At 40.5% G+C, this 57,671-nt stretch carries 53 protein-coding genes and 2 pseudogenes (1 of these 55 running past the window's edge); 32 read left to right on the top strand and 23 right to left on the bottom strand.

All coding sequences use genetic code 11. From position 1 onward, the window contains the following. Positions 1 to 1,072 carry the 5' portion of an LTA synthase family protein gene (locus tag AN213_RS17950; RefSeq protein ID WP_055199280.1) on the bottom strand. Its footprint begins 872 nt before the window's first position, so only the first 1,072 of its 1,944 coding nucleotides appear in the window; it begins with the start codon at positions 1,070 to 1,072; its stop codon lies off the left edge, out of view. 175 nt (positions 1,073 to 1,247) lie between these two features. On the opposite strand from AN213_RS17950, the gene AN213_RS17945 reads away from it, so the two are divergent. From AN213_RS17945 to AN213_RS17930, 4 genes are all read left to right on the top strand, one after another. Next, positions 1,248 to 1,922: a response regulator transcription factor gene (locus tag AN213_RS17945; RefSeq protein ID WP_054564072.1), complete on the top strand. Its 675-nt coding sequence runs from the start codon at positions 1,248 to 1,250 to the stop codon at positions 1,920 to 1,922. Then, a complete protein-coding gene (locus tag AN213_RS17940; RefSeq protein ID WP_055199279.1) occupies positions 1,922 to 3,331 on the top strand; it encodes a HAMP domain-containing sensor histidine kinase in 1,410 nt (469 codons plus the stop codon). The genes AN213_RS17945 and AN213_RS17940 overlap by 1 nt, the downstream gene beginning before the upstream one ends. A gap of 75 nt (positions 3,332 to 3,406) precedes the next feature. Further along, positions 3,407 to 3,595: a DUF3185 family protein gene (locus tag AN213_RS17935; RefSeq protein WP_054553751.1), complete on the top strand. Its 189-nt coding sequence runs from the start codon at positions 3,407 to 3,409 to the stop codon at positions 3,593 to 3,595. A gap of 66 nt (positions 3,596 to 3,661) precedes the next feature. Beyond that, a complete protein-coding gene (locus tag AN213_RS17930; protein WP_055199278.1) occupies positions 3,662 to 5,836 on the top strand; it encodes an exonuclease domain-containing protein in 2,175 nt (724 codons plus the stop codon). A 40-nt stretch (positions 5,837 to 5,876) separates the two neighbouring features. On the opposite strand, the gene queC is transcribed toward AN213_RS17930, so the two are convergent. Continuing rightward, on the bottom strand, positions 5,877 to 6,557 hold the full coding sequence (gene queC / locus AN213_RS17925; RefSeq protein WP_268795049.1) for a 7-cyano-7-deazaguanine synthase QueC: 681 nt from the start codon (positions 6,555 to 6,557) through the stop codon (positions 5,877 to 5,879). Positions 6,558 to 6,679: 122 nt separating this feature from the next. On the opposite strand from queC, the gene queE reads away from it, so the two are divergent. Then, positions 6,680 to 7,345, top strand: coding sequence for a 7-carboxy-7-deazaguanine synthase QueE (queE, locus tag AN213_RS17920; protein WP_054564069.1), 666 nt, complete (start codon positions 6,680 to 6,682; stop codon positions 7,343 to 7,345). A 786-nt stretch (positions 7,346 to 8,131) separates the two neighbouring features. Here queE and bcp read toward each other — a convergent pair. After that, the gene (gene bcp / locus AN213_RS17915; protein ID WP_055199277.1) at positions 8,132 to 8,611 is read right to left on the bottom strand and encodes a thioredoxin-dependent thiol peroxidase; all 480 of its coding nucleotides are present in this window, start codon (positions 8,609 to 8,611) and stop codon (positions 8,132 to 8,134) included. 10 nt (positions 8,612 to 8,621) lie between these two features. Continuing rightward, entirely contained in the window at positions 8,622 to 9,155 is a 534-nt protein-coding gene (locus AN213_RS17910; RefSeq protein ID WP_054553746.1) for a glycine cleavage system protein R, read from the bottom strand. Positions 9,156 to 9,523: 368 nt separating this feature from the next. Here AN213_RS17910 and bamC point away from each other — a divergent pair, with 368 nt between their 5' ends. Further along, positions 9,524 to 10,585: an outer membrane protein assembly factor BamC gene (gene bamC / locus AN213_RS17905; RefSeq protein ID WP_054563595.1), complete on the top strand. Its 1,062-nt coding sequence runs from the start codon at positions 9,524 to 9,526 to the stop codon at positions 10,583 to 10,585. A 71-nt stretch (positions 10,586 to 10,656) separates the two neighbouring features. After that, positions 10,657 to 12,024, top strand: coding sequence for a YjiH family protein (locus AN213_RS17900; RefSeq protein ID WP_054563596.1), 1,368 nt, complete (start codon positions 10,657 to 10,659; stop codon positions 12,022 to 12,024). Positions 12,025 to 12,057: 33 nt separating this feature from the next. Here AN213_RS17900 and AN213_RS20115 read toward each other — a convergent pair whose 3' ends face one another. Together AN213_RS20115 and AN213_RS17895 are read right to left on the bottom strand one after the other, a co-directional pair. Beyond that, the gene (locus tag AN213_RS20115) at positions 12,058 to 12,204 is read right to left on the bottom strand and encodes a DUF2897 family protein (RefSeq protein WP_082389286.1); all 147 of its coding nucleotides are present in this window, start codon (positions 12,202 to 12,204) and stop codon (positions 12,058 to 12,060) included. Between the two features lie 39 nt (positions 12,205 to 12,243). Beyond that, positions 12,244 to 12,780, bottom strand: coding sequence for an acyloxyacyl hydrolase (locus tag AN213_RS17895; protein ID WP_054563597.1), 537 nt, complete (start codon positions 12,778 to 12,780; stop codon positions 12,244 to 12,246). A gap of 235 nt (positions 12,781 to 13,015) precedes the next feature. Here AN213_RS17895 and AN213_RS17890 point away from each other — a divergent pair, with 235 nt between their 5' ends. Next, the gene (locus tag AN213_RS17890; protein ID WP_054563598.1) at positions 13,016 to 13,609 is read left to right on the top strand and encodes a phospholipid-binding protein MlaC; all 594 of its coding nucleotides are present in this window, start codon (positions 13,016 to 13,018) and stop codon (positions 13,607 to 13,609) included. Positions 13,610 to 13,909: 300 nt separating this feature from the next. Further along, positions 13,910 to 15,247 carry an ankyrin repeat domain-containing protein gene (locus tag AN213_RS17885; protein ID WP_054563599.1) on the top strand — a complete coding sequence of 446 codons (1,338 nt, stop codon included), beginning with the start codon at positions 13,910 to 13,912 and terminating at the stop codon, positions 15,245 to 15,247. Between the two features lie 87 nt (positions 15,248 to 15,334). Here the strand turns inward: AN213_RS17885 and AN213_RS17880 are convergent, their stop codons facing one another. From AN213_RS17880 to AN213_RS17860, 5 genes are read right to left on the bottom strand one after another with little or no spacing between them, the layout of a single operon-like run. Continuing rightward, positions 15,335 to 15,790: a DUF2069 domain-containing protein gene (locus AN213_RS17880; protein ID WP_055021925.1), complete on the bottom strand. Its 456-nt coding sequence runs from the start codon at positions 15,788 to 15,790 to the stop codon at positions 15,335 to 15,337. Further along, positions 15,787 to 16,341 carry an NAD(P)H:quinone oxidoreductase gene (wrbA, locus tag AN213_RS17875; RefSeq protein WP_055199276.1) on the bottom strand — a complete coding sequence of 185 codons (555 nt, stop codon included), beginning with the start codon at positions 16,339 to 16,341 and terminating at the stop codon, positions 15,787 to 15,789. The genes AN213_RS17880 and wrbA overlap by 4 nt, the downstream gene beginning before the upstream one ends. Then, complete coding sequence (gene arsC, locus AN213_RS17870) at positions 16,341 to 16,688, bottom strand: arsenate reductase (glutaredoxin) (protein ID WP_054563602.1); 348 nt, start codon at positions 16,686 to 16,688, stop codon at positions 16,341 to 16,343. The genes wrbA and arsC overlap by 1 nt, the downstream gene beginning before the upstream one ends. Before the next feature lie 54 nt (positions 16,689 to 16,742). Further along, complete coding sequence (locus AN213_RS17865) at positions 16,743 to 18,203, bottom strand: M48 family metalloprotease (RefSeq protein WP_054563603.1); 1,461 nt, start codon at positions 18,201 to 18,203, stop codon at positions 16,743 to 16,745. 1 nt (position 18,204) lies between these two features. Further along, positions 18,205 to 18,870 carry a hypothetical protein gene (locus AN213_RS17860; RefSeq protein WP_054563604.1) on the bottom strand — a complete coding sequence of 222 codons (666 nt, stop codon included), beginning with the start codon at positions 18,868 to 18,870 and terminating at the stop codon, positions 18,205 to 18,207. Positions 18,871 to 19,025: 155 nt separating this feature from the next. Here AN213_RS17860 and AN213_RS17855 point away from each other — a divergent pair, with 155 nt between their 5' ends. From AN213_RS17855 to AN213_RS17845, 3 genes are all read left to right on the top strand, one after another. Beyond that, positions 19,026 to 19,244 carry a hypothetical protein gene (locus tag AN213_RS17855; protein ID WP_054563605.1) on the top strand — a complete coding sequence of 73 codons (219 nt, stop codon included), beginning with the start codon at positions 19,026 to 19,028 and terminating at the stop codon, positions 19,242 to 19,244. Further along, positions 19,237 to 20,304, top strand: coding sequence for an AI-2E family transporter (locus AN213_RS17850; protein ID WP_055021923.1), 1,068 nt, complete (start codon positions 19,237 to 19,239; stop codon positions 20,302 to 20,304). Before AN213_RS17855 ends, AN213_RS17850 begins: the two co-directional genes overlap by 8 nt. A 118-nt stretch (positions 20,305 to 20,422) precedes the next feature. Next, positions 20,423 to 22,678 (top strand): aminotransferase class V-fold PLP-dependent enzyme, encoded by a 2,256-nt coding sequence (locus AN213_RS17845; protein ID WP_055199275.1) that lies wholly within the window; start codon positions 20,423 to 20,425, stop codon positions 22,676 to 22,678. Positions 22,679 to 22,750: 72 nt separating this feature from the next. Here AN213_RS17845 and AN213_RS17840 read toward each other — a convergent pair whose 3' ends face one another. Continuing rightward, complete coding sequence (locus AN213_RS17840) at positions 22,751 to 23,782, bottom strand: LacI family DNA-binding transcriptional regulator (protein WP_054563608.1); 1,032 nt, start codon at positions 23,780 to 23,782, stop codon at positions 22,751 to 22,753. 348 nt (positions 23,783 to 24,130) lie between these two features. Between AN213_RS17840 and pgi the strand changes: the two genes are divergently transcribed. The 5 genes from pgi (at position 24,131) to AN213_RS17815 (ending at position 33,073) form a co-directional block, all read left to right on the top strand. Then, complete coding sequence (pgi, locus tag AN213_RS17835) at positions 24,131 to 25,777, top strand: glucose-6-phosphate isomerase (RefSeq protein ID WP_055199274.1); 1,647 nt, start codon at positions 24,131 to 24,133, stop codon at positions 25,775 to 25,777. 267 nt (positions 25,778 to 26,044) lie between these two features. Beyond that, the gene (gene zwf, locus AN213_RS17830; protein ID WP_054563610.1) at positions 26,045 to 27,517 is read left to right on the top strand and encodes a glucose-6-phosphate dehydrogenase; all 1,473 of its coding nucleotides are present in this window, start codon (positions 26,045 to 26,047) and stop codon (positions 27,515 to 27,517) included. 5 nt (positions 27,518 to 27,522) lie between these two features. Then, positions 27,523 to 28,233 (top strand): 6-phosphogluconolactonase, encoded by a 711-nt coding sequence (gene pgl, locus AN213_RS17825; RefSeq protein ID WP_054563611.1) that lies wholly within the window; start codon positions 27,523 to 27,525, stop codon positions 28,231 to 28,233. A 711-nt stretch (positions 28,234 to 28,944) separates the two neighbouring features. Further along, positions 28,945 to 31,485 (top strand): TonB-dependent receptor, encoded by a 2,541-nt coding sequence (locus AN213_RS17820; RefSeq protein WP_054563663.1) that lies wholly within the window; start codon positions 28,945 to 28,947, stop codon positions 31,483 to 31,485. Positions 31,486 to 31,561: 76 nt separating this feature from the next. Next, positions 31,562 to 33,073 carry a tryptophan halogenase family protein gene (locus AN213_RS17815; protein ID WP_054563612.1) on the top strand — a complete coding sequence of 504 codons (1,512 nt, stop codon included), beginning with the start codon at positions 31,562 to 31,564 and terminating at the stop codon, positions 33,071 to 33,073. Positions 33,074 to 33,111: 38 nt separating this feature from the next. Here the strand turns inward: AN213_RS17815 and AN213_RS17810 are convergent, their stop codons facing one another. Continuing rightward, the gene (locus AN213_RS17810; RefSeq protein ID WP_054563613.1) at positions 33,112 to 33,822 is read right to left on the bottom strand and encodes a DUF6445 family protein; all 711 of its coding nucleotides are present in this window, start codon (positions 33,820 to 33,822) and stop codon (positions 33,112 to 33,114) included. 243 nt (positions 33,823 to 34,065) lie between these two features. Here AN213_RS17810 and AN213_RS17805 point away from each other — a divergent pair, with 243 nt between their 5' ends. Beyond that, on the top strand, positions 34,066 to 34,770 hold the full coding sequence (locus AN213_RS17805) for a SapC family protein (RefSeq protein ID WP_054563614.1): 705 nt from the start codon (positions 34,066 to 34,068) through the stop codon (positions 34,768 to 34,770). A gap of 125 nt (positions 34,771 to 34,895) precedes the next feature. Continuing rightward, the gene (locus tag AN213_RS17800; RefSeq protein ID WP_054563615.1) at positions 34,896 to 35,930 is read left to right on the top strand and encodes an isoaspartyl peptidase/L-asparaginase family protein; all 1,035 of its coding nucleotides are present in this window, start codon (positions 34,896 to 34,898) and stop codon (positions 35,928 to 35,930) included. Between the two features lie 68 nt (positions 35,931 to 35,998). Here AN213_RS17800 and queF read toward each other — a convergent pair whose 3' ends face one another. After that, positions 35,999 to 36,844 carry an NADPH-dependent 7-cyano-7-deazaguanine reductase QueF gene (gene queF / locus AN213_RS17795; RefSeq protein WP_055199273.1) on the bottom strand — a complete coding sequence of 282 codons (846 nt, stop codon included), beginning with the start codon at positions 36,842 to 36,844 and terminating at the stop codon, positions 35,999 to 36,001. A 59-nt stretch (positions 36,845 to 36,903) separates the two neighbouring features. Here queF and syd point away from each other — a divergent pair, with 59 nt between their 5' ends. Next, a complete protein-coding gene (gene syd / locus AN213_RS17790) occupies positions 36,904 to 37,443 on the top strand; it encodes a SecY-interacting protein (RefSeq protein ID WP_054563617.1) in 540 nt (179 codons plus the stop codon). Positions 37,444 to 37,520: 77 nt separating this feature from the next. Here the strand turns inward: syd and AN213_RS17785 are convergent, their stop codons facing one another. From AN213_RS17785 to AN213_RS17775, 3 genes are all read right to left on the bottom strand, one after another. Further along, on the bottom strand, positions 37,521 to 38,294 hold the full coding sequence (locus AN213_RS17785; RefSeq protein WP_054553724.1) for a Zn-ribbon-containing protein: 774 nt from the start codon (positions 38,292 to 38,294) through the stop codon (positions 37,521 to 37,523). Beyond that, entirely contained in the window at positions 38,294 to 38,560 is a 267-nt protein-coding gene (locus tag AN213_RS17780) for a hypothetical protein (RefSeq protein WP_055021916.1), read from the bottom strand. Before AN213_RS17780 ends, AN213_RS17785 begins: the two co-directional genes overlap by 1 nt. 155 nt (positions 38,561 to 38,715) lie before the next feature. Continuing rightward, positions 38,716 to 38,946, bottom strand: coding sequence for a DUF2789 domain-containing protein (locus AN213_RS17775; protein ID WP_036969581.1), 231 nt, complete (start codon positions 38,944 to 38,946; stop codon positions 38,716 to 38,718). Between the two features lie 147 nt (positions 38,947 to 39,093). Between AN213_RS17775 and AN213_RS17770 the strand changes: the two genes are divergently transcribed. Further along, positions 39,094 to 39,741 (top strand): GNAT family N-acetyltransferase, encoded by a 648-nt coding sequence (locus AN213_RS17770; RefSeq protein WP_054563618.1) that lies wholly within the window; start codon positions 39,094 to 39,096, stop codon positions 39,739 to 39,741. Positions 39,742 to 40,438: 697 nt separating this feature from the next. Here AN213_RS17770 and AN213_RS17765 read toward each other — a convergent pair. Together AN213_RS17765 and AN213_RS17760 are read right to left on the bottom strand one after the other, a co-directional pair. Continuing rightward, positions 40,439 to 40,738, bottom strand: a complete 300-nt coding sequence (locus AN213_RS17765; RefSeq protein WP_054563619.1) for a DUF3301 domain-containing protein — start codon at positions 40,736 to 40,738, stop codon at positions 40,439 to 40,441. Next, positions 40,739 to 41,767 carry a DUF3549 family protein gene (locus AN213_RS17760; protein WP_055021914.1) on the bottom strand — a complete coding sequence of 343 codons (1,029 nt, stop codon included), beginning with the start codon at positions 41,765 to 41,767 and terminating at the stop codon, positions 40,739 to 40,741. 106 nt (positions 41,768 to 41,873) lie between these two features. Here AN213_RS17760 and AN213_RS17755 point away from each other — a divergent pair, with 106 nt between their 5' ends. From AN213_RS17755 to AN213_RS17710, 10 genes are all read left to right on the top strand, one after another. After that, a complete protein-coding gene (locus AN213_RS17755) occupies positions 41,874 to 42,188 on the top strand; it encodes a YqcC family protein (protein WP_055199272.1) in 315 nt (104 codons plus the stop codon). A gap of 1 nt (position 42,189) precedes the next feature. After that, the gene (gene truC, locus AN213_RS17750) at positions 42,190 to 42,963 is read left to right on the top strand and encodes a tRNA pseudouridine(65) synthase TruC (protein WP_054563622.1); all 774 of its coding nucleotides are present in this window, start codon (positions 42,190 to 42,192) and stop codon (positions 42,961 to 42,963) included. Further along, a complete protein-coding gene (locus tag AN213_RS17745; protein ID WP_054563623.1) occupies positions 42,950 to 43,396 on the top strand; it encodes a flavodoxin in 447 nt (148 codons plus the stop codon). The genes truC and AN213_RS17745 overlap by 14 nt, the downstream gene beginning before the upstream one ends. Positions 43,397 to 43,524: 128 nt before the next feature. Beyond that, entirely contained in the window at positions 43,525 to 44,256 is a 732-nt protein-coding gene (locus AN213_RS17740) for an RNA methyltransferase (RefSeq protein ID WP_055199271.1), read from the top strand. Between the two features lie 60 nt (positions 44,257 to 44,316). Next, the gene (locus AN213_RS17735; protein WP_055199270.1) at positions 44,317 to 47,715 is read left to right on the top strand and encodes a chromosome segregation SMC family protein; all 3,399 of its coding nucleotides are present in this window, start codon (positions 44,317 to 44,319) and stop codon (positions 47,713 to 47,715) included. Positions 47,716 to 47,748: 33 nt separating this feature from the next. Beyond that, complete coding sequence (gene zipA, locus AN213_RS17730; protein WP_055199269.1) at positions 47,749 to 48,477, top strand: cell division protein ZipA; 729 nt, start codon at positions 47,749 to 47,751, stop codon at positions 48,475 to 48,477. 82 nt (positions 48,478 to 48,559) lie between these two features. After that, on the top strand, positions 48,560 to 50,581 hold the full coding sequence (gene ligA / locus AN213_RS17725; protein ID WP_055199268.1) for an NAD-dependent DNA ligase LigA: 2,022 nt from the start codon (positions 48,560 to 48,562) through the stop codon (positions 50,579 to 50,581). Continuing rightward, complete coding sequence (locus AN213_RS17720) at positions 50,574 to 50,918, top strand: DUF3392 family protein (protein ID WP_055021909.1); 345 nt, start codon at positions 50,574 to 50,576, stop codon at positions 50,916 to 50,918. The genes ligA and AN213_RS17720 overlap by 8 nt, the downstream gene beginning before the upstream one ends. After that, a complete protein-coding gene (locus AN213_RS17715; protein ID WP_055199267.1) occupies positions 50,915 to 51,403 on the top strand; it encodes a DUF2919 domain-containing protein in 489 nt (162 codons plus the stop codon). Before AN213_RS17720 ends, AN213_RS17715 begins: the two co-directional genes overlap by 4 nt. Positions 51,404 to 51,412: 9 nt before the next feature. After that, the gene (locus AN213_RS17710) at positions 51,413 to 51,865 is read left to right on the top strand and encodes a hypothetical protein (RefSeq protein ID WP_055199266.1); all 453 of its coding nucleotides are present in this window, start codon (positions 51,413 to 51,415) and stop codon (positions 51,863 to 51,865) included. Positions 51,866 to 51,926: 61 nt separating this feature from the next. Here the strand turns inward: AN213_RS17710 and AN213_RS20595 are convergent. Continuing rightward, positions 51,927 to 52,007: pseudogene (locus tag AN213_RS20595) on the bottom strand (hypothetical protein); the annotation flags it as partial. Positions 52,008 to 52,026: 19 nt separating this feature from the next. Between AN213_RS20595 and msrB the strand changes: the two are divergent. Continuing rightward, positions 52,027 to 52,389, top strand: a pseudogene (gene msrB / locus AN213_RS17705) (peptide-methionine (R)-S-oxide reductase MsrB); the annotation flags it as partial. 29 nt (positions 52,390 to 52,418) lie between these two features. Here the strand turns inward: msrB and AN213_RS17700 are convergent. Genes AN213_RS17700 through AN213_RS17690 form a run of 3 tightly spaced genes read right to left on the bottom strand, consistent with a single transcriptional unit; the run spans position 52,419 to position 57,382 of the window. Further along, positions 52,419 to 54,368, bottom strand: a complete 1,950-nt coding sequence (locus tag AN213_RS17700; RefSeq protein ID WP_055199264.1) for an ATP-binding protein — start codon at positions 54,366 to 54,368, stop codon at positions 52,419 to 52,421. Next, positions 54,365 to 55,741 (bottom strand): extracellular solute-binding protein, encoded by a 1,377-nt coding sequence (locus AN213_RS17695; protein WP_054563632.1) that lies wholly within the window; start codon positions 55,739 to 55,741, stop codon positions 54,365 to 54,367. Before AN213_RS17695 ends, AN213_RS17700 begins: the two co-directional genes overlap by 4 nt. Before the next feature lie 6 nt (positions 55,742 to 55,747). Continuing rightward, positions 55,748 to 57,382 carry a response regulator gene (locus AN213_RS17690; RefSeq protein WP_054563633.1) on the bottom strand — a complete coding sequence of 545 codons (1,635 nt, stop codon included), beginning with the start codon at positions 57,380 to 57,382 and terminating at the stop codon, positions 55,748 to 55,750. Between the last annotated feature and the right edge of the window lie 289 nt (positions 57,383 to 57,671).

The following is a 57,671-nucleotide window of genomic DNA, read 5'->3' as shown; positions in this document are numbered from 1 at the left end:
GTGAGAAAAAGTTACGCTGAGATTTAGAAAGTTTGACCACCGAGCGCGAAGGTGATGGGGTAAACCCGGTTGTTACCGCTTCAATCCCTCGAACAGAGCGTGTGCCAGTGGCGTATAAGTTATCAAACCCCCAGCCTTGTTGATAAAGCTTATCGAGCTCAGGAGTCACACCTATGCCACCTAGTTCGCCAACAAAGCGTGCGCCTAAGCTTTCTTCTAAAATGATCACTAAATTCTTTTGTTTGCCTGTGTTAAAAGGTGTGTTGTTGGCAAGGGTAGGGATTTTCTCAGTGATAAACTGCTGTTTATAGGCTGCTTGCTTTACTGTTTGTAAAATCTCATCACGTGGCATGGTACCGTATAAACTACTGGCATTTTTTTCATTGCCCATATTCTTAATAGCAAATGCAACACTGTAAGTTGAATTAAGGGCCAAGGAGTTAACTAGTGAGTCATTTGAAAAGTACACTAATGCAGGGTTTAACGGGCGGTGGCTTACAGTGCCTCTTGCGCTAATTAAGCAAACCAATAAAGTTGTAACGAGTATCACTACTTGGCTTACCGTTTTAGTATTTTGCTGTTTGCTAAATGCCGCATTTATATAACGATACGCAAACACACAACTAAGCGTTGCAATAATTAAGGTGCTTATCATGGCAAATAGGTGGCCATGTAACAGCATAGAAAAGACTTCTTGGGGGTAGTCTAGGTATTCGACAAATAAGCGATTTGGTCTCACATCGTATTGAGTAATGAACGCGGGAGTCGAAGCCTCAACAACCACGATTAAAGTCACGACTATGCTGCTATAAAAAGTAAAAACATGCTGAAATAAAGCGGTTTTGCTGCGCAAAAGCACATCAGCGACTAACATTAAAACAGCCAAGGCTGACAAGTAGCCTAAGCTGCTTAAGTCGACTCTTAAGCCGCCAAATAAAACGGCAAGGCTATCGCCATCAGCTAACCTTTGATGTTGCCATACTAGCAAGGCTATTCTCGACAGTATAAAAACTGACATTAAAATTAATGAAAAACGGAACAAAGGTTTTAAAACAGAAAGTTTTGTTGTCATAGTCGTACTTACTTAATCGAAACTACGGCAATACTAGGAATCGAAACTTAAGAAATCCTTATGGTAATCTTAATATTTTCTAAACTAGAAAAACTTCAGTAAATCTTAAGTGAATCTTAAGATTCAAAGCGTAACCTGATGACACTAAAGCGGTTTTCACCTAAATGAGTAACATATGAAATTGTTGATTATAGAAGATTCGGTGTCATTAAGACGTAGTCTACGAATTGGTCTTGAGAACCTAGGTTTTACTATTGATGAAACCGGCGATGGCGCTGAAGGTTTGAGTATGGCAATGACTGGTGAGTACGAGTTAATCATACTCGACATTATGTTACCCAGTATTGATGGCATTACGTTATTACAAACCATAAGAGCAAAGCAGCTCGACGTTCGTGTGCTTATTTTATCTGCCAAGCAAGAACCAGAAGATAGAGTAAAAGGACTACTCACCGGGGCGGATGATTACCTGACCAAACCATTTTCGTTTGATGAGCTGCATGCACGGTTATTAAATTTAATGCGTCGCGGCGGCCTGAAAACAATCAGTGATGTGATCCGCATTGATAACTTGGCTTTAAATTTACAATTAAAACTTTTGCAAGTTAACGACACCGTTATCGATTTAACCCCTAACGAATATAAAATAGTCGAGTGCTTGTTTAGTAATCAAAACAAAGTGATCACAGCTGAAAAGTTAAGTACCTATATTGCTGGGCAATATGACTTAGTTTCAAAAAACTCCATTGAAGCACATTTATCATCGGCGCGTAAAAAGGTGAGGGCAGCAGGTAGCGAGTTACCTATTCAAACTAAGCGTGGTTTTGGTTATATCATTCAAGGAAAATAATGAAATCAATTCGCAGTAAGTTAGTAACCACATTATCGATTACTATAACTGGGCTAGTGCTGAGTATTTTAGTTGCTACCGATATCGCCGTTGATAGTTGGATTGATAACGAATTTAATCGTGGTTTGAAATCAAAAGCCGGCATGCTTATGTCATTGATTGATATTGACGAAGAAGAAATTGATTTTGATTTTTCAGGGCAATTCATGCCTGAGTTTTCTGGCAGTACAGAAACTGAGTATTTTCAAATTTGGTCGCAGTCTGGCGTGTTTGCGCGTTCAGAAAGCTTGCACCTTTTCTCACAAAAGAACCTACCTCTAGAGAAAATAAAGCTTGGCGAGACAAAAATCATCAATACCGAGTTACCTGATGGTCGCAATGGGCGGGTTATTTATACTCGCTTTATACCGCCTTTAGACCTAGACGATGATGAAGACTTTATTGAAGGCGTTAACACCTCTTTGCAACAACCCATAACCTTAGCTTATGCGGCTTCATCAGAAGAAGTTGACTTTGTTTTATGGCTCATCGACGTTATTTTTGTTGTTTCTACTGTGTCAGTAATTGTATTCATTCGTCTATTTGTGCGTAAATCGGTCGACAGTTCTTTAGCGCCGCTGAATAAACTAAACCGGGATATTAGTAGGCTTAGTATCGCGGATAAAAGTGCAGTGATAACAATAAAAGAGCCTGTTAAAGAGCTGCAACCCATTGTTGATAGCTTAAATGCCTTTATACGGGAAAACCGCCAGCTTTATTTTCGTGAAAGACGCTTAACCTCGGATATTGCTCATGAGTTAAAAACGCCTATAGCTGAGCTTATTAATATGGCTGAAGTGGCCATTCGTTTTCCAAATGAAAAAGAGTTTGAGGCAGACTTTAAACCCGAAGTGCTAAAAATTAGCCAGCGTTTAAAGAGCATTGTGTCAAACTTATTATTACTGCATAAATACAGTGATGAAGCACTCCCAAAGCAAGATGCATGTGATTTAAACCAGGTTATTTTACGTACCTTAGAAAAACATGATTTAGAGCGAATTAAGTTTGAGTTTCAAGATGATATTCCTGCCATTGTCAGTAATTTATTTGCCCTTGAATCAATCATCACCAACCTTGTAAATAACGCCAAGCAATATAGCCCTGATAAGAGCGTTGTGACTGTAAGCACGCTACTGACTAAAGAGGATAAGCTGCAATTCTCTGTTACAAATGAATTAAAAGTACCTTTAACAGAAGACGATTTGAGCCAGTTATTTGATCCACTCTGGCAAAAAGACAGTGCCAGAACCTCTAATGATAACTTTGGGTTAGGCTTATCTATTGCCAAAGCGTTAAGTAAAGCAATTGACGCTGAACTTCAGGTGTCGTTAAGTGGGCAAAACATAACCTTTAGTTTGATTATTTCTTAAGGCTTTGCAGGCGTTTAATATGTGTGCAACACTGAGGTTATCAAAAAGAAATTAATAACAATAAGGAACAACACGATGGGAAAAATTATAGGTATTGCTTTAATCGTTATTGGTGTGGCGCTAGCCGTATGGGGATATAACGTGTATGACTCTGCAAGTGCGCAAATTAGCCGCACTTTTAGTGGTGATACACCAATTGAAGCTTGGCTCGGTATGGTCGGGGGCGCAATTTGCGCAATTGTGGGTATTTTAAAAGTTAAATAACCGCAAACATTGAAATCAATTAGCTAATACCTGATACTGTTTTTATATACAGTGTCGGGTTTGGCTATGAAAACACAATTACCAGCAAAATATTATTTAAGTCACTTCTTTGAGCTTGCTGAATTTATACAATCTCAGTGCAAGCATCTGCTTTTAGAAGAGCAGCAGACATTTCTTGAAAAACTCCTTCAACTTGATGAGCAAAGCTTATGTACTTTACTGCGTATTTATTCTCGAAAGCCAAAAATCGTTGCTTTGTCATCATTAAATTATGAAGAGATCCCCAATCTGCACGGTGCTATTTTTAAGCTAAAGCAGCAAGGGCTGGTGGCACATCCTAGCAGCGATGAATTAGATCTATTGCTTGAGCATTTAACCAAACCAACCCTGTTAACCTTATTAGCAAATGATGAGTTAATGGCAACTCAACCTGATTACAAAAAGTCAGCCAGTAAACAGCGCTTAACCCAACTGTGTAAAGAGCATATTGACCGCAACCACAGTGAATTAGAGTCGTTGTTTAGTCAGTTCGTGGTCAATAGCCGAAGTCAGTATTATGAATACTTTGAATTTTTACATAGCGGCCGACTAAGTGGCGGTGATATCAATCATCAAAATCGTTTTGTGATGCGTGATTTGGGAATTGCAAAAGTGCGTGGTGATGTCAGTGAAAGCATCTCTCGTTTTCAAACACTCGCCGAAGCACAAACGCATTACAAATTAAATAAGCTGCGAATGCAGTTCAAAGAAAGCGAGTCAGAATTACAGTATCAAAAATTAGCCCAAGCGCTTTTAGCCATTAACTCTGAAGATGAATTAGCCCAGAGTATCAAAAACAAGTTATTGATCCGCTTATACAAGCAGCTTAAAGATCATGACTTAGCATTTGCATTTGAATTACTTGAGCACTGTGAAGGTAGCAGTGAAGCGCAAGAGCTAGCAATTCGCCAGCGTTACAAACAAGGTGATAAAAGCTGGGTAGAACAAAAGCTTGAACAAGTTATTCTAGACCCACTAGATGATGGCATTTTGTATTTTGCAGAGGACTTTTTACAGCGTAAATATAACAAGCAACAACGCTCACGCCTAACACAAATGCTCATCGATACAGAGCATCAATTAGAGATTGATGACATTTACCGTGGCGATGTAGAGCAAGGAGTGTGCGAGCATTATCAGCAGCTTGGTAATACAGTATTTTTTACCGAGAATAATCTTTGGTTGAGTTTTTTTACCTTAACGTTCTGGCAAGAACTCTTTATAGAGACCCCGCACCCGCCATGTAATGAATTTGATCTTTATCCAAAGGTGTTGCTGGCTGATTGTTTTTACACAGTTCAACAAACACAAATTGAGCAAAAGCTTGCAAAATTCACTAGTAATGAAGCTTTATATAAATATGTTTGCAAAAACGTGGGGCAGTTTTATGAAGCCCCTAACGCTGTGTTTGTGTGGCACAGCGATATGTTAGAGCCGCTAGAGGTATTAATAAAACACAGCCCGCTTGAAAATTTAAAAGCGCATTTACTACAAATGACAAAAACCTTTAAGCAGCTCAAAGACGGCTACCCAGACTTGATGGTGCTTAAAGGGGATAAGCTCACCTTTGAAGAAGTGAAAGCCCCTGGCGACAAACTAAGACGCAACCAACTTGTCAGTATTGAGGTATTAAAGCAACATGGCTTTGCAGTGAATATCGTTGCGGTAAATTGGTTTAATGATCCGAATCGAATTTATAGTGTGGTGGATATAGAAACCACCGGTGGCGTACAAGGTAATAATAAAATTACTGAAATAGCCGTTGTGCAGTTACAAGCGGGCGAAGTAATTAAACAATGGGCGAGTTTAATCAATCCTGAGCGCAGTATTCCTGCTTTTATCACCAAGTTAACGGGGATAAACGCCGCTATGGTTCGTGATGCGCCACGCTTTGCAGAGGTTGCCGATACACTGCGCTCACTATTAAAAGGCAGCGTATTTGTTGCCCATAATGTAAATTTTGATTACGGCTTTATTCGCAAAGAGTACAGTGCAATCGGGCAGGGCTTTAAAATGCCAAAGCTATGTACCGTAGTTGAATCACGCAAGGCATTTCCAAAGCTTAAGTCATATTCGCTCGGTAACTTAGCGGCACATTTTGAATTGAATTTAACGAATCATCATAGAGCGTTAGCTGATGCAACTGCCACAGCAGAACTGTTAAATCTGATTCAACAAACACAATCAAAAAAGGCGAGTTAAACTCGCCTTGTAAACTTAATCTGCCCCATTTTAAATAAGGTTATTCGTATTCGATAGGGTCAGTAACGTTATTTAAAGCAAAGGCTTCTAAGCGCTCTTGGCAAGCACCACATTTACCACAGGCTTTGTCGCGGCCGTTGTAACAGGTCCATGTTTGGCTGTAATCAAGACCCATTTTTAAACCGTCTGTCAAAATGTCGATTTTGGTATTGTTTAAGTACGGGCTGAAAATTTCAACAGCGTCGTAATTGGCAATACGGCAAACATCATCCATTTTTTGTACGAACTCAGGGCGACAGTCTGGATAAATTGCATGATCGCCTGAATGGGCACCGTAATAAACTTTACTAGCTTTTAAAGACACCGCATAACCCACAGCCAGTGATAGTAAAATCATGTTGCGGTTAGGCACAATTGTGCTCTTCATGCTTTCTTCTTCGTAGTGACCTTCTGGTACTTCGATATCATCAGTTAGTGATGAGCCACCAATCAACTGGTTGATCGCTGAAATATCAACAATCTTGTGAGAAACACCTAACTTTTCACATACTTGAGCAGCTACTTTAAGCTCTTTAACATGACGCTGGCCGTAGTCGAACGACAGGGCATACACTTCGTGGCCTTGTTGCAGGGCTTTATTTAATACGGTAAATGAGTCCATACCGCCGGAATAAATCACAACTACTTTTTGCGTCATATCTGTTTTGCTCTTACTTTTGATAGAGGTTTACTTCAGGGCGCGATATACTACACGGCTCGGGCCTAAATAACAATTTTTGCGCGTGTTTTTGGTTTTTTTGATGGTATGTATTTTATACCGTTGCGTCGTAAGTGAGATGTCTTTTGTACAAAATTAACGAAGTGTTTGAAACAATTCAAGGTGAAGCGAGTTTTACGGGTACACCTTCAATCTTTTTACGTTTACAAGGCTGCCCTGTGGGCTGTGCTTGGTGTGATACAAAACAAACATGGGACGTTGATAACGTATATAAAGTGTCACTTGATGACACCGTTGAGAAAAAAGCAGACTCAGATCATTGGGCTGAAGCAACAGCTGAGCAAGTGTTAGCGCTATTTATAGAGCGAGGCTACAACGCAAAGCATGTGGTGATCACTGGTGGTGAGCCTTGCATGTACGACCTAAATCCAGTGTGTGAATTATTACACGCAAATGGCTATTCGACTCAAATTGAAACCAGCGGTACATTTGAGATTTTAGTCCCTGAGCAGACATGGGTGACTGTATCACCAAAAATTAATATGCGTGGTGGCTATAAAGTATTACGCAGTGCAATGCAGCGTGCTGATGAGATTAAACACCCAGTGGCAATGCAAAAGCATGTAGAAGAGCTCGAAGATTTATTCTTAAAAACAGGTGTGAATCCGCGTTTAGTGTATCTACAACCAATTAGCCAAAAAACCTCAGCAACTAAACTTGCCATTGAAACCTGTATTGCAAAGAATTGGCGTTTATCGGTTCAAGTACATAAATATTTAGGAATTAGTTAGGGTTTAGCCGTTAGCCGTTAGTTAGCCGTTAGCCGTTAGCCGTTAGCCGTTAGCCGTTAGCCGTCAGATCTGTGATCTGACCCCGATAAAGTAGACACTGGGTTTAATCTTTCTAGTTAAAAACAAAAAAGCGTTGCACCATGGCAACGCTTTTTTACTATGTTCTCGTAACTCCATCCTAACCAACAAAGAAAGTTGATCCAGTGCAAACAAAAATTCCAAGAAAAAATAATATTAATCTCAATATATTGTTTTCAGGCACAGAAGGGATCTTCTGACCTGTATAAGGGGCATATATTATTTTATTAAGAATAAAAGCATATATATATCTATAAAAGTATACAAAGATGCCTAGGCATATTAACAACTTTTCAATTGGCTCGAAACCAATNTTTTATTAAGAATAAAAGCATATATATATCTATAAAAGTATATAAAGAAGCCTAGGCATATTAACAATTTTTCAATTGGCTCGAAACCGATAACAAAGATCACTCCTAGTGAGAACCAAATAACACCCAATAAAATAACTAACTTTTCTTTTAATAGCATAGTTAACGCTCTCTTATTTCGGTAAGCCCTATACTTTTGGGCTCTTGAAAGCACTGCATAAAGGGTTCTAGTTAGGTAACTTGTAGATGAACAATATACTTGTTTTAAACCTAAATTTATTCCTATTTTATCTTCTATTTATAAAAGTTTGTCAATTGAGTCAGTAGCCTTTAAAACAAAAAAGCGTTGCACTATGGCAACGCTTTTTTACTATGTTCTCGTAACTCGTAACTATCAATTCTGCGCTAAATAGTCCAACACCACCTGATGATGGTCTTTAGTTTTGAACTTATCAAACACGTGTTTGATTTTACCGTCTTGGCCTACAAGGAAGCTAATACGATGAATTCCTTCGTATTCTTTACCCATAAACTTCTTGTAACCCCAAATACCAAAGGCATCAGCAATCGCGTGATCTTCGTCGGCTAGTAAATCAAAGTTAAGCTCTTTTTTGGTTTCAAAATTCTTTAAACGCTTGATTGGATCTGGGCTGATACCCACAACACGCGTATTTAATTTAGCAAGCTCAGCTTTTTCATCACGTAAGTTCTCTGCTTGTACAGTACAACCTGGTGTTGAAGCTTTAGGGTAGAAATAAACCAGCACTTGCTGCTCTTTTAAAAGATCAGCTAGCACGATAGTTTCATCATTCTGATTTTGTAAGCTAAAAGCAGGGGCTGTATCACCTGCTTGTAATGGATTAATTGTTTTCATGCTTTGCTCCTTAGCGAATGCGTCTGAAAATATAATCTACGTTCAAACTACGAGAAAGATCTTCAAAGCTCACTTTAAAGTTATCAATATCGACTTCAACAGGAATATTAAACTCGAGTTCGCAGCGCATTTTAAGCTCGTCATCTTCATCGTAAGTGTCTGACTTGAGAGAACAAATGCTGATGTTGTTATCAGCAAAAAAGCGCGTAACTTTACTTAATGTTCCTGGTGTATCAATACCTGTGTATTCGAGGGTGTAACCGGCACAAAATTCACATGCAACATGACTTGCTGTGCGTTTCATCATGGTTAAAAGGCCAAGCTCCATACCTTTAGTTGGCAATGTATGTTCAATACGGCTAATTGCCGACATATCACCTGCTAATAGCATGATAAAGGTAAATTCGTTGCCCAAAATAGCAATGCGACTGTCAATTATATTGCAATGGCAATCACTCACTAACTGAGTTAATTCGCTAACGATACCGGGTCTATCTTCGCCAATCGCAGTGAGCACTATCTGATGATTTGTAAAAGCAGTCATGGAATTTTAAATACCTAGTAAATAACAATACCAATGGATATAAGCTTAAATAAGCTTTGATTTCACGTGAGTTTAATACCGCACGGCGGCGAAGTTTAACATAATTTGCTCCGTTAACGATAGCGGCGATTAATTAAGCCGTGAATAAAGTGCGCTCTTTCTTGTTTTTAGGGGCATCAGAAAGTACCATAGTTAAAATTTTGCAAGGCGATAAGCAATCAAATACGTTACGCTAGCCCAATCTATTCGGGTTTTTTGCATAAAAACAATAAATGTAAAGTTAAAAGTGATTTTACAGTGAACCAAATCGGCATTACCCACTCATATATTTGTTAAAAAAATTAAGGGTTTGCTAAGGAGAAATATCTGTGCAGTATTGGATCTCAAAGGCGCTTGCTGTAAGCGTAATGGTAAGTTTAACAGGGTGCGGTGTTTTTACCGATGAAGCGCACCACAAACGCAATTATCGTGCTAACGAAGCGGTGAAAGCTCCAGCAGGATTAGCGCAACCAGCTCAAGATCCAACTTATAAAATGGATGTTGCGCAATACGACAACAATCCTGAAGCTAAAAACTATCGTCCGCCAGCGCAAGTAATTACCATTGCTCAAGGTACTTGGGTTGAAGAAGGTGACACAGAAGCACGTGTCTACTTTGATAAAAACGATGGTATCGAAGATTTAGATGTATTTATCTGGGACTCTATTAAAGCTGTTCTAGCAGAAAAAAATACCGCCGCTTTAAAAGAAGACAAAGCCTCAAATTCAATTGAAACAGGTTGGTATGCCATTATTAAACCTGAAGAAGGTTGGTTCTGGGAAACTGAAACTGAAGTATCACAGCAGCGCTTTATCTTCACAATTGAAGAAAAGTCGCATCAGCGTACAGCTTCGTTAACTTCTAAGCTTGCTGATTATAAAAGTGACTCAGTACCGTTAACACCATTACTACAACAACAGCTTGAAGTTCGTGCATTAAACCAAGTGATTGCTGAGTTTGATTATCGTTACCGTCAACTTGAAGTTGATATGCGTAAAAAACAAGGCATTATTTCATTAGAAATGGGCTTTGATAACAAAGGTAATGCGGCACTGGTTACAGAGCAAGATTACAACATGGTGTTTGATCGTTTCTCAGGTTTCTTAGAACGCTTATCTTTCACTATCGTAGAGATTGACCAAGAGCGTGGTTTGATCACGGCTGATTACAAAAAGCCTGAGTCAAGCGTATGGGATTCAATTTGGGGCGAAGAATTATCTGAACTTCCGATTGAAGATGGCCAATACCAAATTCTTGTTAGCCGCACCAATGATGGCGGCACAAGTTTAACTTGGATGGACTCTGAAGGTTCGACATTAGAGCCTGGTACAATGAATGACCTCCAGCAAGCATTAGAAAATGCACTGCGTCAGCGCGGTATCAATATTTAATAATTAAAAAAGTCAAAACCACCACAAAAAGAGCTTAGCCGCTCTTTTTGTGGTTTTTACAGGTTGAAAATATGTCTAACTTAAACACAGCAAATCGCAGTGACTTGCGAACCTTGTTTACCTTTTTCGTTCCTTCACTTATAGGTGTCTTCTTGTTTATGACGCCGGTACCCATAGGTGAAGCAATGACCATTCCGATTGCTGTTATGGCAAAAGCAGTGCAAGAGTGGATTGGCCCATTTGCACTGGGTTTAATTACCAGCATTGTTTGTATCACCGGTATTTTATCTTTAGTGATAAAGTTGTTTAAACCGCAGCCATTACTTAAGTTCTTTATAATTAAACATTTATTTGATGTTAGTTGGCTTTGGCTGAGTGTTCGATTACTGGGTATGGTTTTTATCGTTCTGACCTACACTAAACAAGGGCCAGAAATGATTATTTCCGGTAATACCGGTGCACTGGTGTTAAACGACTTGTTGCCAGTATTGTTTTCTGTGTTTGTTTTAGCGGGCTTACTATTACCATTATTATTAAACTTCGGCTTGTTAGAGCTAGTTGGTACCTTATTAACTAAAGTTATGCGCCCACTTTTTGGTGTGCCAGGCCGAAGTGCGGTTAACTGTGTGGCATCATGGTTAGGTGACGGCAGTGTGGGTATTTTGATGACCGCTCGTCAGTATGAAGACAAACATTATACTCAGCGCGAAGCGGCTATTATTGGTACCACTTTCTCAGCTGTATCAATTACCTTTTGTTTAGTTGTGATTGGTCAAGTAAAGCTTGAGCACCTTTTTGCACCGTTTTACTTAACAGTGTGTTTAGCTGGTTTAGCCGCAGCGCTAATTGTGCCTCGTTTACCACCGCTACGCTTTAAAAAAGATCTCTATGTAGATGGAACAGAGCCTGATAAAGACGCAGAGTCAGTGCCTGAAGGTAAAACATTAGTTTCTCATTCACTTGATGTGGCGCTTGCTAAAGCACGCACTGCACCGGGCTTTGCTGGTACAGTAAAAGAAGGCTTACATAACGCATTTGATATGGTATTTGCAGTATTACCTGTGGTTATGGCTGTTGGTACATTTGCCTTGATTATTGCTGAATATACGCCAATTTTTGAGTATATGGGCAAGCCGTTTGTACCATTCTTAGAGCTATTACAAGTACCAGAAGCTGAAGCTGCCGCACAAACAATTATGGTTGGCTTTGCTGATATGTTTATTCCGTCGATTCTTGCCGCTGGTAGTATCGAAAGTGATGTAACACGCTTTATCGTTGCTGCAATGAGTGTGACGCAATTGATTTATATGTCGGAAGTAGGTGCACTGCTTTTAGGTAGCAAAATCCCGGTTAATATTATCGAGTTGTTCTTCATCTTTATTTTAAGAACCTTAGTAACATTACCGGTGATTGTCTTAATGGCACATTGGTTAGTGTAAACTAAGCTGAAATCTATAATAGAAAAGCCCTGATTATTCATCAGGGCTTTTTTTATCTTCATTATCATCGCTTTTAGGCACTTTGAAGTCCATTTTTGCAGCATGTTTTAGCAACATAAGGTTACCAATTACTACACCAAATACGGCAACAACAATGGCTATAATTTGCCAAGTTTCCATCTTGAAATCCTGCCGATATACACAGCGATATAGTAGCACTTAAAATCGTCTTGCATAAGACAGTGAAATAAAATCAAGGCCAGGGTTAGGGCTTTTGAACCCCGCATTTGAGTAATGTAAATACCTAAGAGCTAAGGTTGAGTCTTCACCTAGGTCTGCAACCAAACCCAACCTATCCTCAAACTGATAGTGAGTACTAACGTTTTTACCTGCAAAATGGGTGTCATCTAACAGTGAAACCCCGATCCCAAACTCCACATAAACAGGCATGTTTTTCACATTAAATACAGGGTATTGGATCACCGGAGACATAGCTAACACGATATTAGTTTGATGTTTGTTGTCTTTGCCATACTGCCAAATATTAAAACTAGACTCGAAGTACAAACGGGCGTGTTGAAAGGGCAGCTTTTCATTGGGTATATGGTACTGGTAGGCCAGTTTTAAGCCTTTTACATCCCCTTCACCTTGAATGTAATCAACGGCATAGCCATGGTTTGAAGCAGCATAAGTTGGTGTTGCTAGTAGGGCGGCTACACTTAACATAAGTGCTTTTAGTGGGTGTTTTAGTTTCATCTCGGTACTTCTGATTATGACTGTGAGCAAGTAGATAAGGGCGGAGGTAAGAACTTTTCAATGTGCGTAAAAACACAGAAGCTGTGCACATTCTCATATTTTTTAGCAATTAACTGAAAACTATGGGAAAAATCGATTGGTGCTTAATTGGCATTAAAACGGTGTCGGATTGTTTCTTTTTTTATGGATTTAATATCGGTATATTAGCGAAAATTTTCGTTGAGAGGTGAACACGATGACCAAACTAGTTAACTCATTTTTGCTTATAGCTGCGCTTTTTACTGCAACTGCTTTTGCCAGTGAAGACCGCTCGCCTAAGCAACTATTAGAATCAGTCACAGCAGATTTATTTGTTGATATCGCAAATGTAAATGCAAAAGGCGATGCAAGCTCAGAAGCAATGGCGAACATTGTAGAAAAACGCTTATTGCCGCACATGGATATTAAGTTTGTATCGTATAAGCTTTTAGGTAAGCACATTAAAGGCCTACGCCGTGACCAAGCCGTTGATTTTATTGCTGCGGTTGAGCATTACTTAACAGTAACTTATGCCGGCGCACTAATGAAATACACAGGCCAAAAAGTTATTTTTGATCAATCACAACTCATCGACGATGGTTATGCAACAGTTAAAACGCAAATTGTTGATGACAATGCGCCAGCCATCGATTTGCACTTTAAATTACGCCAAGGCAAAGATAAGCAGTGGAAAGTATACGATATTGTTGCTGAAGGCATTTCACTGTTAAGCGCGAAGCAAAAAGAAGTTTTACAGCGCATCAGCCAAGTTGGCATTGATGAAGTGACACACGAATTAGCAAGTAAGTAAGTTATCTTAAAGCTCGATTACCTTCACCTCATCGAGCATTTTAGCTACTTTCAGTCTCCAACCAAGCAGTGAGTACCGTCCATGTGCCGCTGCTTTTCTATTTTCTTTAAAAATCACCTACTTTGCGCTAGCACCTGTAACCCTCTGTGGTAGAATCATGCTACTTTTCTTGTTTACCAAAGTATCTGTTCAGATACTGTGTAATTGGTCGCAATATTAAGCAAACTGTCAGTTAAATTTTGCTATAACTGGTTGCTTAATAAGACATCGAATAATGTGCAGCGGAGTTGTGTTTTTTTAATGGAAAATGTACTGATTTGGCCAAAGGAATACCCGTTACTAATCAAAGGATTAGCTGAGCAAAACGGGGCCTATATTTTAGATGCTTTAGAAGCTTGGCCGGCATGTCGTTCTACTAATGAAGATGACGGTGTGTGTACGACGGTTCTTCCGCCTATTTACTACCTTACTTGGTTAACTCCTCTTGAACCGTTTGAAGAGTGTTATTTCCAACATATTTCTGAGTTTGATGAAGCTGCGTTGCATTATATTAATGCTATGAAAACGCATTTCTTAGAAAACGACTACACCCCTGAAAGTCTTGTTTTAATGTTATGCCAGCGCTTAGAGAAGTACGCTAGCGCATTTGCTCAATCGGCTGTTAAAACGCCTATAACTCTCATCCACCAGTTATTTAATCGTCGCTATTTTACTGTGATTGAACATGTTCTTAATCACGGTGCAAAAATGTCTGCGGACGATGTATTAGAGTTGTGGACCGAAGTTGACTTTAGAGAGCGTTTTAGTGGTTTTATTCCTGATTCAGTGGCTGATCTTGAACCATTAACAGCGCTTGCGGCTGAAAAAGTTGCTCACGGTGAAGATTACTTCACCTTACTAAAACTTGTATCACCTGATGTTGATTCAGCATCGTTACTTGAACAAGCTTTACTTGCCCACTTAAGCCACGAAAATGCTAAACAAACTATGGCAAAGCGTTTCATTGAGCAAGGCGCAACAGGTGCTTTAGCTGACGAAAACGGTAAAACAGCGTTTATGTGGGCTACTGAAAAAGGCTATGTGAATGTTGTTGAGACAATACTTGAACATCAAGATAAGAAGGCCCAAGACAACAAAGGGAATACAGCATTACATTACGCTGTATTAGCCGAGAATGGACCTTTACTGGTGTTGCTTTTAAAAGCGGGCTATGACTTTAGAGTCCGTAACAACGACGGTCTAAGTTGCTACCGACTAGCAGTTAGCATTAAAGCGGATAACTTAGTAAAGTGCCTTGAGCATGACTTTGGCATTAAGGAACTTTCGCCAGAAGGGCAGTTTGATCGCGTTAAAAAAGTGCACTTACTACATGCGATTGTAACTGTGTTACTACCTGTGCAGTTGTTCTTCTTTTTTGACGATAGCATTGCTATTAAAAGTGAGTTAACGCTGAGCTTTACGTTGGTTTCGATCTTATGCTTTTTCTTTGCCACAAGCTTGAAACGCTGTGCGCTTTACCCGCATATTCGCCATCCATGGGGGCTGTTTATTTTAAGGCTGTTCTCATTATTTAGCTTAATTGGCCAAGTGGGTCTGGCAAGTATTGTCGCACTAGCCACCTTAGCAGAGTTGGTGTGAACGCATAAAAACTATATAAAGTGACATAAAAAAAACGGCAACCTAGGTTGCCGTTTTTTGCTTCATTTTTGAAAAAACGAATCGGTATTATTTATCGTGTTCATGAGCGGCTTTTTCTTCTGCCAACTCTTCTTTTAATTTACGTATCTTAAGGCCAAGTTCTTGCCCGCGATGGCGTGCATAATAAGTGCAGCCAATAAACATCAGACTCGCAAAGGCTAACTCAAGTAATACCCAAATTAGCTGTTCTTGTGCGACCCACAGTAATGTAAAACCATGGATGAAATAGAACATCACGATAAAGTTCGCCCAAGCGTAGGTATAAGGCTTATCTTGAATAATGCCCTTAAGCGGTAACAGTAGAGGCAGTATATAAACAACAAAGATAAAGGCGTTACTGTGGCCTTCTCTTGGGGCAATTAAAAACAGCCAAATTGGCATTAAAACTAATAAGCCGATATAACCAATCAGTGCAAAACGTTGGAATCGTTTTGTAATTGGTTTTTTGGCAACAGGCTGATTTAGCTCAGGTTCCAAGCTCATTTTAATTTACTCGCAATCAGTGCTAAGCGTTTTCCAACGCTTTGGCAAATTTTAATTTCGTCTTTACTTAACACATTGCTGTTATTGCTACCGGCCACATGACTCGCGCCGTACGGCGTACCGCCGGTTTTAGTTGCTAATAACTCAGGTACCTCATAAGGCACGCCAAGCAACATCATGCCGTGATGTAACAACGGCAGTGATAGATTCAACAAGGTAGCTTCGTTGCCACCGTGCATACTGCTTGATGACGAAAAAACGCAAGCAGGTTTATCTATCAGCTGACCTTTAAGCCACAGATCACTGGTGGTCTCCCAAAAGCTCTTAGCTTGTGAGGCCATCATGCCAAATCGAGTAGGGGTGCCAAAGGCTAAGCCATCACAATTAATTAGATCATCTTTGCTGATCACAATATCGTGTGGCTGACGTTTAACAAACGTGCGCAATAAGGCAGTTGCACCTTGTTGCTCAATCGACTCGGCTATCTCATGAGCCATTGCTTCTACAGAGCCATGGCTTGAGTGGTATAGCACAACAATGTTTATAGCCATTAAAGTACGCTTAATACGTTTTCTGGTGGACGACCTAGAGCAGCTTTGCCGTTATTTTCAACAATTGGGCGCTCGATTAGTTTTGGATTGGCAGCCATTGCAGCAATTAATTTGTCTTCGTTTTGTTCGTTTTTAAGCTCAAGCTCTTTGTAGATGTCTTCTTTAGTACGCATTAATTCACGCGCTGAAGTAAAGCCCAGTTGGCTAATTAAAGTCGAGATTTGTTGTTCATTAAGCGGTGTTTTTAGGTATTCAACAACACTTGGTTGTACGTTATTGCTTTCTAATAGGGCAAGTGTTTCACGCGATTTTGAACAACGTGGATTATGATAAATAGTCACAGACATAGTGTGTTCTCACATTTAATAATTTGGCTTATTTTAGGGCAAGCGCCGCGAGACTTAAAGTCTCGCAAGCTCTTTTTGTAATTGGCGGTACTGTGTAAGTAGGGCTTTTAAACGTTGTTGTTTAACTAGCTCTTCAGGCTCAACAAAGTTTAGTGCTTTTTGAATTTCATCAGCTGCTTTTAAATAAGCGCCATATTGGGCAAGCACATCGGCATGCGCTTCATGGTAGGAAGCCATATTTTCTTGCTTTTTATAGACATCAGCAATGAGCTCTTTGGCAAGATTGTTCTCAGGTTTTGCTAATAAATAAGATTTTAAGATACGTTCAGCAAGGTCAAATTGTTTAGCTTCAATAGCGGCATTTGCATAGTTTAAGGCAATCACCTGATTGTTAGGTCTATCGATATCTAGCTTAGCTAAAAACTCTACTGCTTCATTCGCTTTACCTTGCGCAATGAGTAAGTCTGTGTGGGTATCAATATAAAATAAGTTCTTTGGATCTTGCTCAAGCAATGGATTCAAAATGCTGGCTGCTTCATCAAGTTTTTTTTGGTCCAACAAGCTAATACCCAAGCCATATTTAAGTGCAGTGTCGTTATGAACGGTATTTTCACGCATTAATTTACGAAATAAATCTTCTGCAGCTTTTGACTTTTGCTGATATCGAGCAATTACACGGCTCTTAGCTAGGTTAAACTCTAGGCTATCGGAGTAGTGTCGTTTTGGATACTGCTCGGCACGTAAGCGTACATCAGAAACACGGCTTTCAGGCAATGGGTGAGTTAGCAAAAAGGCTGGCGGCTTATACTTGTAGCGAATTTGTGCAGCAAGTTTAGTTAAAAACTCACTCGATTGGCGAGGATCAAACCCTGCATTATTTAAGGTCTGCATACCAATACGGTCTGCCTCTTGTTCTGCAGCACGACTATGAGTTAATTGACTAAACGCCGCTTGTGTCTGGTTTGCTGAGATAATTGCAATACCAGCGTCAGGTGCAACAACGGTAGCTAAAATACCCGCAATCATACCTGCTATAGTTAACGCGCTGTTATCTTGCTGCTGTTGAATACGGCGGGCTAAATGGCGCTGTGTTACGTGAGCTATTTCGTGCCCAAGTACTGAGGCAAATTGGCTTTCGTTATCGGCTTGTGCGATAAGACCCGTATGCACACCCACATGGCCACCATAAAAGGCAAAAGCATTAATTTCAGCGTTGTTTAACCAGAAAAATGAAAATGGGAAACGCACATCGTTGGCGTTTGCGACTAAACGACGGCCCAAAGTGGTCAGGTACTCATCAAGAACAGGATCACTTACAACGGGTGATGAGCCACGAATTTGCATCATCATCACTTCACCGATCGCTTGCTCTTTTTCAATCGGCAAAGCCTGTAAAGCTGAGGTCCCTAAATCGGGCAGCTTAAAGTTTGTTTGTGCCTTCAACGGCTCACTATGCAGTATTGAAAACGTCAGTAATGCACTGCACAGTGTAATAAAGGCTGATTTTAGTCGCATCTTATTCCTTGTTGATTTGCTCACCTAACATGACTTTTGCTAAGTCTATTTCGTCGCTGCATGCTCGGCTGTCTTTTTCGCACAATTGATAGAAATCTTTTATTGTGACTCCATCTAGCTTAACAACGTTCAACTCTCGTTGTAAAAAAGTTATGATTTTATGCGCTACTTTATGGGCATGAAGAATTAAAGCTTTGTCAGCTTTATCGCCTCTTTCAAAGTAAAAAGCGATGAATTTATGAAGCTGGTTAAAGCGAATAAGGTTTTTCATGGTGTGCGGGTCCCACACCTTAAACTCCATAAAGCGATTGTCTTTGATGTATTGGTCTACCATAACATCTTTAGCATAAGGGTAGGCCCATAATTCGAAACCTCGGTCCGTAAAGCTTTGATGCAAAGCAATGCGCGGTTTTTGCTTACAAACAATTTCGCCCATGTCGGTTTCATGACCACCTAATAAATCAAGGTTCCAGTTGCGTGGATCAATTAATTGTTTAATGGCATTATCAAAACCGTGGTCTAAAATCCCTTCAGATTCGCTAACCGATGATGCCACCATATGATAAAAAGGCGGCAGCTCGCCCCAGTTTATTTGTTTTTTATACCAGTTTATCTCTTTAAGAGTTGGATTCGCAGGTAATTGCGCTTTATTATGCGAGCCAGGCATGGAGTTTCCTTTACTACCAGTTATAGATTAAGGATAAACTATTGTTTTGCGTGTTTTAAGAAAAAAATGAGTTGTTTCTCGTTATAAAGACTTATTTTCGCAAACGGCCTACACCTTATACTTATTATTCATATTAATAACGCAGTTGATTCGCTATGTTAACGGTTGATTTAAGAGGCTATAAGTGCCCTCAACAATTTATTCAGTTTAAATTAGGGTTGAATAAGGCAACATCAATTAAACAACCCGTGACTTTTACATTTAATGCTGCTGAGGCAACGGACGATATGCAGCGATTTTTAGAAAAACATCATTACCATTTTAAAATTGACCTAGAATTAGGTGTACTAACTGTGGAGCCCATTCGTGTTTGAGTATGTAAAAGCCTGGTACGAAAATAAATTTTCAGATCCCCATTCAGTAACCTTGTTGTTACTGCTTATTGCAACCTTTGCATTTTTCTACTTTTTTGGTTCGTTAATCGTGCCTGTTTTGGTTGCCTTGGTGATTGCCTATTTACTTGATTGGCCTGTTGCTCACTTAGAAAAGCTGGGTTTAAAGAGGTTTACCGCAACGATTCTTGTTATGTTGGTATTCAGTGGCTTGATGATCATGATTATTGTCGGCATGGGGCCCGTGCTTTGGCAGCAAACTAGTAATCTAGTTCAAGAAACCCCTTACATGATTGAAAAAGGTAAAGCGCTGCTTTTACATCTTCCTGAAGATTACCCAAGTTTGATTACTGAAGATCAGGTTAAATCAATTGTTACCAGTGTAGAGACCAAAGCGATTGAGTTTGGTCAGTTGGTGCTATCGGTGTCATTAACTTCGATTAAAGATGTGGCAGCTTGGCTGATTTATCTGATCTTAGTGCCGCTCCTGGTGTTCTTTATGCTTAAAGATAAATTGGAACTCACACAAAGTGCTGAGCGTTTATTGCCTAAGCAACGCCGCTTGATCATTCAAGTATGGCAAGAAATGAATCAGCAAATCATGAATTATATTCGCGGTAAGGTATTTGAGATTTTAATTGTTGGTACTGCATCTTTTATCGCTTTTGCAGTGCTTGACCTTCGCTATGCGGCTTTACTCGGCGTGTTAGTAGGCTTGTCGGTGCTTATTCCATTTGTTGGGGCGGCATTGGTGACCATTCCAGTTGCTGCGGTGGCGTTATTTCAATTTGGTTTAGAAACACAATTTTGGACCATTTTAATCATTTATGGCGTGATCCAAGCTCTTGATGGCAATGTGTTAGTGCCGTTACTGTTCTCTGAAGCGGTCGATTTAAACCCAGTGTTTATTATCGTTGCAGTACTGTTTTTTGGCGGTTTATGGGGCTTTTGGGGGGTGTTCTTCGCAATACCGCTGGCTTCATTAGTAAAAGCGCTTATAAATGCCTGGTCTTCTAAGCAGGTTGAGCTAATAGAAAGTTAGCTTAGTCTTAAAAAGTATAGAAAACGCACTTTACTGGCTAATTGATTATTATAATTTAGCCGTGAAAAATGTAAAATAGGTTATAAGATATATCTTTTAGTAATATGGTGCGTTTTACATGGCAAATTTTTACCTTCCTGACGATGCTAATCAGCAAATTTATTTAGATGCGAATGCAACGACTCCTGTACTTCCTGAAATTGCCGATGTGGTTTCGCACACGATGCAAGTTTGTTTTGGTAATCCATCAAGTTCTCATATTACGGGTATTCAAGCAAAACACTTATTAGAACAAACGCGTAACAAAGCACGTGAAGTCATTGGCGCAACCGATGGTGATATTTTATTTACTTCAGGTGCAACAGAAGGTATTCAAACAGCGGTTGTTTCAACACTTATTGCTGCAAAAAGTCATCAAATCAAGAATCCGGTATTACTTTATGGGGCAACAGAACATAAAGCGGTGCCAAATACCCTAAAACATTGGAACAGCGTGCTTGATATAAACGCACAGGTATTAGCTATTCCAGTAGATAAAAACGGTATTTTAGACCTCGAGTTTATTCGTAAACATGCTGCGAATGCACTGATGATCTGTACTATGGCAGTAAACAACGAAACCGGTGTATTCCAAGATTTAAGCGCTATTGAGCAAGTCATTCGTAGTGAAAACAGCCATGTGGCTTGGATGGTTGACTGCGTACAAGCATTAGGCAAAACCAACTTAGCGCTAAGCCAAACAACCATTGATTATGCTCCATTCTCTGGCCATAAATTGTATGCCCCTAAAGGTATTGGCGTACTTTATATTCGTAAAGGCAGTGCGTATACACCATTTATTGCTGGTGGCGGCCAAGAAAGTGGGATGCGATCTGGTACAGAAAATTTACCGGGCATTGCCGGTTTAAATAAGTTGTTCTCGTTATTACTTGATAAACAAAACCAAACATTCAAGCCAATTGAGCAGCTACATGCTTTTCGCGAGCAATTATTAGCTGCATTAACAGACACCTTTGGCAGCATCACGTTTAATCACAGTTTTGAGCATTCAGTGCCAACAACATTAAACTTTGCTGTGAACGAATTAACCAGTAAAGAGGTGATGGATTTATTTGATGCGGCGGGTATCCGTGTTAGTGGCGGTTCTGCATGTAGCTCAGGCGCAAATCGTAGTTTTGTTTTAGATGCGATGGGGGCCAGTGATTGGCAAAGTGAAAACGCGATACGTATGTCGTTTGGCCCAGCTGTTAACCAACAAGAGATTGACTTTGCTTGCGATAAAATCCGTTCTTTAAAGCCGATTCTAGAAGCAAACTGCTTAGTTGTATCTGATAGTACATCGCCTCAACACGAAGTGTGTGCGATTGGCTTAACACAGCTACGTCATCAAGCCGCGTGCTGTTGGCTATATGTAGACAGCGATAAAAACGCAGTGGTGATTGATCCTATTATCGAGCTTATTCCGCGTATGGCGAAAATTGTCGCGACACAAGGTCTATCAGTAAAAGCGATTTTAGATACCCATAATCACCAAGAGCGTTTATCGGCTCGTTGTTTATTATCAAAAGAGCTCGCAGAACGTTTTGTTGCTAATGAAATAGATGAACTTGGCTGGCCTAAAGATTTAGCAACCATCGAATTAAGTGATGCACGCTTAACTAAAGTAGCGACACCGGGTCATAGTGACGATAGTGTTAGCTATTTATTGTCAGATACACAAAGCGGTGATATCAGCTATTGCTTCTGTGGTGATTTAATCCTACCAGGTGGCTTAGGTAACACAGCAATTAGCGGTGGCAATGCTGCGAAAATGGCTCAGTCATTAAAACAGCTTGCTATGGCAGTGAAAGATTCTACGGTAATTTGTTCAGGGCATGATTATCAGCAATGTTTTGCTATGGATTGGCATGCACAAAAGGCAACGACACCGTTATTAGCAAAACTATTAAGTGAACAAGTATCAGATGATGAGTTTGTTGAATTAAAGCAACAAGCGGATGAGCAAAAGCATACTGTAAGTCATTCTCTATGTGGCTATGTTGAAACACTTGAAAGTGCACCAATGAAACAGCTTGCGGCAAGTGATGCTAAAGTAATGCTAAACGATAAAGCCACTTACTTAATTGATACTCGCGAACCGTATGAACATGGTGCGAATAATTTGGCTGAAATATTCACAGTTGCTGATAGCAAAGTGATCAACATTCCACTGAGCCGTATGGCAAACGCTATCGTGCAAGGGCAGCTTGATAAAGACCATAGCTACATTTTGGTTTGCCGAAGTGGTAATCGTTCTAAACAAGCGGCAAATAATTTGTCGCAGTTAGGGTTTGAAAACGTTTATAACTTAAATGGCGGTTTAGCATTGCTTTAATGTTTAGTAAGTACATATAAATCAGTCATTAAAAAAGCCGCTATAGAGCGGCTTTTTCGTAACTTGTATAAACTAGGCCGTTGTTGGGCCTGAGCTTTCCCGTACCACTAATGAAGGGGTAAAGGTCGTGATGATGTCTTTATCTTGATTACGTGCACCACGGGTTTTTCTAAACAGTAAACGCGCTGCATGCTGCGAAATCACATCATTCGCCTGATGGGCTGTAGTGAGTTTAGGCCAAGTCTGACGAGAGAACGGTGAGTCCTCGAAGCCGGTGATTGATAACTGCTGTGGAATTTCAATTCCCATTAAGCGTGAGGCGAATAACGCGCCAGCTGCCATTTCATCGTTACCGCCAAGAAGGGCAGTTATGTTTTTCGGGTTATTCTCACCTAATAATGCTTTTGCACCTTCTACACCTGATTCGAAAGAATACTGGCCTTCGTAGATCAGCTCATCATTCATCGAGATGCTGTGATCTTTTAATGCAGCCTGGTAACCCTCTAAGCGTTCAGTTGTTGATTTATGCTCTTTGTCACCACATAAAAAACCAATGTTTTTGTGGCCAAGGGAGAGTAGGTGAGAAGTAATTTCGTACGCAGCGGCGTAGTCGTTCACATAGATACAAGTGTCTTGGTCTTCTTCTGTAGGGCGACCCGAGAGTACGCGTACATAATGGATGCCCATTTCATCAAGCATATCGATAATGCTATTTTGCTCTGACAGCGGTGGCGTTAATACAAGGCCTGCTAAGCGAGAGCGCTTGATCATGGTTTTAAAGTCTTCTTCCATGTTGCCATCAAGGTAGTTACATGGATGAATCACCAGCTCATAGCCTTCTTCTTTACAGCGCGACAACACACCATTTTGCATATCGATGACATAATAAGCATTCGGGTTGTCATAAACTAAACCAACAGTAAAAGACGATGTGCCTGCTAGGTTACGAGCTGCAAGGTTTGGTTGATAATTCAACGTGTTAACAGCGTCCATCACTATGTCGTACGTTTTTTTTCTGACCGATGGCTCTTTATTAATTACTCGCGATACGGTTTTCATTGAAACACCAGCGAGCTTGGCTACATCATTTATGGTTACTTTCATACTGTTACTTTATAGTTAGTTATATTTGTATTATAATAATATCGAAAAGTGTTCACCAGAGCGCTTTTTCTTAATAGGTACATTAATATTTAATATAAGTTGGTTAGTGTATCTAATGTTCTACCAAATTAGCAGTAAAATAATTGAGATAATTTTTATGATACCGGTGTCAAAAGAGAAAAATTGCGCTATTATCTCGACTATAAAATGTAAAAGTAGAACATTGACAGCGTTGTCATTTTAACTTAGTGTTAATTTTCATCGTATTTTTAATTGCTGTCTTTATTCAACATTAATAAAAAGATAGTTAAAAATCAGTTTGTTGCAAGTTTTGAGGGGATTATATATATGAGCAGCCGTTCGCAATTAGCTAGTTGGCAAGCACTATCTGAAAGTGCCAAGAAGATGAAACAAATTCATCTTAAAGATTTATTTGCCAAAGATAGCACGCGTTTCGAGCAATTCTCTGCTCAGATCCCAGGTGTATTATTCGATTACTCAAAACAACAAATTGATAAAACTGTTTTTGAACAATTAATTGCTTTAGCGAAAGAGTGCGATATCAGCGCATGGCGCGACAAGATGTTCAGTGGTGAGAAAATTAACATTACTGAAGACCGTGCTGTACTTCATACTGCTTTACGTAACCGCGCTAACACAGCTGTAATGGTTGATGGTGAAAACGTAACAGACGCTGTTAACGCTGAGCTTGCTAAAATGAAAGCCTTTGTTGGCAAAGTACGCAGTGGCGAGTGGTTAGGCTACACAGGTAAAGCTGTAAAAGATGTTGTTGCTATTGGTGTAGGTGGTTCAAACCTTGGTCCGCAAATGGCAACCGAAGCACTTGCTGCTTATGCTGACGACACATTAAATGTTCACTATGTATCAAATGTTGATGGTGTTCAAATTGCATCTGTTTTACAGGGGTTAGATGTTGAGACAACATTATTTGTTATCTCATCTAAAACATTTACAACCTCAGAAACCATGACTAACGCTAAATCGGCTGTTGAGTGGTTTTTACAAACAGCACAAGCGCAAGAACATATTGCTAAGCACTTTGTAGCTGTAAGCACCAATTTAGAAAAAACAGCGGCATTTGGTATTGCTGATGAAAACGTATTCACAATGTGGGATTGGGTAGGCGGTCGCTTTTCTTTATGGAGTGCGATAGGATTACCAATCGCCCTGTACCTAGGCTTCGACACGTTCGAAGAGATCCTAGAAGGTGCGTTTGAAATTGATGAGCATTTTAAAAATGCTGAATTTGAAAATAACGTACCATTGTTAATGGCGCTTTTAAGTGTTTGGAACACTAGCTTTTTAGGTTATACGGCACAAGCTATTTTACCGTATGACCAAGCACTACACATGTTACCTGCGTATTTACAGCAAGGTGAGATGGAAAGTAACGGTAAACACGTTACTTTTGCTGGTGAAACGGTTCCTTACACGACGGTTCCAATTATTTGGGGGATGACAGGTATTAATGGCCAACATGCTTTTTACCAATGTCTGCACCAAGGTAATGTAATTGTACCTGCTGACTTTATTGCCTCAATTGAGCCGCAAGTCAATGTTGGTAAGCACCATGATATTTTATTATCAAACTTCTTTGCACAAACCGAAGCGATGATGGCTGGTGTTGATGCAGAGCAAGTAACTGCAGATTTAACCGCAAAAGGTAAATCTGAAGCAGAAATTGCAGAATTATTGAATCATAAGATTCACCAAGGCAATCGCCCAACAACGTCAATGTTGTTAGATAAAGTTGATGCGAAAACGGTAGGGCTTTTAATTGCGCTTTATGAGCACAAGATCTTCTGCCAAGGCATTATCTTAGAAATCTGTTCATTTGACCAATGGGGTGTAGAGCTAGGTAAGGGACTTGCCTCTAAAATTGAAGCTGAATTATTTGATGACGAAGTAAGTCATCCACACGACAGCTCAACCAACGGACTGATCGCTTACTATAAAACACATCGTAAGCAGTAATAGATTCGCAGCAACAGCTGCAAACCGAATACCTTTGAACGGGTAGCGCTGGAGTTCTTAGGGCCTGTATTTTTGTGAGAGGATTTACAGAGCCCCTAAGACTCATTTACTTCAGCCAACATAAGAATAATGAGTAAACTACTTACAACAAATTCAACAGGCTTTGTTAAAGGGATCATCTAACACAGCCAATCAACCAGATAACAACACGCACTGCCATACTGCATGAGTCGATTAACATGGCATTGCCAATGTAGAGAGTGATATATGTTAAATCCATTTGATATCGTAATTTTTGGGGGCGGCGGTGATCTTGCGTTACGTAAGTTACTTCCTGCAATGTATCGCGCTTATCAAGAGGGCAACCTTCCTCAAGGTTCTCGTATCCTTCCTACGGTACGTGAAGAAAGCAAACGCAAAGAATACATCGAAACAGCACATAAAGCGTTACAAGACTTTTTAGGTAAAGGTGAGTACAACGCAAAAGATTGGAAAGCATTTTCAGCTTATCTTGTGCCGGTTGTAACGAATGTAACCGAAGCCGATGATGACTGGGATAAACTAAAAGATATCCTTGATGAACACGATGCTGATAAGTCTCGTGTTTTTTACCTTTCATTACCACCTGCAGTGTACGGTAGCTGTTGTGAAATCTTATCTAAGAAAGGTCTGATCACAGAAACGTCACGCGTTGTTGTTGAAAAACCGATTGGTTACTGTGGTGAATCTGCTGAAGCAATCAATGCAAAAATTGCTGAATACTTCAAAGAAGAGCAAGTATTCCGTATTGACCATTACTTAGGTAAAGAAACAGTACAAAACTTAATGGCACTGCGTTTTTCAAACTCACTGTTTGAAAACCTTTGGGATGCTAAATCAATCGATAACATCCAAATCAGCTTATCTGAAACTGTGGGCCTAGAAAGCCGCGCTGGTTTCTACGATAAAGCGGGTGCATTACGCGATATGGTACAAAACCACTTGTTACAATTACTTTGCTTAGTGGCAATGGAATCACCAAACAAATTAAACGCGAACAGCATCCGTACTGAAAAATTAAAAGTACTTGAGTCGTTACGTCCGTTAGTGGCTGAAGATGTTGATGCAAACATTGTACGTGGTCAGTATGTACCAGGTAACTTAGACGGTAAAATCGTCCCAGGTTACTTAGAAGAATTAAACGAAGGTGCGAGCAAAACAGAAACTTTTGTTGCTATTCGTGCGCACATCGATAACTGGCGTTGGGCAGGTGTTCCTTTCTATCTTCGTACTGGTAAACGTATGAAAAAGCGTTGTGCTGAAATCGTTGTTGAATACAAAAAAGTATCTCACAACGTTTATACCGACAACGTAGGTAACATTGAGCCAAATCGTCTTGTTATTCGTCTGCAACCAGAAGAAACAATTCAATTAACACTGATGTCTAAGCGCCTTGATAACCTTGAGATGCAATTAGAACCAGTAACCATGAACATTGAGTTATCGCAAGCGTACAGTAATGGTTTCCATTCAGATGCTTACAAGCGCTTAATGTTAGATGCCGCAGCAAATAACCCATCACTGTTTATTCACCGTGATGAAGTGCGTCAAGCATGGAAATGGATTGACCCAATCATTGAGCGTTGGCAAGAAAAAGGTGCACCATCGTTATACCGAGCTGGTACATGGGGCCCTGAAGATGCAGATGAGCTTTTAGAAGAAAACAACCACGTTTGGTTTAACACAGGCGATAAGGCGTAATTAAGATGGCAACAATTGTTGAAAAATTCTTTGCAAACAAAGACGAATTAACAGCTGAGCTTTCTTCAAGCCTTGAACAAAGCCTTGTTGCTGGTATTAAAGAAGATGGTCGTGCGGTACTAATGGTATCGGGTGGCTCATCGCCAGCACCTGCTTATAAGCACTTATCGAACCTTGAACTTGATTGGGCAAACATTGATGTTGCTATGGTTGATGAGCGTTGGGTTGATGCTGATCATGAAAAAAGTAATGAAGCATTTATCAAAAGCACGCTATTACAAAACCATGGTGCAGCAGCTAATTTCGTAACAATGAAAAATGATGCATTAACGGCACAAAATGGTGTAGCTGAATGTGAAGCTGCATACAAAGCATTAAAGCGTCCTTTTGATGTGACAATTTTAGGCATGGGTCCAGATGGTCATACGGCTTCTCTTTTCCCTCATGCCGAAGGTCTTGAACACGGTCTTGCGACAGATGATTTAGTATGTGCAATTAACGCTATTGAAAGCGATGTAACAGGTAAAATCACTGAGCGTATGACGTTAACTTTATCTGCGATTGCAGATTCTAAAGTTGTGAAGCTTTTAATTAGCGGTGAAGAAAAACTGGCTGTTTACAAGCAAGCGAAAGAGGGCGGTGCAGTTGCTGACATGCCTTTACGTGCAGTATTGAATCACCCACATATCAATATTGAAGTTTATTGGGCGCCTTAATCGCCTGATCAAACTCAATGTCAAAAGCGAGCTATTATGCTCGCTTTTTTGTTTTTAAATTCTCATCTTTAACAAACGATTTTGCATAAATACGCTTTTTTTAAATAGCCCGATAAAGTGTTAGACAAGTACAAAATGGCTCTATATAATTAAAAATGACAACGCTGTCATTGTTATTGGTTATTATTCTCAACATCCCCTTTAACTCATTCTGCCCAGAAAAAGTTAAAAATAATTTGTACATGACAGCGTGCTTTTAGGAATAGGTTAGTTTTTTAAGCTAATTTATTGTTAGATAACAGGTTTTATATAACTTTTAGTTATGGTTAATAAACGCCCAATGGAAACTAAAGCTTACAAAAACACATGTAAATTTTAGCAAATTTCAAAAACTCATCCTTTTGCTCTTTTCATCTGCAATATCACTCATGCTATATTTGCGCCGTTTATTTGTAACAATTCTTAAAAACTCAATATTAAATATTAGTTATATCAATAACTTGATTATTTCGTTGTAAATTTTTTGCACAAATTAACCAAAAAGATGTAGCACAAATGTAATTTAGAGTGTATGGTTTGTTACTAGATGACAGCGTTGTCATCATCACTGGGCAGAAGTGATATAAAAAACCAACAAAATGATTCAAGGGGAATCCTGTGTTAGCTAAAAATTTTAAGAAAAGCTTATTAGCAGTTAATATCGGCCTCGTAATGAGTGCTGGGTTCACTGGCGCTGCATACGCAGCAGATGAAACTAAAGTTCAAGAAGATGTTGAAGTAATTGAAGTTCGCGGTATTCGCCGTTCACTTGAAGCTTCAATGAATACTAAGCGCTTTGCTGACAGCGTTGTCGATGCTGTTTCTGCAGAAGACATCGGTAAGTTTCCTGATGGTGATGTAGGTGAAGCACTTGGTCGTATTTCAGGTGTTGCTGTTAACCGTCAATTCGGTCAAGGTCAGCAAGTGTCTATTCGTGGTGCTTCAAGCCAATTAACACGCACACTTTTAAACGGTCAAACTGTTGCATCAACAGGTTGGTATGACCAACAATCAATCGACCGTAGCTTCAACTACACGCTTTTACCACCTGAATTAGTTGGTGAAATCCAAGTTTATAAATCTTCTCAAGCTGACGTTGTAGAAGGTGGTGTTGGTGGTACTGTTATTGTTAACACTCGTAAGCCACTTGATCTTGACGCTGGTACAACTTTCTTAAGTGCAAAAGCCGACTACGGCACAATCTCTGAAGAAACAGACCCTCAAGTTTCTGGTTTATTTAGCTGGAAAAATGACGAAGAAACATTCGGTCTACTAGGTTCAGTATCTTGGGCTGAAACAAACTACCAACGTAACGGTATCGAATCACTGATCGGTTGGGGTGATATTGTTCCTACTACGTTCCAACAAGAGCGTGAACGTACAGCATTAAATGCAACTTTCCAGTATCGTCCTACAGAAAACCTAGAGCTAGGTTTAAACATCATGAGCCTTGAGTTAGATGCAAACAATGCAAATACCTCAAACTTTGTAATGTTCCCTGACGACAAAGAAGCAGCTTGTGAGCAAACAAATGCATCAGGTACATGTACTTTCTACCGTCGTACTGGTGAAGGTGTAAATCCAGGTTGGACTCAAACTTGGGCACGTATCGCAAGCATGTCATCTGATACTGCTGATTTCAGCCTTAAATACGAAGCTGACTACTTCACATTAAAAGGTCGTTTCGGTACAACTGAATCAGAAGGTGGTACAGACCTAACAGCAAACTACGGTAACTTCATCGGTGTTCCATCTGATTACGCTGGTACTTATGATGCTACTGGTGATGTAATCAAAATTGATATCAATAACAAATACTTTGAAGCATCAGATTTTGCGGGTCCATTATCTCCAGCTGGTTGGGCACTTAAAAAGCAACCTAACACAGATGAAGAAACTTACGCACAGTTAGACCTTTCATTCCCTGTTGATTTTGGTGCTATCACAGCAATCAAAACAGGTTTCCGTTGGGCTGACCATGAAGTAAAACAAGAGACTTACTCAACTACTTTAGTTGATACATTACCAAGTGGTGATGGTGAGACTTACTACTCAGGTACAATGTCATCAGGTGCAGGTTTCACTTTACCTGAGCCAGATTTTGACAAAATGGTATCTGATGCACGTGCTGCAATTGCAAGCTTCGATAATGATTCAGCTGTATACCGCTCAGGTTACGGTACAATCGAAGAAGAAAACTTCGCAGTTTACGCAATGGCAGAGTTCTCTGCAGAATCTATCCGCGGTAACTTCGGTTTACGTTATATCTCTACAGATGCAGAATCAGATTACTACGGTTTTGCAAATGGTGAGTACGAAAGTTCACTAAGCACAGATAAAGCGAGCTACAACGACGTATTACCTAGCATCAATATCGCATTCGATTTAGCTGAAGATGTAATTTTACGTACCTCTGCTGCACAAGTTATTGCACGTCCTAACTACACAGATATGTTCTCTGCATCATCTTTTGCAGGTTACGCTGATGGTACAGCAAATAACGAAGTACTAACTAAAGGTAACGTAGGCCTTAACCCATTCAAAGCAACTCAAGCTGATTTAGGTATCGAGTGGTACTTTGATGGTGACGGTATGGTAAGTGCAACTTACTTCTTCAAAGACATCACATCATTTGTTACTTCAAGCCAAATCTTGAATCAACAAATCGGTGTTGTAGACCCAGATACTCAAGGTGATAACTGGACGCTATCTACTAAGCTTAATGCAAGTGGTGGCCAAATCGAAGGTATCGAGCTACAAATTCAAGATGGCTTTGACAGTGGCTTTGGTTACTCAGCAAACTATACATTCGTAGATGCACCATCAGAAGCTGAAAACTACCCAGATATGATCCCATTATTCTCAGATTCGTCTAAGCATACTGTGAACTTAGTGGGTTACTATGAAACAGATACTTACTCAGCACGTTTAGCTTATAACTGGCGTTCAGAGTACATGATCCGTGAGCTACCTGGTTTCTACGGTAACCGTGAGCATCAATCATACGGTACACTTGATTTCAGTGCTAACTACAGCGTAACTGATAACATTGACGTAACGTTTGAAGCTGTTAACTTAACTGAAGAAGACAGCGTACAAATCGGTGTTGCTCCTTCTGATGCGGAAGTAGTTCCTGAGCTTCGTAACGGCTACCCAGCATGGAGCTTTGAAGGTGAAGCACGCTACAAGCTAGGTGTATCACTACGTTTCTAATTTGATTTAGATAACGAAATTAAGAAAGCCCAGCTCGCACTGGGCTTTTTTGTGAGTAAAAAGTGGGCGAGTAAAAATGATAAAAAAAATCGCAATTGTTGGTGGCGGAACAGCAGGTTGGTTAGCCGCTAACCATTTGGGTCATGCGCTTTTGCAAAGTGGCATTGAGATCACGTTAATCGAGTCTCCTAATATTGCCAGCATAGGTGTCGGTGAAGGTACTGTTCCTTCGATGCGCAACTCTTTGCAAAAATTTGGTATCAGTGAAAGTGACTTTATCAATGAATGTGATGTTACTTTTAAGCAGTCAATCAAGTTTGTAAATTGGCTAGATAAACACAAACATGGTGCTAACTTTTACCATCATTTATTTGATCACCCACATATATTCGGTGAGGAGTTAACGCAGCAGTGGCTTGCTGAGGGTAACGGTAATGATTACGCAGACTTTGTTTCTAAGCAACATGCGTGTTGTGAAAATAACCTAGCACCGAAAACAATTGCGACACCTCAATATGCAGGTATCAATGGCTATGCCTATCATTTTGATGCTAAAAAGTTTGCTGCTTTCTTAGGAAGCCATGCCACGCAACATTTTGCTGTAAAACACCTGTTTGCAGAAATTAAAGATGTCAGCTGTGATGAGCAAGGTTTTATTACACACCTAATCGACTCAGAAGGTAACGCCTTAGAATTTGACTTTATTATTGATTGCTCCGGTTTTTCGGCTGCCTTTATTGGGCAAAAACTAGGGGTGGGCTTTGTTGATAAGTCAGATAGTTTATTAACTGATACTGCAATCACATTGCAAGTACCTACACAAAGCGATGATGAAATACCGCCTTACACTATTGCTACGGCACACCAAGCTGGTTGGATCTGGGATATTGCGCTCACAGAGCGAAGAGGAGTGGGGTTTGTTTATTCATCTAAGTATATGAGCGATGAGCAAGCACACGCTAAATTGCATCATTATTTAGGTAATAAATTTGAGCACTTAACGCCAAGAAAGATCCCGATGAAAGTAGGGCATAGAGAAAAAATGTGGCACAAAAACTGTGTCGCTATAGGCTTGTCACAAGGGTTTGTTGAGCCACTTGAAGCAACTGCCATCTTAATTGCAGACTTTTCTGCGGGGTTATTAGCAAAGCGTTTTCCGCGTACCCGAGATGACATTAACTTAGTTGCTGGTGATTACAATCAGCAGGTGAATTATGTATGGCAACAAACGTTCGATTTTATAAAAATGCATTACTGTATTTCGGATAGAACTGATTCAGCCTTTTGGCGTGATAACAAAAAAGCCGACCAGTTATCAGAAAAACTAAAAAATAACCTAGCACGCTGGCAGCGCTTTACACCAGTACGCGAAGACTTTGCCAGTAAGTTCGATTTATTCGACTTAGAAAACTACTTATATGTATTGTTTGGTATGCATTATGTACCCACTAAGCAGCAATATAAGCAGAGCGACAATCAACAAGTTGCTAAATTTAAACAGCAGCGCGTCAAGCAGTTATTAAATGAGCTACCTAAGCACAAAGAGCTGTTAAATAAAATAAAGAAATTTGGCTTACAGAAAAACTAACTTTATTAACTGAGCTGGCTAAAAAGGTATTAGTCAGCTTAGCTAATTCTAAAAAATGAAGAGATAGATAAACGACTGTTGCTTAGATCATTGCTGTACTTTTTGTGATTAAAAAGAGCTGCGCTGTGCAATAGGTTACTCTTATAAATTACGAGCCTATTTACCTTGGCTTCAATATCCACCACTTTTTCAAAAAGCCCTGTTGTTTCATTTAAATAGCCTTGATGAGTTGCGCTGTATTTTTCAGTATCAGCAATCATGTTATGCACGCTATTTTGGTTATCAGCTGTCACTTTAATAATATTCTCAGGCAGGTATTTGTATATGCCTGTGCCGCCCCATTCTTTAGGAGACAAATAATGCACTGCTGCAAATGTTTTATCATCCGTTGAATCAATATGTGGCATACGCTGCAAGGTATTTAATTCATTCGCATTTTGAGTAACTAATGAAAGCTTACAGCGGTGAAGATATAAATTATTTTCACCGCTTGTAATGATTTCTTGCTCTAAAAGTTCGTTAAGTAGCTGCTCACAAGCTCGGTAGTAAGGCGCAGGCATTTCATCTCGTTTTCCTGGGTAGAGTGTGCCATCGCTGCCTAAAGGCTGGAAATAGGCCGTTTTTGTAGCAAATTGATAAACTGGCGCAAGGCTGTGTAAAAAGTCATCAACAATAATGACAGTCTCATTAATTTCAGCAATGAAAACGCTGCTTACTTTATAGTCTTTATTTAATTGATAACTTTCCATTGTTTGCCTCAGTCTCTCCATAATTGTTGAATATACTAACAAAAATAGTGGCTTATGCGTGATAATATTTACTTGCTTATAGCTTGTTTTTTCATCATTTGGGGTTGATTGGTAATGTAGGTAAATTTGTTAATTTATAATGTACAAACTGCCACAAAATTTTCACTTCCTTTTTGTTGCCAAAACCTATAGGCTTTGGGCACTAACAGCAAAAACATATTATAAAATTAATGGAGCAGTATCATGGCGGAGCAACAAGTACAGCCTTTACATAACGAAAAACATGCCAACACTAAAATTCAAAATGGCATCAACATTGAGTTCATGAAAACTCAGCACTTAGTACCTGTGGTTGCACACGAATTTGCACGCATCGCAAATGAATTCCCAATGGCATTTGTTAAAAACAACGAATCAGGTCAATTCCAAGCAGTTGCTTTATTTGGTCTAGAGCCAGGCGAGAACCTTTTCATTCAAGACGACAAATGGACAGCTGCATTTGCACCTATGTCTATGACTCGTTACCCACTAGGTCTTGTTAAGCACCCAGAAGCTGACCAATTTGGTATCGTAATCGACGAAGCAAGCCCACTTGTAAGCGAAGAAACAGGTAATGCACTTTTCGAAAACGGTGAAGAAACTGAGTACCTTAAGCGTCGTAAAGAAGCACTTGTTTCTTTCATCGAGTTCTCTCAGGTAACTGAAGCATTCACTAAGTACCTTGCAGACAAAGAACTACTAGTAGCTCAAACGCTAACTGTAGAAATCAAAGGTGAGAAAAAAGACATCAACGGTATCTACCTTGTTGATGAGAAAAAACTTAACTCACTAAGTGATGAAGAGTTCTTAGACCTTCGTAAGCGTGGCTACTTAGCACCTATCTACTCTTTCTTAACGTCTACTCACCAAGTAGCACGTTTAGCACGTTTAAAAGCAGCTCAAGCTTAATTTTAAACAGCTGAAAAAAAGCGCCATTTGGCGCTTTTTTTGTTTCTTTCGTCGGTTAAAGCTTGAAATGCAGCGCCTAATTATTCACATTGGGCTTACAAACTAAAATAAATATAAGTGCCCCTATGTTAAAAACATTACTCACCTCAGCCATTGCCCTTAGCGCATTATCATTTAGTACTTTAAGCCACAGTAGTGATCAACCTTTTGCTATCGCCATTCATGGTGGTGCAGGAACGATTGAAAAGAGCCGCTTCACGCCAGAGCAAGAAAAAGCTTACCGTGCAAAACTAAAAGAAGCCGTTGAAACAGGCTATGCCGTGCTTGAAAAGGGTGGTGAGAGCCTAGATGCTATCACTGCGGCAATTAATGTGCTGGAGAACTCGCCGTATTTCAACGCTGGTCGCGGTGCTGTATATACTTATGACGGGGCACATGAGCTTGACGCATCGATTATGGATGGTCGTACACGCCAAGCTGGAGCTGTTGCTGGGGTTAAACACATTGAAAACCCAATTAACTTGGCGCGCTTAGTGATGGAAAAATCAGTGCATGTTATGCTCAGCGGCCAAGGTGCTGAAGAGTTTGCAAAAACTCAAGGTATGCCGCTGGTTGAAAACAACCTATTTGATACTGAGCACCGTTATAAAGCGTTATTAAAAGCAAAAGAAAAGCTCGATAAACAAAAAGTAACTAGCAAAGACTACCAAGCTGCACACAAAGCCCTGCCGGTTAATTACAAAATGGGCACTGTCGGTGCAGTTGCACTTGATAAAAACGGTAATATCGCTGCAGGTACTTCTACAGGTGGTATGACAGCAAAACGTTTTGGTCGTGTAGGTGACTCACCAGTGATTGGTGCGGGGACCTTTGCTGAAAACGAATCATGTGCAGTATCTGCGACAGGCCATGGCGAGTACTTTATTCGCTACAATGTGGCAGCTGATATTTGTGCTCGCGTAAAATACCAAGGTAAAACTATTGTAGAAGCGGGGAACGAAGTGATCCACGATGTATTAATGCCTATAGGTGGCACAGGCGGTGTGATCATTATTGATGCTAAAGGTAACATTAGCTTGCCGTTTAACACCGCTGGTATGTACCGTGCGAGTAAATCAAATACATCACCAACGTATGTGGGTATTTTTAAAGACGAGTAATTATCTGTAACGGATCTTCAGACAATAAAAAACCGAGTTCACAACTCGGTTTTTTATTGTCACCAAAGTTATTGGCGATTAATTTTTACCTTGAAGGGTGTTTCATCTTGATTCGTTGAGCGATAAGGGTTGATATCTAAACCACCACGGCGTGTATAACGGGCATACACTTCTAACTCTTCGAGGTTTAACTGCTGCATTAAATCGCAGTAAATACGCTCTACACATTGCTCATGAAATTCGTTGTGAGTTCGAAATGAAATTAAATATTTTAATAAGGCTTCATTGCAAATCGCTTGGCCTTTATAACGAATAATCACACTCGCCCAATCAGGCTGTGAGGTGATCAAACAGTTCGATTTTAGTAAGTGACTGTGTAGGGTTTCTGAGACAATCTCATCACCATTATGGCGAAGTGAGCTTGCATCAATATCATAGCTGGTGATTTCGATATCCAGATCATCAATACATTCGCCCGGTAACGCTGAAAATGGCAAACAATTGAAATCATCTGCTTGGTATAAAGTAACGACCACCGGTGCATTAACTGCATCTGACAAGTCTTTGCTAAGCGCTTGATGTACGCCATCTAGCGTCTCAAAACGTGTTTGATTAAAGCTATTTAGGTACAGTTTGAATGACTTAGACTCAATGATATGGCTGCTCTGACAAGGAAATACAAACGTTGCCACAGCGACCATTGGCTTACCCTTGCAATTTAGCCACGATAATTCATAGCCAGTCCAAATATCTTGGCCTTTAAACGGTAAGTTATCTTCGCTAACACCTAATGCATCACGGTTTAATTTACGGGCAATAGGAAACAGTAAACTTGGTGTGTAGGTATCTACATACTCTGTGCTTTTACCAAGAACACTGTTTTTCAGTTCGGGTGAGTTGCTGTAATCTGTCATCTTTACACTTTTGTAGTTACAATGGCGGCATTATACCTAAAGCCAATGAGTTTCGCAGTATGTCTGTTTCTACAAAACTAGATAAGTTACATCAAGCATTTAGTGAAAAATGCCTCGAACGCACAGGAAAGCTTCCTGTTATTGAACATGATACAGCATGGCCAAGTCCATGTGAGCAGGGCGAAGTAGATGAGCAGGGGCTTATTCAGTGGTGTGCAGTTCCACAACAACCTGCTGGCAGTTTAGAAGACTTAGCCAAGGCACTAGAGTTATCGTTTCCTGAAGATTTAAGCCCATTGTTTGGTCATGTCTATGCGGGTAATTTGTTATTGAGTATTGATGATCATCACATTGAACTGCTACAAGCATGGAATGAAGATGATTTTAGCCGCTTACAGCAAAATATTACCGGTCACGTGTTAATGAAGCGCAAGCTAAAGCAGCCAGAAACCGTATTTATTGGTCTTACAGAGCAAGATGATCTACTGATCACTGTATTAGTCGAAAGCGGTGAGGTTTGCTTAGAGTATGTGGGTAAAAAACCACATCATGTGCTAGCGAATAGCATCAGTGAGTTTTTAGACAAAGTAACGGTGTAAATTTAATAAGTAAAAAGGGGCGGTTGCCCCTTTCGTGTATTTAGTTTTTGCCTTTTTAATTTATTGCCTTTATTAAGCTATTGAAAGTCCCACGAGATATTCGAAACAATGCCACAGGGCTCACAACGAAAATCAAATAAGCCAAACCATGGCTCTGGTAATTTCCACTCGCCATCGCAGCTTGGGCAGCGACGTTTAAGCTCTGACTCTTTGTCAACGCCGCCTACACGATATAAATAGTAATAAACCGGCTTCTTGGTTAGAAAACTAATACGTTTCGTGATATCGCGACCACGGCGGTATAAGTCACTCTTGATGCTAGTTAGCTCCTCAAGCGCAGGAAATTCACAACGGGTTGCACCATTGATCTGAATTTGATCGCAGGCTTGCCAGTCTTCTTGCCATTTAATGAGTGTTTTGTAATCGCCATTGGCAATTGCTGGAATGCGAAATAACGGCACAGGCAAAAAGTCATCACCACAATAAAGCGGGCTACAGGTGTGCACGTACGTGGTATACAAAATATAGCACGACGGATCATGACACATGTCTGCGCCATTTGAGTGAATGTCTTGGCCGACCACTTTAACTTTTGGTGCCAGTAAGCCTGCAGTGTTTAATTGCTCAATGCTATGTTTTACAAACGGGCTATGGTTGAGCGGATGCATCGCATCTTCGGTTGGGCACATTACACGAGTAATGAAAAATCCATCTTTTAAAACCGTTGGAAATTCATCACCAATAATTTGGCCGTTAAAACGAAGCGCATTCACTAGGCGGTTTATCGCCTGCTCAGCAAGCTCTAGGGTAGTATCTTGGTAGCAATCAAAAGTCAGATCGACAACAAACATTATTTTTTCTCAAGCAGTGCTAATAACCTATCTAATTTAGCTTCAATACGATCCAATTGACTTTCCTTTGGTGTACTCAGTTGTTCATTTGACGGGTTATTGATGAAATTATTAATTGAATCCGGATTGTTTTTATATTGGCTAACCGCAGCGATGATCACAGGCATCGGCATTGGTTGGGCTAGCTTACTTTTAGTTAAGGCAACTGTCGGGGTTTTACCTTCATCAAGAAGGGTTTTAATTGCATCAAATACAACGGCATTCATTTTTGTATAAACTCTTTTATAAAGACTAAAAAGCACCGCAGTATATGGGCTGCAGTGCGCGCGTATGGTAGCAATAATAGATGTGGAGTGAAATTACTTTCCTAATTTACGAGCTAAAAGAATGTTATTTAAGCTCGTAAATTAGGTCGCAGGCGTTACTGGCGTAACCTTGCGTCTAATTCATCAATCACCTCGCTCCAAGCACCATCTTCTGCAAGTGATTCTGCTAAAAAGTGTTGCTGAGCTTCATCCCAAAAAGGCGCTTCCTGCAATAGGGTTGTATCAGATAGTTGATGGGATGCTATAAAAGCATCTATTTCACTTTCTTTGCTCGGTAAACCAAGTTGTGCAAATAGGGTCGAAATATCATGTTTTGTCGTATCCATAGTCCTGCTCCTTGTGTATGGCGATAATTATTACTGCTTGAACTTAATGATGATGAACCGCAGTTTAACTTACGCTGAATTTGTCTTTAATCGCTGTTGGGTATATACCTTATAGTCTAGTACGAAAATAATAAAACAAATAAAAGGATGAGTATTTTGACAGTTGCTGAACCCGAAACCTTAAGTGTGCAATACCTGAGTGCTGAAGATATTAGCACTGCCGCAAGCCTTATTTATCAAGCCTATCATGATGATCCCGTTCTTCAGAATGTATTAGGTTTTCAACAAGATAACCCAAGTAAATATGAAACTAAATTACGTGCTTTAGTACGTGAAGAGCTAGCAAGTTTCTGGCAAGAAAAGCAGCCTCTAATAGGTCTTTACTCACAAAGTAGATTAAAAGCCATTGCCTGTGTATTCGATTCGGCAAGTGAACTGCAAGCTGAACGATACTGGCATTGGCGCTTAAAACTGATGCTTAGTGCGGGTTACTTGCAAACCAATCAGCTTATAGAAAAAGAGCGCACTATTCGTGAAGCGCTCTCGAGTAAAGGCCATTATCTGTTTTTAGCCTTTATAGCCGTTGACCCACATTTTCAGGGGCAAGGTTTAGGCAGATATCTGCTACGAGGGCTTGATGATTTAGTTGAGTCAAGCAATCAAGCAAGTGGTTTAGCCGTATTTGTTACTCGCTCTGAACAGCGCGAATTCTTTAGCTCTGAAGGGTTTGAAGTGTTCAAAGCATTAAGCTTTAACCAAGTTGAAGGTGACTTGATGTTCAAAGCAGCAAATTGACAAAAGGACGTTTTGGAAATAGCAATGTGAGATAAATCTCACATTGCTGTGCGTTTTATCAGTTTAATGCCTTTAAATTTGTACCTATAATTGCTTATTGTAATGATTTTAAAGGATTTATTGTTTTTGTCATTTTTGTGACTTAGAAAAAATTACTTTTTATGCCTACCAAGATATCCGCATTTCTCTAAACTTAATCATGTCAAGAAGACGCAGGTTCAATGATTGAACTGATGCCAAGGATTAGGATTATGGCAATAAAGCAAGATGCTTAGCAGGAAGCAAAGGGACAAGAGCTAGGGAAGCAAGGAAGAACGAGGACACTGCCAGGATGCAGTACAATCGCGGAGCGATTGAAAAGGACTGACCAAAGGATGATTTTAGCAGGAAGCTAAAGGAGCGTTTGGAAAACGAAGTGGATAGTCATTGACGGCAAGAGGACGGCACTAGGATGTGTTAAATGTTACATGAAGTAGCATGGTGGGTGTATCGGATGTATACCCGTTCAGGGGAAAGATAAAAAGGCAGCTTCGGCATAAGTAAGGATACTTAATCATGGAAGTAGCAAGATTGGGGCGTGGCTATTAGCTACGCCTTAGTTCTTTCTGGAGGTTGCACTTCTCGCACTTGCAATTATTCTTGTATAACTCGCAACTCGCAACTCGCAACTCGCAACTCGCAACTCGCAACTTGTAACTTAAATCTTATGCGGCGGTATTACTACGCTTTTAAGTAATTCGTTTTCCATGATCAAAACGCCTTGATACACGTTTTGTCCATCACTTGAAAACTCAAAAATAAATTCGCTTTTTATACCTGGTTTACCGTTTTTTAAAATGCCAAGTCGGCGCTTATTGCAAGCAACACTCATCAATTGCACATTTAATTGCTCAATTTGTCTTTGTGCATGAAGATTAGCTGCTTCGGCCACTTTTCTGTTTAACCAAAAAAAGTAGATGATGCTGCCAATGATGATGAGTGTCCACAAGCCTGCCATTTACGAAAATAACCTTCCAATTGCTCGAGCGAGTGTTTCGCTACGATTTTCTTTTCTTAATAAACCTAGTAGGTGAGGGCGAATACTAGGAATTGCAACTAAATCGGTGAAAATACTCACAAACAGTTGTTCAATTTCAGTGTGGTGTGCACAGCAATCCATAAACACGTGTAAGCGTTCTGGGTCTTCAAGTGTGCTAAAACAGCGCCCCGCAATCGTTAGTAGTACATCTGACTGGGTGTTCATATCAGAGCGTAATACAGTATCAACAAGTTGCGCAGTTAAACCTTGTGCTGGTGTTTTTGATAAGCTTCTAAGAGCTGCGACAAGGGCGATGTCGTCTTTATTCTCTATGGCGTTTAAACCATAGGCTAACAATTGCTCTGCAAACACGGGTTCGATTGCAACATGTTCAAGCATTGCACTTAGCGGCTGTAATACTTCGACTGGTAATTGCCCCCAAGCGGCTTGTAGATTTGCTAAATTGTTGTCGTTATCTAAACGCATCGCAAAGTCTGCAATACCTTGTACAGCAACACTTTGCCAATTATCAAAACCGAGTTTGCCTGAAAAATACAGCTGCGCATATTCGTAATACTGTGAAGCACTTTGTTTAAGTAAACATTTAACCTGTGCATTAAATGCTGCTAGCTTGTTGGCGTTTGGCGTAAATACATACGGGTTGTTGTCTAATTTGCCTTCGGCATTTTCACCGGTAATTTCTGTACCAAGCGCTTCAATTACCATATTTGCGAAATGATCGCGGCTTGCACTTACAAGACGGCTTTGCTCATCTAGGGGGAATTTTAAAAACCATACATAAGGTTCTTTAGACGCTTTTACATCCCAAAATTGAATAGCAAGCCAAGCATGACCAGCAAGCGGGTAAGGGTAAGGGATTTTTGTTTCTTCAATGGCAAGAAATTGTTTTTTGTCTAATTTCGTGATGTGTCTGCCAATATCGAAGGCACGCCAAGTGGTACCTGCTGCATCCAGAAGTTGCCCTAAAGTGGCGATCTGCTCAGTCATAAAATCTCAATTACCGTTTTTAATCTATATCAGCCGTGAATTATACGCCATACCATGGCGCCTTGGAACAGGGTATACTAAGCACAAAGGTATTAAGAGTTTTACAATGCATCAACAGACTTTGGCGCTGCTGCGCGAATTAGAATCCACATTACAACGCCATTCACTTTGGCAAACAACACCGATTGACCCAAGTGCACTCAATTCTAGTGTGCCGTTTTGTCATGACACCATGGCTTTTGAGCAATGGCTGCAATTTGTTTTTCTTGAAAAAATGCATACCCTCATTGCACATGCCCAGCCTTTACCCCGTAATTTTGCAATTGCACCTATGGCTGAAATGATGCTGGCACAACACAGCGGCGGTAGTGATGTGATTAACGTTTTACAAAAACTCGATCAACTTTTGAGTGATAACTAAGATGCAAGAGAGTGTTAAGCCACAATTTGATGAGTTATCGATTCTGTACCGCGATGAAAATTACATTGCGATTGATAAACCATCCGGTTTATTGGTTCACCGTTCGTTTTTAGACAAACACGAAACCCAATTTGCAATGCAAATGCTGCGTGACCAAATAGGCCAACACGTGTTTCCTGTACATCGTTTAGATAGACCAACTTCAGGCGTATTACTGTTTGCGTTAAGCTCAGAAGCAGCCCGTGACATGAACCAGTTGTTTATTGATGGGCAAATTGAAAAACGTTACTTAGCTTTAGTAAGAGGCTTTTTAAACGAATCAATCTTCTTAGATAAACCTTTAAAAGAAGAGCTTGATAAAATTGCCGATAAGTTTGCTGATCAAAATAAAGCACCGCAAGAAGCACAAACGCAATTTCATTGCCTGCACCAAGCAAGCTTGCCTATTCCAATTGGTAAATACCCAACAGTTCGTTACTCGCTGGTGGAGTGTTTTCCAAAAACTGGCCGCAAACATCAAATTCGTCGTCATTTAAAACATTTATCATTGCCAATTATTGGTGATGTAAATCATGGTGATAATCAGCATAATCAATTTTTTAGAGAGCATTTTAAACTTCGTCGGTTAATGTTATTTGCCTCTGAATTAAAGTTTGTGCACCCTTATAGCAAGCAACCAATAACAATTAGAGCGCCTTTAGGCGATGCAATGTTAACGATTTGCCAGCAACTTGGCTGGCCAACAGAAGAAAAGGATTATTATGGCAACCATTAGTATTTTTGTCGGCAGTGTTTACGGCGGTGCTGAGCGTTTAAGCGAACAAGTTATTGAAGTCATTGAAAAGTCTGAGCATCAAGCGCAATTAGTTGAAAATGGCACGGTTGATGACATGCTGGCTGCGTCACATATTTTAGTGATCACTTCAACGACGGGTCAGGGCGATATTCCTGACAATTTAATCGCTTTATATAGCCAATTAAATGATCAATTTCCTATGTTAACAGGCAAGCAATACGGCATTATTGCTATGGGCGACCGCAGCTATGGCGATACGTTTTGTGGTGCAGGTCGCAGTTTTGATGAGCTGTTTCGCGATTTACAGGCAAAACCTGTTGGTCATCGTTTAGAAATTGATGCCTGTGAAGATTTTGAGCCTTGGCCTGTTACTGAGCCATGGTTAAATGAATGGCTGACAAAAATTAGTTAATGCCTCTTATTAGCTAGTGTCTCTTAAAAGTGCTGATTGAATAAGCAATTGGCACTTTCCCCTTGGTTTTTCGAGTACAGAATCTGTGACCTTGGTGATATACTTAACCATCATTTTATGAGGCTGTTATGATTTCAAAAAACCAACTGAAACTAATTCGTGCATTAGGTCAAAAGAAATACCGTAAGCAATATAACCAGTACCTTGTTCAAGGCGAAAAAAATGTACTTGAATTACTAAACAGTGGTTTTAGCATTGCTCATATCTTTGCGACTCCTGCATTTATGTCTGCGCATCAATCAGCACTTGCAGCCCATCAAGTCATTGAAGCAGATGAAGACAGCCTTACCAAAGCTAGTACGCTTGTTAGTAACAACGCCGCAATTGCTGTTGTTGATATGCCAAGTGAGCAAGCATTACCAACATCGGGACTTATTTTAGCCCTTGATGGCGTGTCGGATCCGGGGAATTTAGGAACGATTATTCGTGTTGCTGATTGGTATGGTATTAAGCATATTGTTACCAGCAAAGACAGTGCGGATGCTTATAACCCGAAAACTATTAGCGCCACAATGGGTTCATTTGCTCGCGTGTGTGTCTCACAAACTGATTTAACCAGTTACTTACCAAGCCTAAACCTCCCAGTGTATGGTGCATTTTTAGAAGGTGAGAACATCCACAAAACTGCTCTTAAACAAGATGCCGTATTACTAATGGGCAGTGAATCTCATGGTATACGTACTGATTGCGAAAGCTTAGTTACTGATAAAATAACCATTCCGGCTTATGGTCAAGCAGAATCGCTCAATGTAGCGATGGCAACGGGTATTATTTTAGATAATTTTAAGCGCCACGCTTAACCTTTTACCCTAAAATGGGTTAAATTGAAGAATAACAATAAAAATCGGTAAAACAATTAGATGCGCTTAAGCACCATAAAATTAGCGGGTTTCAAATCGTTTGTTGAACTCACTAAGATCCCATTTCCTGATCAGATGACGTGTGTTGTCGGCCCGAACGGCTGTGGCAAATCAAATGTCATCGATGCAGTGCGTTGGGTGCTCGGTGAAAGCTCAGCTAAAAACTTACGTGGCGATGCCATGACCGATGTTATTTTTAACGGCTCAACTAATCGAAAGCCAATTTCACAAGCCTCTGTTGAGTTGGTGTTTGATAACACCAGTGGTCATTTACCGAATACCTTTGCTGATCGAAACCAAGTGGCGATCAAACGCTTAGTGACTCGAGATGGCCAGTCAATTTATTTTCTAAATGGCAGCAAATGCCGTAAGCGTGATATTACCGACATCTTTTTAGGCACAGGTCTTGGCCCGCGCAGCTATGCGATTATTGAGCAGGGCATGATCTCGCGTTTAATTGAGAGTAAACCGGCTGATTTACGTGTTTTTTTAGAAGAAGCTGCGGGGGTTTCAAAATACAAAGAGCGTCGTCGTGAAACGCAAACCCGCATTAAAAGCACCCGCGAAAACCTTGAGCGGTTGCTTGATGTAAGGCAGGAGTTGCAAACACAGCTCGATAAACTTGCAGTGCAATCAGTCGATGCAAAAAAATACCGAGAGCTAAAAGCCACTGAGCGCACCTTAAAAGGGCAAATTGCGGTTTTAAAGTGGCAGAAGTTACACCAACAACAAATTGATAAAGCTGAGCAAATTAATAAACTTAAAGAGCAAATCCAGTTCTTTAGAGAAGCGCACTCTGGCCACGATGATGTTTTAGCAAGCCTTGAAAATCAAGTGCAGCTTGAGCAGCAAAAACTGCAAGACGCACAGCAGGCTCAGCATCAAACACACACTGATTTAACCCGCAAAGAGCAGCAACAGATCAGCTTAAAGCAGCAACAGCAAACACTTAGTCAAAACCTCATCAAACAGCAACAACTGCAGTTACAAAATAAAGAGCTGCAAGAAGAGCAACACGCCTCAGCCGCCATTTTACAAGAGCAGCTACAAGAAGCGATTGAGCAAAGTTTACTGTGCGCTGAGCAAGTTGCAGAGGTTGAAGAACAAGTCGCACAGCAACAGCAACAAACGCAAAGCGCCAATGAGCAATATCAAAGCACCTTACAGAAAAGCCAAGCTCATAGCAGTGATATTAATGTTGCAAAGAATCAACAGGCTCACTTTGCCCAGACTGTTGCGCAACTCGAGTCTCAGCAGGCACAACTTGCCGCTGAAATTAATGAACTTGAAGCGACTCCAGTTGCAGCGCAAATTGCAGAGCAACAACAGCAAATTCAATCACTGACGAAAGAGCTTGCGCAGCAACAAAGTGCGCTGAATAAGCTCACTCAAAATCTAGAACAAGCGGATAAAGAGCAACAGCACTTAGAGCAGGACTTAAAGCGGGTTCAGCAGCACAGTAATGAAAATAGAGCCAGCATAGCTGCGCTTAATTCTGTGTTATCAGAGCAAACCAACAGCGAGAGTGTCTCTCTATTGGCGCAGTTAAAGGTGGCTTCTGGCTTTGAGCCGCTAATTGAACAAGCCCTACTTGGCCTTGAGCATCTAAAGGTCAGTCAACATAAAGAGCCTAACAGTGTTTGGCCTGCATCTGATGATGAGTTACCAAAAGAGTCATTAGCTAATTATATCGAATCGGGTGCTTACCCTGATTTATTAGCACGGTTTGCATTTCAACCTTGTTTTGATGACGCTATTTTGGCGGATACATATTGGCTGGCTGTGATTGATGAAGAGGGCTGTATGCATGGTCGTAACTTTCATACCGATGCCAATAAAGACGCCGACAATTCTTTGCTTTTAAAGCATGCTCAGCTAAGTGATGCTCAGCAGTTAGATGAAGAACTCAACGAGCAATTAGAAACTAAGCAGCAATTGCTAAATGAGCATCTAGCTCACAAGAAAACACTTATCGCCGACAAAGAGCAATACAGAGAACGAATTCACCAAGCAGCTCAGCAGATTGCATCGGCCAGCACTCGACGCGATATGTTATTAGAGCAGCAAACCCAGTGGCAAAACCAGCTTGTTAAGTTGCAACAGCGTCAAACCTTACTGGCTGAGCAAAAGCAAAATGCTGACGAACAGCAACAAACTCAGCAGTGTTTACTTGAACAACTGTTAGAGCAGCAATTAGAACTTGAAACTGAGTTAGAGCAAGCAAAACACCAACAAGCTGAGGCAAATAACCGCTATCGCCAAGTGGCTTCTATGCTTGAGCAATATAAAACGCAAGCACATCAAGCAAATTTGGCCGAACAAAAAGCTCGCAGTGAATGTCAACTTAGCGAAACCAAACTACAGCATGCAAATGCCGCACAAAGTGCTGCCAGTGAAGCCGTATTAGAGCTCAACGAGCAACTAGAAGAATTAGTGATCCCGCTTGAAGAAGTAGCAGAGCAAATTATGCTATTGCTTGAAAAGCATCAACAAAGTGACGTTGAGCTGAAAAACTTGCAAGCGGCCTTGAGTCAAGCTAAAAAGGAGCTTGCTGATAAGCAAACAGCGTTGAAATCATCGCAATCTGAGTTGGTGACGTTACAAGAGCAGTTGCAAGCATTAGCGCTGGATGAGCAAAGTTTAATCGTGAAGGCGCAAGCTGCGTTAGAGCCACTTGAAGAACTGGAACAAAATTTAAAAACAGTACTTGAAGAACTGCCTGACAATGCCAATTTAAATAGCATGCAAACGAGGCTTACAAAAACCACGCAAGCATTAAATGAACTTGGCGCGGTGAACTTAGCGGCAATAGATGAGTTTGAGCAGGCTAAACAGCGCAGCGATTATTTAAATCAGCAGCTTGATGACTTAACACAAGCATTAAATACCCTTGAGGGGGCGATTCAAAAAATCGACCGAGAAACAAAAAATCGTTTCAAGGCGACCTTTGAACAAGTAAATACAGACTTTGGGGAGTTATTCCCAAAAGTGTTTGGTGGCGGTAGTGCTTACCTTGAATTGACCAGTGATGATCTACTTGAAAGTGGGGTGAGCATCATGGCAAGGCCACCAGGCAAGAAAAATTCGACAATTCACCTGCTTAGTGGTGGAGAAAAAGCGCTGACCGCATTATCATTGGTGTTTTCAATATTCAGGCTCAATCCAGCTCCATTCTGTATGCTAGATGAAGTGGATGCGCCATTGGATGATGCGAACGTGGGTCGTTTTTGCCGTTTGGTAGAAGAGATGTCACAATCAGTACAATTTATTTATATCAGTCATAACAAGATTGCTATGGAAATGGCAGGCAGGTTGACCGGTGTAACTATGGCTGAACCAGGTGTATCACGTATGGTCGCTGTAGATATAGAACAAGCTGTGCAAATGGCACATGCATAAAATTTAGGCATATCAAATAATAAAGGTGAGGGGATGGCCGAAGAATTAAGATGGGCTTTAATCGTAATCAGTGTATTTGTCATTGGTGGTTTATTAATTCACGGCTTATGGTCGGTGCGTAAAAAGGACAGCCCAGATACGCCATCACTTGAGCGGGTTGAACCGAACGAAACAACCAGCGAGGTTCAAGAGCCTGCGACTGCAAAATCGCAAGAGCGTGATGAGCCAGAGTTTGGTGATTTAAGCTTTTCAGCAGAAAGTCACGACGAGCCGGCTGTTTCAGAACAGGTTGTTGAAGAGCCTGAAGCTGAGCAACAAGAAGTTGAAGAAGAACCTGCTGATGCACAAGCTCCAACCGATTTCATTATCGTGCATTTACAAATGCCAGAAGGTTTAACAATGGATGGCAGCCAATTATTGCCAGCTGTTAATATGTTAGGCTTTAAGTATTCTGAAGAAGGTTTCTTTAACCGTCATTTAGACCCAGCTGGCACAGGCCCGGTGTTATTCCGTTTAGTGAATATGTACAACCCAGGTACGTTCGATATTGATAATATGGAACAGTTTAGTACGGCAGGTGTTAGCTTATTTATGACCTTACCATGTGATGGCGACGGTCTAAGTGCATTCAACATGTTGCACAGTGCTGCTAAAAAGCTAGCCGATGAATTTGGTGCAACGATTTTAGATAGCAACCGTGAAGAAATGACGGTTGAAAGCGTTCGTGAGTATGTTGAGAAAGTTCGCAGCTTTTCATCGTAATCGCACACACAGAGTATAAGTATTAGGCCACTTGGCGTTAAGTCGTCTAAGTGGCTTTTTTATGTAGATTTTTGAGGTTTTCATGTCCAGCCCCATCTTTGAGCAAATTAGCCAACTTCGTGCCCAGTTAGAAGAGCATAACCATAATTATTATGTGCTGGATGCACCTAGCATTCCTGATGCTGAATATGACCGTTTAATGCGCGAATTGAGCGCCCTTGAGCAAGCTAATCCTGAGTTTCAAAGCCCTGACTCACCAAGCCAGAAAGTCGGTGGCGCCGCACTTGATAAGTTTGAGCAAGTTACTCACCAAGTGCCAATGCTGTCACTTGATAATGCGTTTTCAGAAGAAGAGTTTGCCGCCTTTAACCGCCGTATCAAAGAGCGTCTAATGGACAACAATGAGCTGACTTTTTGTTGTGAGCCAAAGCTTGATGGTTTAGCGGTATCGATTATTTATCGTGATGGTGTTTTAGTTCAAGCAGCCACCCGTGGCGATGGTATGGTGGGTGAAAACATCACTCAAAACGTGAAAACAATTCGTAATGTGCCGCTTAAGTTACGTGGCGATGACTTCCCAGCAGAGCTTGAAGTGCGCGGTGAAGTATTTATGGATAGCGCCGGTTTTGCCAAACTAAACAGTGAAGCCGAAAAACGTGGCGACAAAGTGTTTGTTAACCCACGTAATGCTGCGGCTGGTAGCTTACGTCAGCTTGACTCTAAAGTAACAGCAAAGCGTCCACTGATGTTTTATGCCTACAGCACTGGGCTTGTTGCCGATGGGCAGTTACCAGAAGATCATTACCAACAGCTAGCTAAACTCACCGATTGGGGTTTACCACTTTGCCCAGAAACAAAACTGGTTGAAGGTCAGCAAGCTGCACTTGATTACTACCAAGATATCTTGACGCGTCGAAGTAGCCTTGCCTACGAAATTGACGGTGTGGTTATTAAAGTAAATGACAAAAAACGACAAGAGCGTTTAGGCTTTGTGGCACGAGCACCACGCTGGGCAATTGCTTTTAAATTCCCGGCGCAAGAAGAAATCACCCAATTACTTGATGTTGAGTTTCAGGTAGGGCGCACTGGCGCAATCACCCCTGTAGCACGATTAGAGCCGGTATTTGTAGGTGGCGTAACGGTATCTAATGCAACACTTCACAACGGCGATGAAATTGCCCGTTTAGGCGTTAAAATTGGCGATACCGTGATTATACGTCGTGCGGGTGATGTTATTCCACAAATAACCCAAGTGGTCCTTGAACGTCGCCCTGACGATGCAAAAGACATTGAATTTCCAGCTACTTGCCCAATTTGTGACTCACATGTGGAGCGCATTGAAGGTGAAGCGGTTGCCCGTTGTACGGGTGGCTTAGTGTGCCAAGCGCAGCGTAAGCAAGCAATTAAACATTTTGCGTCACGTAAAGCACTTGATGTTGATGGCTTAGGCGACAAAATTGTTGACCAACTAGTTGACCGTGAACTGATCAAAACGCCTGCTGATTTATTTATCCTTAAACAAGGGCATTTTGAATCACTAGAGCGAATGGGTCCAAAGTCAGCTAAGAACTTAGTTAATGCACTACAAGATGCGAAACAAACAACCTTAGCTAAATTCCTATATTCGTTAGGTATTCGTGAAGTCGGTGAAGCAACCGCGCAAAACTTAGCAAACCATTTTTTAACTCTAGAAAAAATCACTCAAGCAAGCGTTGATGCGTTAACTGAAGTAAGTGACGTAGGTGAGATCGTTGCTAAGCATGTACGTGGCTTCTTTAGCGAAGAGCACAATATGGCAGTTGTAAATGCGTTAGTTGAGCAAGGTATTCACTGGCCAGAATTAACAGCACCGAGCGCCGATGCGCAGCCATTAGCTGGCTTAACTTACGTACTGACCGGCACATTGAGTGAGCTTAATCGTAATGATGCAAAAGCACGTTTACAAGCGTTAGGTGCAAAAGTGTCGGGTAGTGTATCGACTAAAACAGATGCACTGATTGCGGGTGAAAAAGCAGGCTCAAAATTAACCAAAGCACAAGACTTAGGCATTGATGTGTTAACTGAGGCTGACCTCATTGCACTTTTAAGTGAGCACAATGGATAGTCTATTGCAGGCATTGTCGTCAGTTGCTTTAACAATTGGCAGCTGGCTGCAACCACACCTTTACAATATTTCATTATTGCTGGTGGTGTGTTTTATATCCTTGTATGCAAACGATATTATTAAAGTGACCAAGCGCTTTGTCGCGCGTCGTCACTTTATTATTCGCGTGCTTTGCTTTGTGTTGGTCACAGGGTTTGGCATGGGCTTACTTGTGGTGTTTGTAACTCCATTTTTAAGTAAGTTGCTACTGCTACTCGGTGTTAAATGGCTGGCGCTTACACTTACAGCTGCGTTTTTGGTACTTGGCATCATTGCCGATAAGAAGAACCAAATATGAATCGCTACGGTCCAGAATACTGGGATAAACACGGCGCTTATCGAACCCCAGTAGCGTTTCATTTAACTTTGTTAGTGTTGTTACGCAGTTACTTTATTTGGCTGATGGCGGCGCTGAGCCGTCGCCCTGATTTAGATATCATGTCGCTGTTTTTTAAATCGAAAAGCGATTTCTTTACAGCCATTGCCATAGCTGCAATCGCCTTATTACCGGCGGTGATCTTTTGTTTACGCCGACCTCAAGAAAATGCTGAAAGTGCGAAACGTCTGGCGTCTATATGGCGTTTTATGCGCTGGCCATTAATTTTGTGTGCAATCACAGATTTAAGTTGGTTAACCTATCAGGCTGCGCACAGTCACTATCAGTTTTCGTTTTTCTTAGCGTGTCAAATGGTGCTGGTGTTATGGGTACTGTTATATTTATTAAAAAGCAGATATCTGTCGGTCTTTTTTAATGATTGGCCAGATCCAATTGAAAAGAAATAGGGCTGCAATATGTTGGCAATTAATAAGCTTTTAGCAAAAATTTCACTCACGATCGCGCTGGTATTAATTGCTTTGTGGGTATTTACGCCACTTTGGCACAGTGCTGCATTTTCGTTGTTTGTGATGTTATGGGGCTTTATTACTTTATCAAGCCTTTATCGGGTAACTCCGTTATTTGTAGCGCGTAATCCCATTGCCGATTTACTAAAGCGTGATGTGAATCAGCTAGCGCTGATAAGTCTGGCTGGTTTATTCGATTTTAAACGCAAAGCTGAGTTTGTATTAATTGGCCAAATTAAGCAGATTGAAATCGGCGAAGGGATAATCCATGTAACTGATGTCAATGACCAGCTGATAACAGCCGTATTAAGTGTTAACAGCAGCCAAATAAATAGTCATTTAGCACAGCTACTTTCTGAGCGTGAACGTGCACAAATAGATATCAGGTTACAAACACAGTAATTACTAGACGCACGTTGCTTGCCCTTAGTAGTGCTTGTGATGTACTGTGCAATTGTTGTATTCAACCCTGAGGGAGCATTATGTTAACTTGGCAAGATATTTTAGAGTTTGCCCATAACGGTAACCCAACACCTTCACGTCGAGTCGAAAAATCGCCATCTGAATGGCAAGTTGAGCTCGAACAAGATGCATTCTATGTAACCCGTTTAAAAGGCACCGAACGTCCGCATAGCTCTGATTCATGTACGATATTTGAACCAGGTCAATATGCGTGTGTGTGTTGTGACAACTTACTTTTTGATGGCGATGAAAAGTTCGATAGTGGCACAGGCTGGCCGTCATTTACCCAGCCTAGCAGTGTTGAAAGCATTGCCTATATCGCGGACTCTAGCCATGGTATGCAGCGCATTGAAGCCGTATGTAATGTTTGCGATGCACATTTAGGACATGTATTTCCTGATGGTCCACCGCCAAGTGGCTTACGCTATTGCATGAATGCTATAGCGATGAAAAAACGCGACTAATGCGTATTTAATCTCTATCTAATCATTACCTAATCTAAGTATTGAGCAATGATAAAAATAAGGTGCTCACGGTGAATTGGCTTACTGATTATGTAGTCTGTCAAAATACTGGATTGCGCCTTATCATCTTTTAATACCGATGCTGTAACCGCAATGATTGGAATATGCTTGAAGCGATCATCACTGCGAATTAACTGACTTGCTTCTAATCCGCCCATCACCGGCATTTTTAAATCCATGATGATTAAATCAGGCTGATGCTGCTCAATTTTTTTAAGGGCATCTTCACCATTGATAGCCGTGTCTACGGTAAAGCTCCAGCGTGATAAGAAGGACTCTAAATAGTCACGGTTGTAGGGAATATCATCAACAATCAAAATGCGAGCAGGATTAAAGTGGTAGCTCGAAATAGCGGGGTAGTTACGATGTTTCACTTCATTTTTAGATTCAGCTAATTCAATATTTGGTAACGACACGATAAACTCACTGCCTTTATCTTTATCGCTGATCACCGATAACTCACCACCCATTAGCTTGATAAAACGCAGTGAAATCGCAAGACCTAACCCCGTTCCACCAAACTCAGAACTACGTTGGCCTTGTACTTGTTCAAAATCATTAAAAATAAGATCTTGTTGATCTTTAGGAATACCCTTACCTGTGTCTGTGACATGAATTTTGATATCAATATTGCTGTTGTCATCGTGTGCTTTAAAATCAAAATACACTTTAACACTGCCTTGTGCTGTGAACTTAATAGCATTACTGATTAAGTTGGTTAGTACTTGGCGAACTTTATTGCTATCAAGTAACACTGGAGTTGTTAACTCAGGGTGAGAGGTTATTTGTAAATCGAGATCTTTTTGCGCACTGAGCTGTAAAAACATCATATTAAGCTCATGGCACATTTTAGGGATTTCTACACGCTCAATATCGAGTTGCATTTTACCAGCATCGATTTTTGATAAATCGAGAATGTCATTCAAAACATTAAGCAGTGAATTTCCAGAGATTGATATTGCTTCTAAATAACGACGCTTATTTTTATCTGTTTCGCTATCTTGTAGTAATTGGCTAAAACCTAGCACTGCATTGAGCGGAGTTCTTAACTCATGTGACATATTAGCTAAAAAGCGACTTTTAGCCTGATTTGATTGCTCAGCTTGTTCTTTAGCATCAAGGTACTCTTGAGTGCGCTTTGCAACCGTGTCTTCAAGCAAACTATGTTGTTCATGCATGCTGTTGATCTGCTGTCTAACCGCAGCGCGCATCATTTTAAAGCCACTGGCGAGAGTACCTATTTCATCTTGGCTTTTTATATTAATAGGGCAGTTTAAATCACCCGTGGTCACAGCATGAGAAAATTCTACGAGCTGATCAATGGGCTGTAAAATAATACGGCGAATAATGATATAGGCGATGATAAGTGCGGTTAACAGGTAAATAGCAAACAGCGAAACTGCATTACTAATAATCGATTTAGTCTTTAACGCTAAGTCTTTATCTGAAAAGCTTACGATAACGTAACCGATGTTTTCCCCCTGAAAATTGCTAATTGGCACAGCAACAGCATATTGCTGATCCATGGCTACAATGGCATTTTTCTCAGGGTTGAGCTGTTTTAGCAGCACTTGGTTAGTTTCTAGGGTATCTACTTTACTGTTATCTGGGTGTGCAGCGATAAAGTTATTTTGGTCGATAAAGTAAATCGTCTTTAAATCATCAAAGGTATTATTTTTTAAAATGTTCTTTAATGTAATACCCTGAATTTTAAGCACCCAACTTCCCACGGTATTGTCTTGTGTGAGGCTGTTTATTTCTGACAACATGGGCGAGACAATCGCATCGGCTTTTTCACTCATGTTCAAAAGTGTTTGCTCTTTAAGCTCCATTACATGCAACGACGTACTTGCCCCTAAAATAAGGGTAATGGTAAAGCCAATGATCATTAAAATTTTGTGGGCAATACTAATTCTCATTGCTCAATATTGCTCCGTACTTTTAATGCTTGCATATTAGCGTTAATTTTTGCGTCTGTGCTTTTGATTGATTGTTTTATATCTGCACCATAGAAAATTTGGCTAAAGGTTTGCGAAATAATTTCGCCAATAACCGGAAACTCGACCATGCCAGCCTGAAGGCGATCAGGCGTTGCATGCTCAAACACCCACAACATGGCTTTATTAAAGCCAGGTTTGTTTACTAGAGTAAACAGCTTCTCGTGCCACACTTTTTGTCTAGGCGGTGAGCCTCCTGTACTAAGTAGTGCGGCGGTCTGCTCACTGGTTGCCCATTGAATAAATAACCATGCAGCATCTTTGTTAGTTGATTTGCTATTAATTGCAAATGCCCATGCCCAAGGAGATGTTTCTCTGGCGATTGGACCAGCAGGCAAGGGGGCTGCTTCCCATTTATTCCAAATATCTGACTCTTCGGCGGTATCTATTTCATTATAAAAATGAGAAGCCAAAAAGGCCGAGGCAAGGCGGCCTTCTTTAAACAGGCGACGAATTTCATAAAAATGCAGTAAGCGGCTGTTATCTGGATTGCCGAACCCTGTTACTAGGTCGCGATACACTTGTAGGCTTTGTGCCGTTTCAGGGCTATTAAAAACTGACTGGCCCTGCGCGTCGATAACTTCAGCGCCATAAGCACGCATAACAGGTAATACAGTCCAAGTGTTTAATCCTGCACCGGGCAATGTCCGTGAGGCAAATGCATGCATACCATTTAAAGAAGGGGTGCGGTCGATTTCCCGTTGTAACTTAACCTTGGTTGCTTGTAGTTGCTCGTAGGTATCGGGAACTGCTAAGTTAAAACGTTCGAAAAGATCTTTGCGATAAAAATAAATCGGCGCAGAAAAATCAAATGGTAACGAATATAGCGTGTTATCAATTTTACAAAGCGCTAGGCTACGCTCACTAATGTCTTCTAACTGATACCAAGTTTTGTCTGTCAGTTTTGGGTTATCAATGTAAGGCTGCAAGGGCTCAATCCAGCCTTGGCTTTGCGCTTCACCTAAAAAGGTAATCCCCATCGGCAGTACATCGTAAAGCCCTGAAGCCTCGCTTAAATCTTGATGGCGACGAACACGCATTTGTGATTGTTCTAAAGCATGAAAGCCAACAGAAATCCCTGTTAGCTGCTCAAATAAAGGAATGTAGGGTTTTAACGCCATAAATGCAGGCTGCTCATCAGCCAAAATATTGATATGGCTACCTGCTTTACTTTGCCAATTGATACTGGCTTGTTGCCAATGTTGTAATGTTGCTGAGGCAAAGCTGTATTGGCAAAAGATTAAAAGCGCAACGCTTAGGAGGGGCTTTTTAAATTTAAACAAAGAAAATGCCATACTCGATTACTCAGCAAGCTTAATTTTTAACTTTGCAGCTAAGGCTTTAATTTTTTCAAAGCGGATTGCTTGTTCATCTTCTAATGTTTGCGCATCTAGCAAGGCAAAACATTTTTTCGCGAGCGCTAAATTAAATGATTGGCCTTGGTTATTTGTATCGAATAAACATTGCAGTAGGTTTAAAGCGATGCTGGCATTTTTAGGCATGATCCTAAATGCTTGGGTGAAGGCTTCAAGTGCCGTATTGAGCTGACCTTTATTAAATTGTGTTACAGCGTGATTATTGAGCTCTTTCGGACCGAGCTTGATATCTCGTCGTTCAGTTTGTTGTTGTTGAATATAACGTAAATACACCGGATCGCTAACTGATGGGTGGCGTTCACAGTGAGTGATAATTTGGTTAAATAGCATCTGTGCTTTGTGGTGAAAACCAAGCTCATGAAACGCTTTCGCTTTATCGAGCGCACCATCTACTGAACGAATTTGAGTGTCACTTTCATCAAGCTGATTGATAAGTGCTTTAGCCTTTTGATGTTCATCCTTTAAATAATGCAAACGCGCATTGAGAACATCAATTTGTGTTTGATTATTACTATTCGGAAACTGCTTTTTTAAATCACTTAAGTACTGGTTTGTCTGTCTCGAAATGCGATTAACTTGATCGGTTTGATCCGTCGTTAAAGCAAAATCAATCCCTGCGCGCGCCGCATTTAAATATATATCAGGGTTATCGTGAATTGAGTGCTTTGCGTAACTGGCAATATCTTTTTGAGTTAAATAGTTTTTTTCATAATCATGATTAAGCAATGATACATGACTCAGGGCTTTTTGGCGGTCAATGTTACGTGGGGCAATCTCAACAGCTTTACTAAAAAAGTCCTGAGCCTCATCAAACTTATTGAGTTTAATTTCTAATCGACCTAGTAAATCCAGCGCAACTAGTCTCGTTTCACTGCGCTGCAACATCGTCTTAAGCATGCGGTGTGCTAGGGTATGTTCATTATTAGCAATAAGCGCTTCGACTAAACCAACTTTTGCCCAAGTAAATTTTTGAATATCGAGCACTGATTTAAAAAATGTTTTGGCCTCTTCAAAGCGCTTAAGGCGAAGAAGGGCGTCGCCTTTTAATCTCAACAGAATGGCGCTGTAACTATTACCTTTGTTTTGCAGCAAGGCATCAATTTGTTTAATTGCTTTGGAGTCATTCCCATCATCAATAAGTTGATAAATTTGATGTAGGTTACTTTTGCGCAATAACACTTTTTCAATACGATTTTTTAATTCGTTAATTGTAAAGGGTTTAACTAAGAAATCATCTGGTTGTAGCTCGAGTACACTGTGAACTAACGAGCCGCTTGTTTCAGCTGAAATAAAAATAAAGCCGGTAGAGTTTTTTATAAGACGCTTCATTTTCAGCTCTTCATAAAGCTGATAACCATCTTGATGTTTACTAAGGTTAAATGAACAAACGATGAGATCAAATTGCTCAATTTGACATTGTTCTTTTGCTGCAATTGCATGCTCAGCAAAACGCAACTGACGAAACCCCAATCCCTCTAAGGACTGTTTCATATAGCTTTGAGCAAGTGGCTGCTCTTCAACTATTAAAATTTTGGCTTTCGAAAAAATCTTTGCAGGCATTGGACTTGCGACTAAGTGACATTAACGATGACTATAATAAACAGTCTAGCTGCTGACAAGGCAAATTACAGCTTTTGCAATGATTTAAAGTTTAGCTTTGGGTTATATCAATAAATGGAGTAGTGAGTGATAGATATTAGAAGTTAGATATTAGAAGTGATTGTTATATGTGGTGGGTCGTACTGGACTTGAACCATCGAGCCTGTGTTTTGTAAAGAGTGGCGATGCTTTTGAAAACTAGAGATAAAATAAGGAGGTTTTATATGTGGTGGGTCGTACTGGACTTGAA

Origin of the sequence: Pseudoalteromonas sp. P1-8, from assembly GCF_001399985.1 — a bacterium.
In the GTDB taxonomy this organism is placed as follows: Bacteria; Pseudomonadota; Gammaproteobacteria; order Enterobacterales; family Alteromonadaceae; genus Pseudoalteromonas.
This window is presented reverse-complemented; position numbering and strand designations above follow the sequence as displayed.

Excerpts from the sequence above, each read along its gene's own strand:
- AN213_RS17945 (WP_054564072.1), top strand. The coding sequence starts at position 1,248 with ATGAAATTGTTGATTATAGAAGATTCGGTGTCATTAAGACGTAGTCTA.
- AN213_RS17940 (WP_055199279.1), top strand. The coding sequence starts at position 1,922 with ATGAAATCAATTCGCAGTAAGTTAGTAACCACATTATCGATTACTATA.
- AN213_RS17935 (WP_054553751.1), top strand. The coding sequence starts at position 3,407 with ATGGGAAAAATTATAGGTATTGCTTTAATCGTTATTGGTGTGGCGCTA.
- AN213_RS17930 (WP_055199278.1), top strand. The coding sequence starts at position 3,662 with ATGAAAACACAATTACCAGCAAAATATTATTTAAGTCACTTCTTTGAG.
- bcp (WP_055199277.1), bottom strand. The coding sequence starts at position 8,611 with ATGAAAACAATTAATCCATTACAAGCAGGTGATACAGCCCCTGCTTTT.
- AN213_RS17910 (WP_054553746.1), bottom strand. The coding sequence starts at position 9,155 with ATGACTGCTTTTACAAATCATCAGATAGTGCTCACTGCGATTGGCGAA.
- AN213_RS17900 (WP_054563596.1), top strand. The coding sequence starts at position 10,657 with ATGTCTAACTTAAACACAGCAAATCGCAGTGACTTGCGAACCTTGTTT.
- AN213_RS20115 (WP_082389286.1), bottom strand. The coding sequence starts at position 12,204 with ATGGAAACTTGGCAAATTATAGCCATTGTTGTTGCCGTATTTGGTGTA.
- AN213_RS17895 (WP_054563597.1), bottom strand. The coding sequence starts at position 12,780 with ATGAAACTAAAACACCCACTAAAAGCACTTATGTTAAGTGTAGCCGCC.
- AN213_RS17890 (WP_054563598.1), top strand. The coding sequence starts at position 13,016 with ATGACCAAACTAGTTAACTCATTTTTGCTTATAGCTGCGCTTTTTACT.
- AN213_RS17885 (WP_054563599.1), top strand. The coding sequence starts at position 13,910 with ATGGAAAATGTACTGATTTGGCCAAAGGAATACCCGTTACTAATCAAA.
- AN213_RS17880 (WP_055021925.1), bottom strand. The coding sequence starts at position 15,790 with ATGAGCTTGGAACCTGAGCTAAATCAGCCTGTTGCCAAAAAACCAATT.
- wrbA (WP_055199276.1), bottom strand. The coding sequence starts at position 16,341 with ATGGCTATAAACATTGTTGTGCTATACCACTCAAGCCATGGCTCTGTA.
- arsC (WP_054563602.1), bottom strand. The coding sequence starts at position 16,688 with ATGTCTGTGACTATTTATCATAATCCACGTTGTTCAAAATCGCGTGAA.
- AN213_RS17865 (WP_054563603.1), bottom strand. The coding sequence starts at position 18,203 with ATGCGACTAAAATCAGCCTTTATTACACTGTGCAGTGCATTACTGACG.
- AN213_RS17860 (WP_054563604.1), bottom strand. The coding sequence starts at position 18,870 with ATGCCTGGCTCGCATAATAAAGCGCAATTACCTGCGAATCCAACTCTT.
- AN213_RS17855 (WP_054563605.1), top strand. The coding sequence starts at position 19,026 with ATGTTAACGGTTGATTTAAGAGGCTATAAGTGCCCTCAACAATTTATT.
- AN213_RS17845 (WP_055199275.1), top strand. The coding sequence starts at position 20,423 with ATGGCAAATTTTTACCTTCCTGACGATGCTAATCAGCAAATTTATTTA.
- AN213_RS17840 (WP_054563608.1), bottom strand. The coding sequence starts at position 23,782 with ATGAAAGTAACCATAAATGATGTAGCCAAGCTCGCTGGTGTTTCAATG.
- pgi (WP_055199274.1), top strand. The coding sequence starts at position 24,131 with ATGAGCAGCCGTTCGCAATTAGCTAGTTGGCAAGCACTATCTGAAAGT.
- zwf (WP_054563610.1), top strand. The coding sequence starts at position 26,045 with ATGTTAAATCCATTTGATATCGTAATTTTTGGGGGCGGCGGTGATCTT.
- pgl (WP_054563611.1), top strand. The coding sequence starts at position 27,523 with ATGGCAACAATTGTTGAAAAATTCTTTGCAAACAAAGACGAATTAACA.
- AN213_RS17820 (WP_054563663.1), top strand. The coding sequence starts at position 28,945 with ATGAGTGCTGGGTTCACTGGCGCTGCATACGCAGCAGATGAAACTAAA.
- AN213_RS17815 (WP_054563612.1), top strand. The coding sequence starts at position 31,562 with ATGATAAAAAAAATCGCAATTGTTGGTGGCGGAACAGCAGGTTGGTTA.
- AN213_RS17810 (WP_054563613.1), bottom strand. The coding sequence starts at position 33,822 with ATGGAAAGTTATCAATTAAATAAAGACTATAAAGTAAGCAGCGTTTTC.
- AN213_RS17805 (WP_054563614.1), top strand. The coding sequence starts at position 34,066 with ATGGCGGAGCAACAAGTACAGCCTTTACATAACGAAAAACATGCCAAC.
- AN213_RS17800 (WP_054563615.1), top strand. The coding sequence starts at position 34,896 with ATGTTAAAAACATTACTCACCTCAGCCATTGCCCTTAGCGCATTATCA.
- queF (WP_055199273.1), bottom strand. The coding sequence starts at position 36,844 with ATGACAGATTACAGCAACTCACCCGAACTGAAAAACAGTGTTCTTGGT.
- syd (WP_054563617.1), top strand. The coding sequence starts at position 36,904 with ATGTCTGTTTCTACAAAACTAGATAAGTTACATCAAGCATTTAGTGAA.
- AN213_RS17785 (WP_054553724.1), bottom strand. The coding sequence starts at position 38,294 with ATGTTTGTTGTCGATCTGACTTTTGATTGCTACCAAGATACTACCCTA.
- AN213_RS17780 (WP_055021916.1), bottom strand. The coding sequence starts at position 38,560 with ATGAATGCCGTTGTATTTGATGCAATTAAAACCCTTCTTGATGAAGGT.
- AN213_RS17775 (WP_036969581.1), bottom strand. The coding sequence starts at position 38,946 with ATGGATACGACAAAACATGATATTTCGACCCTATTTGCACAACTTGGT.
- AN213_RS17770 (WP_054563618.1), top strand. The coding sequence starts at position 39,094 with ATGAGTATTTTGACAGTTGCTGAACCCGAAACCTTAAGTGTGCAATAC.
- AN213_RS17765 (WP_054563619.1), bottom strand. The coding sequence starts at position 40,738 with ATGGCAGGCTTGTGGACACTCATCATCATTGGCAGCATCATCTACTTT.
- AN213_RS17760 (WP_055021914.1), bottom strand. The coding sequence starts at position 41,767 with ATGACTGAGCAGATCGCCACTTTAGGGCAACTTCTGGATGCAGCAGGT.
- AN213_RS17755 (WP_055199272.1), top strand. The coding sequence starts at position 41,874 with ATGCATCAACAGACTTTGGCGCTGCTGCGCGAATTAGAATCCACATTA.
- truC (WP_054563622.1), top strand. The coding sequence starts at position 42,190 with ATGCAAGAGAGTGTTAAGCCACAATTTGATGAGTTATCGATTCTGTAC.
- AN213_RS17745 (WP_054563623.1), top strand. The coding sequence starts at position 42,950 with ATGGCAACCATTAGTATTTTTGTCGGCAGTGTTTACGGCGGTGCTGAG.
- AN213_RS17740 (WP_055199271.1), top strand. The coding sequence starts at position 43,525 with ATGATTTCAAAAAACCAACTGAAACTAATTCGTGCATTAGGTCAAAAG.
- AN213_RS17735 (WP_055199270.1), top strand. The coding sequence starts at position 44,317 with ATGCGCTTAAGCACCATAAAATTAGCGGGTTTCAAATCGTTTGTTGAA.
- zipA (WP_055199269.1), top strand. The coding sequence starts at position 47,749 with ATGGCCGAAGAATTAAGATGGGCTTTAATCGTAATCAGTGTATTTGTC.
- ligA (WP_055199268.1), top strand. The coding sequence starts at position 48,560 with ATGTCCAGCCCCATCTTTGAGCAAATTAGCCAACTTCGTGCCCAGTTA.
- AN213_RS17720 (WP_055021909.1), top strand. The coding sequence starts at position 50,574 with ATGGATAGTCTATTGCAGGCATTGTCGTCAGTTGCTTTAACAATTGGC.
- AN213_RS17715 (WP_055199267.1), top strand. The coding sequence starts at position 50,915 with ATGAATCGCTACGGTCCAGAATACTGGGATAAACACGGCGCTTATCGA.
- AN213_RS17710 (WP_055199266.1), top strand. The coding sequence starts at position 51,413 with ATGTTGGCAATTAATAAGCTTTTAGCAAAAATTTCACTCACGATCGCG.
- AN213_RS17700 (WP_055199264.1), bottom strand. The coding sequence starts at position 54,368 with ATGAGAATTAGTATTGCCCACAAAATTTTAATGATCATTGGCTTTACC.
- AN213_RS17695 (WP_054563632.1), bottom strand. The coding sequence starts at position 55,741 with ATGGCATTTTCTTTGTTTAAATTTAAAAAGCCCCTCCTAAGCGTTGCG.
- AN213_RS17690 (WP_054563633.1), bottom strand. The coding sequence starts at position 57,382 with ATGCCTGCAAAGATTTTTTCGAAAGCCAAAATTTTAATAGTTGAAGAG.